This window comes from Paenibacillus lactis (genome assembly GCF_017873605.1).
GTDB classification, from domain to species: domain Bacteria; phylum Bacillota; class Bacilli; order Paenibacillales; family Paenibacillaceae; genus Paenibacillus_AQ; species Paenibacillus_AQ lactis.
Genome location: NZ_JAGGKI010000001.1, coordinates 403,701 through 460,807 on the forward strand (window position 1 = coordinate 403,701; position 57,107 = coordinate 460,807).

A 57,107-nucleotide genomic window follows, 5' to 3' on the forward strand; every position below is an offset into this window, starting at 1 on the left:
AGAGCCAACCGAATTTCATCGGCCGGCTCCTTGCTCCAATCTGCCCTCGCGGCAGCATGGATGGGAGAGGATTCCCTCAATCACTTCTTGCGTATTAGGTCAGTCCCAGCATGTTACGTGCCATCGCAAGCACTTCTTCCTGTTCCGTCAGCAACGCAAATTGTCCGACAGCCACCGGATACGCCGCGTATTGCTCTACGATATGGTCGTACATCCGCGGCCACACCTTCCCGCCGGCTTGCTCGTATCGCTCCAGCAGCAGCTTCAGGTTATCCTCGCCGTGAACGGCATAGTACAGAATGAAATCCTTGCCCGGGTTCGTCACTTCAGCCTCTGTCCAATCCAAAAGCCCGGTAACTTGAACCTGGCTGTCGATTAAAATATGCGGAGGATGGAGGTCGCCATGGACAAGCGACGAATGGCCCGGCCAATAGGAGTCATCACCGATCCATTTCTGCCAGCGGTCCCACAGCGCCGCGGATACTCCCAGGCGGCTTCGCACCTCCTCCATATTCCGCGCCATCTCTTCCCAGGCTTCCTGCGGACTCTTCACCCGGAGGCCGGCTGCCCGAGCATCCTCGTGATCGATGCCGTGGAGAGCTGCCAGCGCCTGTGCCAGCGAATCGACGAATCGCTCGCCCGGCTGCACAGGATCCATGTTCCACGCATACCCTTCCGCACCGACAGATGCGGCAGGCTGACCGCTAAGCAGCGGATAAGCGATAAGCTCTGGCGTGTAGATCCGCCAATCCGGTACGGCAACCGGCAGACGGGGCTGAATCAGCTTAAGCACCCGAGCCTCATTGTCCGCCCGTTCGAGCACATCTCCACGCCGCGGCTTACGCAGTACCCAAGACACACCTTCGGCATCCTCGGCAATGCCGACCAGAAAATCCATGCCGGATTCATTCATTTCGATGCCGTCAGGGCTCAGTTCCACCCCGTGCTCCCCTGCGATCGCCACCATGTCCCGGATAATTTCGGTATAATCCTGAGAATGAGCTGTTGTCATATAAAAACGCCTCCTTGATATCGTTATCACCCTCGCAAGCTTCTTGAGTCAAACAACAAAAAAGCACAGGCAATCATCACCTGTGCTCAGCGTAATCGACAATGGGGCGCTTGCTTCCGCCACGATCCCCTATGTCCGAGTGCACGAAAATAACCCCATCCCGGAAGACAGTAAAGGACACAGCAAATCATCCCCCACCTGCTTCGGATAGTCTTAATTTATTCGTCACTCATGACTATGGGTTACGTAAAATTGGCAGACCCATCCCGATTACCCTGCTTGAGCAGCAGGCCTCTTCATCGCGTATTCCATTAGCCGCGAAAAGATCTCAATCGGGAATAATCCAACACACGTAACCCTCCGTTCATCCTAAGTTGCATTTAGAATAACAGATTGGAGCAGGCAATACAAGGGATGATTTGGATTTAATCATTCTTTCCCTGCTATGTAGTTAGAGGATAGCCAATTCTCTCCAAGCCCGCTTCAGTCCGGTTGGGACCAACGGATTTCCTTCGTCCATCAACAGCCGCCCCCGCGGTCAGCTCGCCTTATGCGAGGAATTCAGCTCGGCAACCGGCGGGACCGCGGGTTTCTTTTGCGCCAGACACAACGCCAGTCCCGTAAACAGGAAACCGCCGGCAATGTTGCCAAGCGTCACGGGAATTTGATTCCATAGCCACCAATCCCCCAGACTAACGCCCGCTCCCATCAGCATGCCGGTCGGAATGACGAACAGATTGACTACTGCGTGCTCAAACCCTTGACCGAAGAAAATCACAATCGGCAGCCACATGGCGGCAATCTTGCCGCCTGTGCTCCGGGAGGCGTTAGCCATGACAGCCCCCAGGCACACCATCCAGTTGCACAGCATCGCCTTCACAAACACCGTTCCCATCCCTGCCCAGCCTAGCGAAGCATAACCAATCGTCTTCGCTTCAGCAGCGCCCCGTATAAGGTCAATAACGCCGCCCTCTTGTACATGCCCGAACTGTGTCACCGCCGCGTAATAGAGCAGCCCATAGAATACCGAGCCGATAAGGTGCCCGATAAATACCCACGTCCAGCTGGCAAGCATCCGCAAGGCCGTCGTTTTCCTTTCCATAACCGCGAGCGGAATGAGGGCGAAGTTGCCCGTAACCAGCTCCAGTCCAAGCAGCACGATGATGACGAACCCGGCGGGAAACAACAAGGCACCCGCCATGCCGATCCCCGTCTGGGCCGTTGCCGTAAAGGCCAGCGTCGTGGCAAATCCAAGCAAGGCTCCGCCCAAAAATCCCCGCAGCAGCATTTGCTCAACGGTCAGCTGCGATTTACTCGTCCCCGCTTGAATCATGGCTTCTACTACTTGATCCGGCTTTACATAGGACATGGTATCCCCCTCCTTCTGGGTGTATGGAACTGAACTGCCGCCCCCCATTACCACTTTTTATAAGTCAGAAACTTTCCGTTTAACGTGACGACCACCCGGTCTCCCTTCGGATCCTCCACACGCTGTATATCCATCTCATAGTCGATCGCAGACATGATGCCGTCGCCGAATTTCTCGTGGATCAAGTCCTTGATCGCCGGTCCGTACACCAGCAAGATTTCATAGAAGCGATATATCAGCGGGTCCGTCGGAGGCATAGGCACCGTCGTTCCACGGTATGGAATAACGGTCAAAGCCGCAACCGCCTCCGGATCCAGCCCAAGCAAATCCCCGACCTTGGCACTCTCTTCATTCGTCAGCGTCCCCTGTCCCAGCAGCGCCGTTGCCGTCCAGGCCTCCGAACGGTCGATTACGCTTGCGATATCGATCCACTTTAACCCCAATTTGCGTTTGGCCTCCACGATTCGTCTTGTGACCTCGGCTCTCTCCATGCATCCTCTCTCCTTTGTAAAAAGTAGTCTTACTCTCTACTGATCGATAAAAAATGAATTAATGTCATGTTTTCGTACGTACAATATGAAAATCTGGTCTAATTATACGAATTTTGTTTATTATAAGTCAATAAAATTAACATTAATTATGATTTTTATAAGACCATTTCAGTAAATAGATTAATTGGCGTCATATTAAATAACATAATCACAACAAAAAAATGGCATCCTCTTCAGGACGCCATCCATCTTCATTTCATAATCGCTGCAACAGAATACTGTTTTCGAATCAAGCCTCCACCTGCGCATGCTCTTTACAGAACGCAGTGAGCTCCTCCTCTTCTTCCGGCTCCATATCAAAATCAAGATACCGATCGGTCGTTCGCTCGTAGAAATCGTATTTTACAATTCGGGAATCAGCCCCGTCTTTGAGAAAGATCACCCGCAGGTAAACTCCCTGTTCAGAATAAAGCTCGTCCTCCTCCGGCACGTCCAGATCGCATACGAACTCATATCGCTGCCCTGCCAGGATCCCGAACGGATCTTGAATCAACTCTACGCTGTATTCCTTAATCGTCAGCATTAAATCTCACCCTTTCTGTCACACTTCTACATTATAAACCACGAAAACGCCCTGCCACACCTTAAAGATAGGTTCTTATCCCGGAGGACAAATGGATCAATTTTTCATTTCTCTATGCTTTTATCTCTTACACCTGATCCTTCAAATATTCTACGATCAAGAAGAAGTCGTTCTGATAAAAAAAGGAGTTGACGCAAATTGCCGATCAAGGACCAGCTGACGATCACCGTGGAGAAAGGCAGCCACCGGTATTCCTTAACCTCCCCGCTTGGCGGGATCGAACGGTTTACCGTCGTCGTGAATGATCAATTCACCAATGCGCCGAACACGACGCAAATCGCAAGCGGGGCAGGCAAGAGCAGCGCTGCCGGGAACAATGCCGCAATCCGCTCTCCGTTTACGTACCAGCAGCAAAGCGTCGGCGCAGGCGGCATCGCCAAAAACCTCGGCCTTAAGAACCCGCTGCATCATGGTGTCAGACCGGATGGTAAGCATCCTAAGTCCAAGAAACATCAGAAAGAAGTGGTCTTCGTCATTAATAAGCAGGTGGTCAGATTGCCGAGATCAAGTCGGAACGCCTCGGCCACCCAGATTGCGAGCGGCGCCGGAGACTTCAGTACAGGCGGCACCAACTCGGCGATTGAAAGCCGGGGCACCCGGCAGCAGCACGCCGTCGGTGGAGGGAGCGGCAGCAAAGCGATCAATCGGGATGTTCGCCGCAAGAAGGTTCAGTCCAAGCACCGCCGTCCGCATCACGGAAAGTGAAGCGTTTAGTGGCTGCATTCCAACAAAGAAGGGACCCTGATCAGGGTCCCTCTCGTATTGATATCAAGGATAGCCGTGCCTGTTGTCACGTGTTACACGGATTCTCCTTGGCCTGTCCGTTCTTTGCCCTTCAAGGTGGCCGCGAAGGATCTTGTCATCGTCTTGATCTGCTCCACCTTCCGGTAGCGGAGGGCCGACCAATCCTCGTCGATGGCGATCTGCCGCACCGGCTCATAGCCTTCATCCGCCAAAATGCCGGCGATGCTGTCCCGGCTGCAGTCGGAATTCTTGTAAGTTTTGGACGTCTTCTTCGGATAGCAGAGCCAGAGCAAGCCGTTATCCGCTACGGCGCTCGCTGCAATCTTGGCCAGCTCCCGCAGCTGCCCGTTGCTTGTTCCGAATGCCTGAACGAAATCATAGGGAGCTTGCACCGGCTCCGTATGAACCTCCCCTTGAAGCGAGCGAATAACCTCCTGATAGGCCTCCGGCGCGTTCAAGATCAGCACGGGCTGGCCCAAGTCTTTATACTGCAGCTTTTTCACAACCGGATGGGTTTCCAGCATATTGGTTCATTCCTTTCCGCCTGATGTGTCAGGGTCAATAGCAATCGAGGGCTCTCTAGCAGAAAAAAGCATACCGCTTCGTGAGGATATGCTTTTCCCACTACCCTAAGGCGAGCAGCTCTCCAGTTACTGCGCCTTCTTGATCTGCTTGCTCCGCAATTGGCCGCAGGCGGCATCGATATCGGTGCCGTGCTCTAGCCGTACGCTAACGCTGATGCCCTGCTTCTTCAATGTATCGTAGAATGCAGTGATCGTCTCCTTGGAGCTCCGCTGATATTGACTATGCTCATCCACCGGATTGTAAGGGATGAGATTGACGTTCGCCAGGCTGCGACGATCGCCGACCAGCTCCGCAAGCTCAAGCGCATGCTCTCGCTGATCATTGACATCCTTCAGCAGAATGTATTCGAGCGTAATGCGGCGCTTCGTTTTTTCCAAATAATAATCGATGGCCTCCATCAGCTTCTCGATCGGGATGGCCTTGTTAATCTTCATGATTCTCGTGCGCAGCTCATTGTTCGGCGCATGCAGGGAGATCGCCAGATTCGTATTCAGATCGCTGTCCGCGAACTCAATAATTTTGTTGGCCAGCCCGCTTGTGGACACCGTGATATGGCGTGGTCCGATAGCAAGTCCCTTATGGTCCTTGATCACCCGGATAAAGTTCGCCATGTTGTCATAGTTATCGAACGGCTCGCCGATCCCCATCACGACCAGGTGACTCACCCGCTCATCCTGGCCTCTGCGGTCCAGATGAAGCTGAACCTGCATCACCTGCTCGACGATTTCCGCAGCCGTCAGATCCCGGCTCTTCTTCAGAAGGCCGCTGGCACAGAAGCTGCAGCCAATGTTGCAGCCAACTTGGGTTGTTACGCAAACGGACAACCCGAATTTATGGCGCATGAGCACCGTCTCGATCAGGTTGCCGTCAGCAAGCCTGAACAGAAACTTGACCGTCCCGTCAATCGACTCCTGCTTCGTATGCTCCTCCAGCGTCACAATCGCAAAGTGCTCCTCCAGCAGCTCAAGGCATGAAGGATGCACGTCGGTCATCTCCGAAAATGCCGTAACCCGTGAGCGGTACAGCCATTCCCACACCCGGGTCGCCCGGGACTTCTTATGGCCCCGCTGGCCGAGCCAATCGACCAGCTGATCTAATGTCAATCCATAAATGGATGGTTTATTCATGATGGATATCCTCTTTCTATAAACAACATTTATTATGAGGCATATTGCAAAAATCCAAAGGGCGACTTTCAATCAGCAATATATAGACCGAATGGTTTAGTTCGTCTGTGTATTGTACCTGGAAGCGACCGGAATCGAATTTTGCAAATTCCTGATATATCAAACCTTACGGCGAGAAACGGACACCTGATAGCCCACTCTGTATTGTCCCAAAATTTCAACACGAACACAAGGGGAGTTATAGGCAATTCACGCTTCTTATACGCAAATCAGGATTGACATATCCAATAAATACCTTTATGTTTATCATTGACTGACTTAATCAATCATAAATATCTATAAGAGAAGGGAGACACTCAACACTCATTTCGTTATGGACGATCACCGCTATTTGTCCTGCACCTGTAATCTAAATTTGAATTTCAGAAGATATTTTTCGTTTATCATTGACTGATTAAATCAATCTATATTTGGAGGTTTCGTATGAAAACAAAAGGCAAAGCGCTCATTCTAGGCGGAGGCATAGCCGGACTATTCACTGCAACCGTGTTATCCAAGCATTATGAAGAGGTGATCATCACGGATCGGGATGAGTTTCCGGCAGGACCGGAAAATCGGTCGGGTACGCCGCAGGCCTATCATCCGCACCGTTTCCTTGCGCGCGGCAAAATGATCGTTGAAAGCTGGTTCCCTGGCATAACCGAGGAATTGCTTCAGCAAGGGGCGCATCCTCGAGAAATGAAATCCGTTAAGATGACCAATCGCTACGGCACGCTGGAAATGCCCGATGAGCCCAATGCAGGGTGCAGCAGATCCCTGTTTGAGTGGACCCTCCGCAACAGAGTGATCCAAATGCCTAATGTGACTCTCTTACCAAAGCTTGCAGCGCAGGAATTACTGCATGACGCGGACAGGAATGCCGTTACCGGCGTTGTTTTCCGGGACAAAAACGTCAGGGAATCAACGCTTGTTCAAATAAATGCGAATCTGGTCGTGGATGCAAGCGGACGCGGTTCCAAGCTCGCTGATTGGTTGCAGAACCTTGGTTACGCGGTACCGGAAGCAGAGAAACTGCACGTATCCCTAGGATATAGTACGCGGCACTATAGGGTTCCAGAAGAAATCCAGGCTGTATGGAGCACCATCCTGAATGATGGAGATCCCTCCCTTGGTATCGGCACGGCTGTGTTCAATCCGATCGAGAACCACATCGCAGAGGTTGTTCTGTACCGCGCGGGAGGAGCTTCCTATCCGACAACCGACCATCAGTTGTACGACCAGGAGGCGCAAAATCTGTTCGGTTCCACCATCGGAGATTTGCTTCAGCAGCTTGAACCAATCTCAAGCCCGCGGGGCTACCGGATTGAGGAATGCGTGAGACAGCATTTCGAGCAGATGGAGGATTGGCCTTCCGGTCTGCTGGTGCTCGGCGATGCCTTCTGCAGCTTCGATCCGATATTCGGCCAAGGCATGACGGTGGCGGCCATCCAGGCAGATGCGCTGGACCAGTACTTGCAATCGAGGCAAAATGAAGTCCTGCTTGAGGAGGGATTCGAACGCTTCGCCCTTCTAAAGATGCAATCCGCCATGGAGCCTGCATGGTGGCTTAGCACTGCCGCGGATCTCAGATGGCCGGGGGTGACATACGAAGGCCACCTGTCCGCCCAAGGGTTTTCTTTTGCCCAGAGGCTGTTCGATATATGCCAGGAGCTGGCTTATGCTCATAACGATATGGCCGTATTCGAACAGTATATGATGGTAACGGGTCTTTTCGCTTCGCCGCAGGCTTTGTTTAATGCAGAGTATATCAACTCGCTTGTGAATGCGGATCTATCGGGAAAAGGCAAAGCTTGGCTCCATCAGGTATTACAGGAGGTGAATTTGCCGCTGGAGGAACTACTCGCGCGGATCATCCCGGTTTTTAATAACGAATTTCTGCCCTTATCCATGGGATTGCCCGAATAAATCAAATGCGTTATTGTTGTTATCAGCACGAGAATACCAGGATGAGGGATGGACGCAATGACCCCTTTAAACGAAGAACAATTGCATCAAATACGCGACGAACGAAAAGAACAAATCATGCGAGCTGCCATCAAAGTATTTTCTAAAAGAGGAATCTTCGGAACCAAAATGAGCATGATTGCCAGCGAAGCCGGAGTCAGCCACGGCCTTCTCTATCACTACTTCAAATCCAAAGACGAGTTGTTCATCACGCTCGTTCAATGGTCGATGGAGGAAGCTCGGCAAGCGTTCTCCGAAATCTATAACGTACCCGGTACCCCTCTTGAGAAAATCGCTCTGCTAACCTCAATGATTCTCCAAGAGGATGATAATTCGCACTTTATGCTGATTCAGCAAGCACGCACCTCGGATGGCGTGCCCGAAGAGGCCAAGCGGATTATCGAGAACTATTCCATCCATGCTTTTGTTGACCAGTTGATGCCGCTGTTCGAAGCAGGGCAGGATGCCGGGGAGATTGCGGCTGGCGATCTGAGAGAGCTCGTAGCCTGTTATTTATCCGTGTTATCAGGATTAATGACGCTGAAGTCCCAAGAGGACCCGAGCTATACGCCCCCGAAGGCGGAGCTGCTGCTGCGACTGCTTAGGAACGGATAAGGATCATAACGCAAACCAAACACACCTCCCATGAAACCACCGGATCTTTTCCGCACATTTCATAAAAGGTGTGTTTTTGACTATTATCGTGTATCAGAGGGGCGTCTCGGGTTCATGCTTCTCCTGTTCCCGAATCTGCGAGCCGTCGCTCAGCGTAATCCAAGTGTCGAACTGCCGCTGTCCTTCATGCAGGCGAATAACCCTCGCACCACGGAGCATGCCTTCCCGGCCATATGTACCATAACCGGTAGCTCTGCCGTAGCAAAGCCGGATGCCGTAGAGTTCACCCCAGTAATCGTTAATGTGATCATGTCCGGCGAACGTGCCCATCACATCGCCCCGCTCCAGCATGGCCGCGAACAAACCGGTGTTCAGCTGCGGGCAGCACACTGCCTCAAACTTGTTGCCATAACACGTCCGGCGTTCCCATACATCCCTGTATTCCGGAATCGGGATGTGGAAGAAGGCCAATGCCGGCATGGAGTCGCCGCCACGCTTTACGCTGTATGCGGCAGACGCCATTTCATACCAGCGGATCTGATCGCGCCGAATCCAATCATAGCCTTCAACGGCCGGATGCTGTGACATTTCGCCCGAATCGAAGAAATACAGCACGGCCTCAGCCGTATCTTCCCCTTTTCCGTAAATAGGAAGCGTGTAGTTGCCGACACCGCTAATTTCCGGCGGCCCAGGCTCCGAACAGCAGCCGGGAAGATCCATGGCAGCCTTCATTAATTCCTCCCGCGTAATATCGCCTTCCGTATCATGATTGCCGAATACGAATGCCCAGCGAATCCCCCGAGATTCCGCCGCGAATACGGCATCCTTGAAAGCCTGAACCGGGTCCAGGCAGCTTGCGGAGCTATCCCCTGTCTCCCCCGTATAGATAATATCTCCAGTAAACACAACGAGATCGGGTTGTTCCAGGTCCAGCACCGCCTCCATGCACTGCCGGCTCGCTAAGTCTTGCGCATCGCCATTCCTCCAGTGAATGTCGGTAAACTGTACGATCGTAAACGTCTGATCTTCTTTAAAGCGGAGTACGGGCTTCATATTGCAGCCTCCCTTAATTTCGGTTTGCGGTTTTTGTGTGAATTGTTGTTGTTTTATGTGTATATTAGAGGGTATTCCATGATTTCGTCAATGATTTTTGTTGACATGATGAGGTAACTGCCATAATAATTAGTTGAAATCAACAACACTGGTCAATATCAGTCATACATATGTGAGGTGAATCCGCAATGTCCGTAACCTATGAAGACCGGCGGCAAAAAATCCTGCATCAATTGGAGCTTGAAGGCAAGGTCCAGGTTCACGCCCTCGCGAAGCAGCTGGATGTATCCGCCGAAACGATCCGCAGGGATCTGGACCGCTTGGAGAAAGAAGGCAAGCTGCGCAAAGTTTACGGCGGTGCCGTCAAATCGCGCTCCGGACAGATCGAACCGTCCTTCCTAAGCCGTTCGCAGACGCATTCGGAAGAAAAGGCCGCGATCGGCAAGCTGGCAGCTTCCCTTGTTAAAGACGGGGAGACCATTCTGCTGGACAACGGAACGACCACGATCGAGGTGGTGCGTTATCTTCAGGACCGCCCGCATGTCACGGTCATCACGCACTCGGTGCCTATTCTCAATCTGGCGATGGAGATTTTTCAGGGGAAGATTATTTTTATCGGCGGGGATATGGACCGGACCAAACAGGCTGCAACCGGCCCGCTTACCGAAATGCTGCTGGAACAGTTCAAGGTGAATAAAGCGTTTATCTCTGTCGGGGGCATCTCGTTAACCGACGGCATTACCGATTATGATGTGGATGAAGCCTACATATCCCGAAAAATGCTGGAGCGTGCGGAGGAAGGCATCGTTCTCGCCGATCATTCGAAGCTCGGGGTAACCACATTCTCGAAGCTCGCGAAGCTGGAGGACATCTCCATGCTCATCACGGATCCAGGCTGCCCGCAGGAATGGGTGGATAATCTGTCTGCTCGCGGGATCGAAGTTCTTACCGGGCCGATCTGATGGAGCTTCTGGCCCTGCTTCTGGTCCTGTCATCCGGTCTGACGCATGCGCTCTGGAATCTGTTTACGAAGCGAAGCATTCATAAATCGGTATTTCTGTGGTGCATTCATTCGGTAACCTTAATCATTCTGATGCCCTATTTCTGGATCGAAATGTCGCAGCTCACGCTGAGCCCGAAAGTATACGGCTTCATTCTGCTGTCCATGACCATACAAGGAGGCTACATCCTCCTGCTCTCTAAAGCTTATACGCATGGGGATATGTCCCAGGTCTATCCGTTCATGCGGGGGCTCGGCGCCATGCTGACTTCCCTTTGCAGCCTGGTTCTATTTCACGAGCAAATGAGCACCGCCGGCGTCCTTGGGCTATCCGCCATTATTTTCTCTTTATTCGCCTTATCGGGGATCCGGGCCGGCTCACGTCACAATGTGAATGGAAAAGCGCTTATTTATGCCTGTCTGGTGGGGCTCTGCATTTCAGGCTATACGCTCACGGACAAGGCGATTCTGGATGCCGGAGTTTCCCCCGTGCTGTTAATCCAGTTATCGAATATCAGCTATTTCATCGCGCTTATCATCCCTGTCCTGCGATCCGGACAACTGAAGCGGGAATGGTCCGTTAACTGGCGCACCATACTGCTCGGCTCTGTTCTGGCGCCAGGCTCGTACCTGTTGTTTCTGTTTGCCATGAGGCTGACGCCGCTTGCCCATATTGCACCGATCCGTGAGATCAGCACCGTATTCGGCACGATATTCGGCATTCTTATACTCCGGGAGCAGCAGGGCTCGCGCCGAATCGTGATGTCCGCGCTGATCACATTAGGCATCATCACCATCGCAATCTGGGGTTAGCTCTCGTCTCGTCGGTAAGTCAACCATGTATGAGTCCTGAGTCCAACACTGCCATTCTATGTATCATCAAAATGTACCGATCATGTACATAACAAGGAGGCTGCCATCTATGGCACAACGAGTCGTCATTCTTGGAATCGACGGGGCGGGCGGATTCATCCGTCAAGCAGACGCCCCTCATCTGCTTGAGCTTCTGCAAAGCGGAGCGTATACCTATGAGGCACGGACCGTTTATCCCAGCATCAGCGCAGAGTGCTGGGGTTCGCTCTTATACGGCGTGAGCCCGGAGCGTCACGGGCTTAACAACGACAAAGCGATTCATCGCAAGACCCCTTCCGACTTCCCTTACGCCTCGCTCTTCAAGCTGGCCCGCCGGAAGTGGCCGGATGCACCGTTAGCCGCGTTCAGCTGCTGGGAGCCGATCAACAGAGGGATCATTGAAAACGATCTGGGCGTCCACATGGAATCCATGCCGGACCCTGAGCTCGCGGAAGCCATCACCGCTTATATACATCAGCATCCCGATTTCAAGCTGATGTTCATCCAGCTTGACCATCCGGACGCCGCCGGCCATCAACACGGCTTCGGCACTTCCGGTCAGCTCGCGCAGATTGCCGTCACGGATCAATACGTGCATAGGATTATGGACGGCTTGCGCAAGGAAGGACTGCTGGAGGATACCTGGGTCATCACCGTGAGCGACCACGGCGGAGGCGGCGCCCATTCGCATGATCACGGCAGCGACCATCCGATGGATATGACCATCACCTGGGGAATTACGGGACCTGCCGTAAACGCCGGCCCTATCCAAACGCCGGTTGGCATTATGGATACGGCTGCCGTTACGGCGCATGTGCTGGGATTGCCCGTACAAGAATGCTGGGAAGGAACCATTCCCGGAGGACTGTTTTCATCAAATTTATGAATCGGCCAAACCTTTTTTAAATAGCCAACAGACCAAAAGCCGGCGATTACACGCCGGCTTCTTCGTGGAAATCGATCTCTTCCGTCCGTCGAATTGCCGCAAACCATCGCAGGACGTCATTATGATGATCTATAATCTGCTGGGCGGTCAGGGCCGAATTATTCCAGGTGCTGTGGGCGTCTCTTGCCAGCGTGACCCGGTAGCCCAGGCTTACCGCCCTTCTGCATGTCGTATCCACGCACAGATCGGTCTGCATTCCGGCAAGCACGAGATGCTCGACGCCGTGACGCTTCAATTCATCCTCAAGCGTCGTTTGATAGAATGAATCCGGCTTCGTCTTGTGAACGATCGCATCCATCATTGCAGGTGCAATATCGGCATGAATCTTCCATGCCTCCGACCCCTTCTCCAAGCCCTCATCGCTGTGTTGTATGTAGACCACGGGAACATTGTCCTTCCTGGCCTTAGCTATAAGCTGCTTGATGTTTGTCAGCAGCCGTTCTCCTTCATATACCGGATCCCCTTCCTCAAACATCGCATTCTGAACGTCAATGACCAATAACGCCGTTTTCCCCATCCCGCCAGCCTCCCTGTTCATATTCCAATCTTTCTCCACTATAGAACGTATATTCCCGTTTCACAATACATAAAAGTATATTTCGGAAAATTTCCGGACATTTGAGCAGCAGAGCTGGCTAACCGGAAATGATAAGGGATCATTGAAAAACGGATTGAATAATCCGCACCCCCTCAATTTGATATAACAACTGATACAAACTAAAATACCACAAATAAAGCAATACCACGCCCGCTCACCGTCCATCGAGGAAAAATGAAGCACTAAAACATTAGATTTCCCTCTTCCACCGACTTTTCAGGTTCGACATACCAACTTAAATGATGTAATATTAACCTATCGATTTTTCTGACGAATCCCGCATATATGATATATCAAATTATAAGGGGATATTCATGGAACAATTTCCGCTATACCAGCAAATCGCGAATGCGTTACGGGCAAAGATTAAATCCGGGGAGCTTCAGAGCGGGGATCAACTGCCAACCGAAGCTGAAATCTCGAAGACTTATAACGTAAGCCGCATCACATCCAAGCGGGCGCTGACCGAGCTTGAGAATGAGAAACTGATCTATCGGATCCAAGGGAAGGGCAGCTTCGTCAGTACATCACCGCCTCCCCGCCAAGCTTTCGGCGGAAGCGGCAAGGACGTTCTGCTGATCCTGCCGTTTGCCCATAATCCCGGGCTCGGCGATTACGAGAAAGGGATTAATGAATATCTGGCTGCGACGGATTATACGCTGAACATCCAATCGAATACGATTGTCGGGCAGCGCAAATTGCTGCAAAGCGCCCTTCAATCCTCCCACTCGGGCCTGATCTTCTACCCGGTTAACAGCGTATCGGATCTCGGGATTTTGTATCAGTATCATCTTTCCGACTATCCGTTCGTCACGATGGATAAATGCATCCAAGGGATTCCGTTCCTCTCCGTGGTCGCCGATAACTTCGACGGCGGCTACCAGGCTGCCCGTCATCTGATCGAGAACAATCACAAACGAATTGCCTTTCTCTCGTCCCAGAAGATCGAGGACTCATCGTCGCTCCGGGAGCGCTATTTCGGCTATTTGAAGGCGCTGTTCGAGGCAGGCCTGACCGATCCCGGCATGCATGATCTTACCGAACAGGGGCTGGCCCATGACAATCCTGCATCGCAGGAATATTTCCTCCGGCTCCTCGAATCCGTGATGGAGCAAGGCATCACCGGCATCGTAGCCGAGAATGACCTCATGGCCATCGAGATCATTCAAGCTGCCAAAGAACGGGGGCTGTCCGTCCCGGACCATTTCTCCATCGTGGGCTTTGACGATATTCAGCTTGCCGGTCTCATCGAGCCGAAGCTGACCACCATCTCGCAGGATTTCGAGCGGATGGGGTACCTTGCGGCCAAAAGCCTGATCGGGCTCATCGAGCAGCAGCCCCGGGTTCAAGCCAAGGAGAATGTTGTGGTTCCGGTACGGCTCATTAAGCGCCAGACCGTCAAGAAGCTGTAACCTGCCATCTATTTTCAATTGATTAAAAAAGGAGATGTTACATATGCTGCAATACATCGATACACGACAAGGCTCCAACAGCAGATATCCTTATTCCAACGGAAACACGCTTCCTTATACAGGCGTGCCTTTCGGCATGAACCATTTCGTTGTGCAGACCCACAATGAAGGCAGCTGGTTCTTTAACCCGCATGACCGCATCTTCCAAGGCATTCGGCTGACGCATCAGCCAAGTCCTTGGATGGGCGATTTCACCCACTTTCTGATGACACCGATCGCCGATGACAAGATCAAAGGCTCCGTCTTCACTTGTCAGAGCTCGTACCGCCCGGAAGAGGCCGTATTTAAGCCGCACTATGTGCGGGTTAAGCAGCAGCGCTACAACATTACAACCGAACTGGTTCCGACCTGTTACGGAGCGGCGATGCGCATAAGGTACAATTCCAAGCAACAGGCCGGATTGGTGCTGAACGTGAGCAATAAGAGCGAGTTCCGTCTGGATGCCGCGGGGCGCAAGCTCACCGGATACGTCAGCAATTTTGCCGACTGCCACGACAAGGATTTCAGGATGTATGTGGCCATGAGCTTCAGCAAAGATGTGGACCTCTCCGCGTCCGGTTATTATGACGAAGAAGGCGCGTTCACTCCCGAGGTCTCACTGGGCGGCACCGATCAGCATACCGTCATTCGGTTCAAGGATTGCGAGCGGGAGGTCTTGGACGTGAAGCTGGCAACCTCTTTTATCAGCATTGAGCAAGCCGAGCTTAACCTTCAGCGCGAAGTAACGGGCACCTTGGATGAGCTGAAAGACCGCGCTGCCGAGGCATGGAATCATTACCTTGGCAAGATTAAGGTCACGCATTCTAATGAAGAGTATTTGCGCACATTCTATACCTGTCTGTACCGCATGTTCCTGTTCCCGCAGAAATTCTATGAACTGGATGCCGATTTGCAGCCGGTCCATTATGATACGACGGCCAAAGCGGTCAAGAAAGGGATTTTGTACACCAATAACGGATTTTGGGATACCTACAAAACGGTATATCCACTCTACTCCATCATCGCTCCGAAGGAGTATGAGGAGATGCTGGAGGGCTTCCTGAATTCCTATCGCGAGGCCGGGTTTCTGCCGAAGTGGCTCTCTCCGGACGAACGCGGTCTGATGCCGGGAACGCTGATCGATGCCGTTATCGCAGATGCGGCCGCCAAAGGAATCGGCATGCACCTGATGCCTGAGCTGCTGCAGGCCATGCTGAAGGCGGCCACGACGCAGAGCGAGCAGAATTGCTACGGGCGCCAAGGGACGCTCGATTACCTCCAATATGGGTATGTGCCGAGCAGCTACCACGAAAGCGTGAACCATACCCTGGACTACGCCTACAGCGATTATTGCATCAGCCGTGTTGCCGACGTGCTCGGCGAGGAGGGAATTGCTAAGAAATACCAGAAAAGCGCATTGAATTACCGGAACATCTTCGATTCCGACACCGGCTTTATGCGGGCGAAGGATAAGAACGGACAGTTCCGCCAGGAATTCGACGATACAGCTTGGGGCCGAGATTATGCCGAAGGCAGTGCTTGGCAGAACAGCTTCGCCGTATTCCAGGATTTCGAGGGTCTGATTCGGGCGTACGGTTCAAAAGAACGCTTTTTCGACAAAATCACTGAATTATGCAACAAAGCGCCGGATTTCGACGTGCTCGGGTACGGCTTTGAAATCCATGAGATGAGTGAGATGGCCGCGATCGATTACGGGCAGCTGGCGATCTCCAATCAGCCGAGCTTCCATATTCCGTATCTGTTTAATTATGTAGGGCAGCCAGCCTCGTCCCAGGTCGTTCTGAAGCAGCTGATGAGCAATCTGTTCAACAGCGGCTATGAGGGCTTCCCGGGGGATGAAGATAACGGCAGTATGTCGGGTTGGTACGTATTCAGCTCAATGGGCTTCTACCCGGTCTGTCCCGGCAGCAATGAATATGTGCTCGGTATTCCACTCTTCGACAGCGTCACCATTGAGCTGCCGGACGGGAAGCAAATGCGTATTCATACCGACAACAACAATCCGCAATCCAATTTTGTATCGAAAGTGGAGCTCGAGGGCGAGGAATACACCAAGCTGTTTATTACGCATGAGGATATCTTGGCAGGAAAGACCCTTGATTTCCGGCTTGGTTTGGCACCCAGCTACCGTTCCTATACTCCCGAGGAGCTTCCATTCTCCTTATCCAAGCAAGAGCGCTAAAGGTTCGCTTGTAACTGATACAAGGGACATCCTCAAGGCCGGATTCACGGCCTGCAGGATGTCCCTTTTCTTCGTTTGGGCTCACTTCTCTGAAAATGAAAAAAACGGAATGTTCAGTGCCGCGTCGGGTAACAATACACTTGATCTTCATTTATGACCGATAATCAGAGGAACTATGGGGGTGATATTGTTGTGGTCGACCATTTTGTACTACGTTCCAAAGTGGACTGTTTTTGCTCAAGCCTTTCTGCTCTTGTTAATCCCTCTCCTGCTCATACCCATGTTCAAGATGATCCGAAAATCCTTAAACTCCAGCTTTTCGTTGAAGCCGGACAAGTATTCCCCTCCTAGAACAAAAAGTCCGCTGGAGGGTATCCGGATGACAGGACAGTTCGATAAAGACGTAAAGGTCATCCGGAACGCTATCGGAAATCAAGCGGATGTTCGTTTCCGCGAGATTATGATTAAGGGAACGAAGTCGAGGGCCGTGATTCTCTATGTTGAGGGGTTGACGGACATCGACCTGATTGATTCCCATATTCTCAGGCCGTTGATGCTTCAAGGTGTACAGGAAGAACAGCGAAATTCCTTTTTCCACTCAAAAAATATAATGAAAAATTATTTAACTGAACAACTGATGACCGTCAGTGAACTTCAGCCTGAACCTAGCCTGAAGAAGTTCGTGGAATCGGTTCTTTTCGGCAAAACCGGATTAATCGTCGAAGGGATGCAGGAAGCTCTTATTATCGGAGCCGCGAAAGGAAAAAGCAGGAGCATCGAGGACCCGATCTCGGAGGCGCTTCTGCGCGGCCCCCGTGTCGGCTTTACCGAGCGCCTCGGAGATAACACGGGCCTGCTCCGGCTCCACGGACAGAACGAAAGTCTCGTCCTGACGAAGTTCGAAGTGGGGAACCGTGTAAAGAAGGACCTGGTTTTGGCCTACATGAGGGACATTGCCAATCCAAAGCTGGTTGAAGAAGTATCCTCCCGGATTCAGAAGATCGAAATCGATGATCCTATGGAGTCGGGATATATTGAGCAGCTCATTGAAGATAACGTGCTTAGTCCGTTTCAGCAGGTGCATAACACCGAAAGACCGGACAGGGTGATTGCCGGATTGCTGGAAGGGAGAGTTGCCATTCTGCTGGACGGTACTCCATTTGCTCTCATCCTCCCGGTTACCTTCAGCATGCTGCTCCAATCGCCGGAGGATTACTATGATCGATGGCTGCCGGGCACTTTTATACGTGTGTTGCGGTTTCTGGCTGCTATGCTCGCCCTCCTTGCCCCGGCGCTCTATATCTCATTCATTTCGTATCACCCCGGCTTGATTCCGACCAAGCTGGCGCTTTCCATTACCGAGACTAGACAAGGCGTACCGTTTCCCTCGATCATCGAGGCGCTCATCATGGAGATCTCGATTGAAATCTTGCGGGAAGCCGGCATCCGGCTCCCGAAACCGATCGGGCCTGCGATGGGCATCGTCGGCGGTCTGATCATCGGCGATGCGGCCGTCAACGCGGGGATCGTCAGTCCGTTCCTGGTGATCGTCGTTGCCGTTACCGCGATCTCGTCCTTTACCATTCCGGTATACAGCGCCGGGATCACCCTTCGCATCCTTCGTTTCACCGGGATGTTCAGCGCCGCAGTACTGGGACTGTTCGGCGTCGTCTTGTTCTTCCTGTTAGTCTGCAGCCATCTGGTACGACTAAAGAGCTTCGGTGTTCCGTATGTCAGTCCTATGACACCTTACAACATCAGCGAGTGGAAGGACTTTATTATTAGGGCTCCGCTCAAAATGATGAAGAAACGGCCTTCTATGTTAAAACCGAATGACAGCGACCGAAGGAACTGAAGATATCCAAGCAGTGAAAAGAGGTTAGAACGATGAGCAGCTCCAACACGGGTCCGAAAGAGAATATCTCCACTTCGCAAGCGGCCGTAATGGTTATCAACTATATGCTTGGGGCTGGTATTCTTACTCTTCCCAGAACAACCGCAGAGGCCGTTCGAACGCCGGACGCATGGATCTCCATCATCGTGTCCGGACTTATCGTTTTGGCAGCAGGCTGGATCTTAGTATCGCTGTGCAAAAGATTCCAAGGAAAGACATGGTTTCAATTCGTCCCGGAAATTACGGGGAAATGGATTGCATTCCTCCTAAGCCTGCTGGTCATCGGATATTTCATGATCATAGCGGCTTCTGAGATTAGAATTTTGGCCGAGGTGACGGGGTTATTCCTACTGGAGGGCACTCCCATCTGGGCAATTGTCTTACCCTTCATGTGGATCGGCCTGTATTTGACGCTTGGGGGCATCAACTGCATCGCCCGTCTCTATGAAATCATTCTGCCAATCACGCTTGTGTTTTTGGTTCTCGCCCTCCTGCTAAGTAGTAAGATTTTTGACGCGGATAACCTGAAACCAGTACTTGGATCGGGGATTATGCCTGTATTGCGGGGAATAAAGCCAACGCTTCTCTCCTTTACAGGCTATGAAATTATGCTCGTAGCCACAGCATTCATGAAATTTCCCAAAAAGGCCACCAGAGCAGTGATCACCGGCATTTCGGTACCCGTCGTGATCTACACCTTTACCGTCGTTATGGTCATCGGGGGAATGTCAATTAACGGCGTGGAGAAGAGAACCTGGCCCACATTGGACCTGATGCGCAGCTTCGAAGTGCAGGGCTTGCTCTTTGAACGGTTCGAATCCCTGCTGCTTGTGATCTGGATCATGCAGATTTTCTCTACCTTTACAGTCACGCTTTATGCGGCTTCTCTCGGGTGGTCGCAAATATTAAACAGAAAATTCCGCACCTTTGTGTTTGCACTGCTTCCTGTCATGTTCCTGATCGCAATGATTCCTAAAGACGTTACGGAAGCCTTTAAGCTCGGCGATACGGTCGGTTATGCCTCCGTCTTTTTGTTCGGAGTTATTCCGCTGATATTGCTGCTCGTCAGCCTTGTCCGCAAGAAAGGAGCGAAGCCGAATTGAACAGACTGATCCGCCAATCGCTGCGGATTATTGCAGCCATGCTGCTCGTCCTTAATACCGGATGCTGGAGCAGCCAGGAAATTGAAGATTTGAGCATTGTCGTAGGACTCGGACTGGATGTTGCGAACGAGTCGAAATTCGAGCGCGATATTGCTAAACAAGGAGGAGCATACCCGAAGAGGAATGTGTTAACCGCGACGGTACAGATCGTTCCACCTATATCCGGCCGGGGACAGCGACAGGGACAGGGGCAGGGACAGAGCCAAGGAGGCTCGTCGGGAGGCAAGGCCTATTTAAACGAAAAGCTGACGGGAGATTCCATTTTCCAGATTTACCGCCAGTTCTCGGTCCGTAGAGACCGCCCGCTAGTTGGGCACCATCTTAAGGTTATCGTCGTTGCTTCGGATTTAGCCAAGCAGTACAGTTTGGAGCAAATCTTCGACTTCATCCTTCGCGATAACGATATCCGTCCAAGCTGTCTAGTCGTTGTAAGCCACCGTGATGCAATTGAAGCACTAAGCTCATCCGAACCTGGGGAAATCCCGGCCTTCTACCTGACGGGACTCGTTAATAACCGGTATCGGTCCAATAAGATCCTTCCTCCGGTGACCCTGATCAAGCTGGACAGTACCATGCAGTCGGGCACCAGCTTTCTGCTGCAAAACGTGGTAACTTATAACGGCGAACATAAATTTTCCGGCGCTGCTATTTTTAAAGGCAGCTCCAAGAAGTGGATCGGAGAATTAACCCAGTTCGACGTGGAAGGCTTGTCCTGGATCAGAGGGGATATCCATGGCGGAGTTCTTAAAGCATACGCGCCAGGCGGGTATACCGTAACCTATGAAATGAGGGATTCCAGCAGTAAGATCATTCCCAAGGTTAAAGATGGCGAGATCTCCTTTCATATTAAGATGAAATCAGAGGGCCGGTTAATTGAGGACTGGAGTTTCCCGGAGATCCCCTCCACCGAAGGTTATCTTAAGGAGATGGAGAAGGTGTTTGAGAAGCAAGCCTCCAAGCAAATCGATCAGGTGCTGCACAAGATGCAGCATGTATACCATGTCGACGTCGGAGGATTCGATAAGGAGCTTCAGATCAAGCATCCAAAACTGTGGAAGAAGATCAAAGATCAGTGGGATGATACCTTTAGCCGCATCCCGATCACCTATGAGATCGATATAAAGATAACGGATGCCGGATCATCCACGGATTGAAAAGAGCGGAGCGCGGAGCTGACAGGCCCGCGCTCGTTTACGTTTCCACATAGCCAATACGCAGCGTATGCCTAGCGCTATGGCCCTGCCAATGATTGCTGCAGCAATTGTGCTGCAGATGCTCAGCAATACCCTTATATGAGGAACATCGCTACGGCCGTTGTGGCCGCAAGACCGATCAGCACAGGCTTCAGATTGCGTCTGGCCAGCTCGAACGGGCTGACGCCGCAAATCGCTGCCGCCGGAATCAGCGCCCAAGGAATCAGCGTGCCGCCTCCAACCCAGATGGCAGCCACCTGGCCGAGTGCAGTCAGCGTCTCGGCGCCGGAGCCGATCGCAGCGGCGAACAGCTGCGCAACCGAGCCGGCCAGCGAGATCCCGGAGAACCCGGATCCGTCCAGGCCGGTGATGATGCCGGTAATGGTCAAGGTAACCGCACCCGCCGCACCATTGAGCGGCACCACATGGGCCAGGGCAACCCCCAGATCGTTCACGATGCCGTGCGAGGCGGATGGCAGAACGGTTCCGAACAGCTCCGCAAACGCTGCATCGCCCAGGTAGAAGAAAGCCGCGATCGGGATCACGGGCCCGAAGACTTTGAAGCCGAACATGAGGCCCTCGATCAAATACGAGGTCATTTTCTCAAGTCCCCGGTTACGGTGAGCGATCAAGGTAATGGCACCAAGAATGAGGACGGCCGTGCCGCCAACGAGGGCGGTTGCATCCCCTCCCTGCAGCTTCAGGAGGAACATCGCCGCAACATCTGCAGCGAACAGCAGCAGGATCGCGATCGCCAGCCATTTCTTCATCCCCGGCGATATAACCGCCGTCGCATGCTCCTCATCCGAATGGGTCATGAGCGCATCTCCCGTGCTTTTAATCGTGACGAGTCCATCCCGCCAAGTGCCGTTTCTTAAATCCCTTCGCATCATCCAGAACGCGGTCACGGTCGTAACGGCTCCCATCACGATAACAAGCGGCACGCTGGCGGCCATGACACTGGCTACGGGCAGCCCTGCCGCATCGGCCGTCAGCTTCGGTGCTCCCTGGATAATATAGTCGCCCGATAGCGCGATACCATGACCGAACAGATTCATGGCTACCGCGGCCCCGAGAGCAGGGAGTCCGACCCGAATCGCCACCGGCAGCAGAACGGCGCCGATTAACGCCACGGCAGGCGAAGGCCAGAAGAAGAAGGAAGTGATCATCATAATGATGCCGATCCCCCAATAGGCCATCGCCGGCGTGCGGAGAAAGCGCGTTAACGGCGCCACCATCGTCTCGTTAATCCCGGTCTTGATCAGCACCCTGCTCATTGCCACAATAATGGATATAATCATGATCGTGCCCATCAGCTCTTTCGTTGCATAAATGAACGATTGGAACACGCCCGAGACCGAGCCGCTGAGTGTCTCCGTCGCCAGCAGGCCGAGCGCAAAGATGCCGGTGACGCAAATCAGCGTCGTGTCGCGGCGCCGGATCAGCAGCGTCAAGATCAGCACGATAAACGCCATGTACACCCAGTGAATCGCGGTCAGTTGAATTCCCATATGCCGTCACGCCCTTTCCAGGCAGTTGGTTTATTTGTGACTACATCTTATGCATGGGCCTGGGCAAGGGTTCAATGACCCGTACGACCGGACGTTTACGAAATCTGCACGATGCGTATGGTATATTGAATGCGAGCGGTGTTTTGCGAGGAAAGGAGTTGAATCGATGTACACCATTCTGATCGTGGAAGACGATGAACGCATCGCGGAAAAATTAAGCTCGGCCATCTCCAAATATGATTTTAATGCACGCATCATTGATGATTTCAGCCGCGTCATGGACATCTTTACGGATACGAAGCCGGATCTGGTGCTGCTGGATGTTAATCTGCCGAAATACGACGGTTTCTATTGGTGCCGGCAAATCCGAACCCAGTCCCACTGTCCGATTATTTTCATCTCGGCACGCGACAGCGGCATGGATCAGATCATGGCGCTGGAAAACGGGGCCGATGATTATATTACGAAGCCGTTTGACATGGAGCTCGTTTTGGCCAAAATCCGCAGCCATCTGCGCCGTGCGGTTGGCCCTTATGCGACCGGCCAAGAGGAGGAGCATACCGTTGAAGGCGCCGGTCTCATCCTGTATCCGGAGCGATTCGTCGTGGCCTATGGGGACCGGTCAGCCGAGCTTACCCAAAAGGAGACGGCCCTGCTGATGATGCTGATGGAAAAGGACGGCCGCGTGGTCAGCCGCGAACGGCTGCTGGATCTGATGTGGGAGGATCAGCATTTCATCGATGACAATACGTTAAATGTCTATATCACAAGGGTTCGCCGCAAGCTTCGCGAGCTGGGCGCCGGAGACCTCATTGAGACCGTTCGGGGAGCAGGCTACCGGTTCGTGACGGGCAGGGAGCCCTTATGAGACTGTTCCTGCGGGAGCATCTCCCGCTCATCCTGTTTTTTACCGTGCAAATGCTGCTTGTCCCCCTCCTGTATTGGCTTACCGGGGAGGGCAGGCCCTTTGCCATCGTGCTGTACGGGATCCTGCTGGGCAGCGTCGTGCTGCTCGCCTATCTTGCGTATCGTTATCTTTCCCACCGCACGATGTATCAGGAGCTTTCTTCCGAGGATCTTTCGGAGGAGTTCTCCAACCCTCCCTTGGGTGAAGCGCCCCTACCGGAGGCGATGCATGAGCGGATCAGCCATTATGAACGTTTATATCGCGAGCAGCTGTACCGGCATCAAAGCCAGACCGACCAGCAACTCGCCTTCATGAACCGCTGGGTGCATCAAATGAAGACCCCGCTGTCCGTGATTCAGCTCACTCTCGATGAAGTCGGAGAAGCACCCGCCGAGCATATTCGGGAAGAGCTCGAGCGAATCCGCAAAGGCCTGGAAATGGTGCTGTACACCGCCCGCTTAGACCGGTTCGAGCAGGACTTCGCCGTAGAATCCATCGGACTCCGTGCCGTGGTAAGCGAATCGGTCGTCGAGAACCGCAGGCTGTTCATTCGTAAAGGCATTACGCCGGTGTTCCAAATCGATGATCAGATCTCCGTCTATACGGATGCCAAATGGTTCAGGTTCATGCTGGGGCAGATTCTGACGAATGCCGTGAACTATTCGGGCAGCCCCGGCAAGAAGATTCATTTGACAGCCGAAGCGTCAGGAGCATTCGTTAAGCTGCACATATGCGATGAGGGGATCGGCATCGCGCCGGAGGATATCAACCGGGTGTTCCACCCCTACTTCACCGGAGAGCGCGGGCGGCAATACCATGAATCGACCGGCATGGGCCTTTATCTTGTCCGTGAAATCGCCCATAAGCTTGATCATTCCGTACAGCTGGAGTCCACGCTCGGTGAAGGAACCACCGTTACCTTGACGCTGCGCCGAGCTGATAACCAAGGCACACCTTGAGACTAGGTGTGTCTTCTTTGTATAGGCATAGGATATCGTGAGATCCATCGTCTAAAGAATGCGAACAAAAAATACGAACATAACCTTATGGCAGATGTAAGCTCCGTTTCACCTAAATCCATAGCAGGGCCAGGGCAATATGCGATAGAGTTAGGTTACACTAAGAGGATGTTCAAAAAGTCGTCTTTTGATCACGTAGGGAGTCAAGAAGTAACTCGGCATCGAATCTTGAATTCAGCCGGGCCTTCCGGTGCTCACGTACCCAAAACGTACGCTCCGCTCCTCACTCCCTAGCTTCATCCAACCTTCTCGGTGCTGAAAATCCGACTTTTTGAACTCGCACACTAATTAGGCATATAGAAAGGAGCTTACGGGTTATGGCTATTCTTGAAGTCACAGCATTAAACAAAGTATATACGGGCAAAGTGGCGACACAGGCTCTTACCGATATTCACCTCACCATCGATGAAGGGGAATTCGTCGGCATCATGGGCCCATCGGGCAGCGGCAAAACCACGCTGCTGAACATGGTATCCACCATCGATCGTCCAAGCTCGGGCGAGGTCAAGATCGGGGGGAAGAATCCGTACACCATGAAAAAAGGTGAGCTTGCCCACTTCCGCCGGAGACAGCTCGGCTTCGTATTCCAGGATTTCAATCTGCTCGATACGTTAACCGTTGCCGAGAATATCGTGCTTCCGCTGACGCTGGACCGCCGTCCGCTCAAGGACATGGAGAAGCAACTGCAGCAGACCGCCTCGCGGCTTGGCATCCGCGAAATTCTCAATAAACGCGTATACGAGATTTCAGGAGGCCAAAGGCAGCGTACCGCGATTGCCAGAGCGATCATCGGCGCGCCTCTGCTGCTCCTTGCGGATGAGCCGACAGGAGCGCTCGACTCGAATTCCTCGCGGATTGTGATGGAGTCGCTCGCCGAGATCAATGAGCGGGACCGTACCACCTTGATGCTGGTTACGCACGATCCTTTGGCCGCAAGCTATTGCAACCGCATCGTCTTTATTAAGGACGGCAAGCTTGCCGCCGAAATTCACCGCGGCGAGAACCGGCAGGCCTTTTTCCAAAAAATCATCGATACGCTATCGTTCTGGGGAGGGAATACAAGTGAACTTTCCTCAATTCGCGTTTAACAACGTCCGGCGGAATGCACGTCAGTATTTTGCCTATCTCTTAAGCAGCTCGTTCATGGTCATGATCTTCTTTACCTATGCCGTATTTATCTATCATCCGGCTATCGAGAATTCGCCGATGGGCGCCATGACGCGTACGGGCATGACCATTGCCACCGTAATCGTGTATGTGTTTGCCTTCTTGTTCGTGCTGTATTCGATCAGCGTCTTTCTGAAGTCGCGGAACCGGGAGTTCGGCATTCTTACGATCCTCGGGGCGGAAGCCAAACAGATCAATTGGCTGATTTTCCTGGAGAACACGCTCATTGGCGCCATTGCCATCATCACGGGCATTGCCAGCGGAATGCTGTTATCGAAGGTGTTCTTGCTCATCAGCACCAAAGTGATTGATATGGACGAGCTGCCGTTCTATTGGCCGGTCAAAGCGATCCTGCTGACAGCCGGTGCATTCGCCGAGCTGTTTCTCGTCATTTCGCTCTTCACCTTGCTGTTTATCCGGAAGAATCAAGTTCTTGAGCTTCTCAAAGGCACCAGCAAACCAAAGACCGAACCGAAAGCCAATCTGTTCCTGGCCCTCTTGGGCGTAATCCTGCTCACCATCGGCTTTTCCGTCCTTCGCGTCAAGGAGTTAGACCCTACAGGACTGATGATTGCTGCGTTTACCGGCATTCTGGGCACGTATTTCTTCTACTCCCAACTATCCGTATGGGTGGTTCGCATGCTGCAGCGAAATCGCACGACCACTTGGAGAGGGACGAACCTCTTATGGATCTCCGAAATGAGTTACAAGATCAAGGACAATGCCCGCATGCTGTTCCTGGTCACGGTTGTCGTGGCTCTGGCCTCCATGAGCACCGGCTTCGTGCTGGCCATGCAGCAATCGATTCGATCGGTATATTTGGATAACCCCTACGCGCTTAGCTACACCTACTACAGCAATGCCGACGAGACTAAGGTGCAGGATGAGTTGGCCCTGATTGAACAGCGACTCCAGTCAGAAGGGCTTAAGTATAAACTTGCGGAGGTCGAGACCATCTACTATCGCTTGTCAGCGAATGGGGAGGACTCCTTACACATCATGCCGCAGTCCCAATACGACCGTTTGGCTGCCTTGATGAATACCAAGCCGGCTGGAACACTCGGCGAGAATGAAGCCTTATTGACGGAAACCCCGAATGCAGCGAAGAAGAGTAAGGGGAAGCTGAAGGAAGCGGATATCGATTTATCCGGTCAGCCCTACTCTTTCAGCTTGGAGAACCGCACAGACCGGATTGCGGCTTTGGTATATAGCGGCAGATTGATGGTCGTTACGGACACCATGTTTGAAGAGCTGCGGAGCGGGAATAAAGCAGATAGAATCAGTGTGAATCATACGTATCCGTTTATTCTTCCCGATTCCCAAGGGCTTCCCCAGAAGGACGATCCTGAAACCAAGCTCGGCCAAGAGCTGTCGGAATGGAACGGTAGCGCAATCAGTGAAGGTTATATAGAATCCAGGGCGGAGAACTATTACACCAATAAACAGGCCATCTCGTTATTCAGCTTTATCGGGGTGTTTGTCGCCTTGATCTTCTCGATTTCAACCGCCAGCTTCCTGTATTTCAAGCTGCACACGGAGCTTTCAGCGGACCAGGCGATGTACCGTTCCCTGTCCAAAATCGGACTCAGCGCCCGGGAGATGAATATCTCCGCAACAATTCAGATTGCCGTACTGTTCCTTATCCCGATCTTGGTTGCCTCCGTACAGTCCTTGGTCGTGCTCGGTCCCGTTCTTGGATATCTGGATGCTCCGTATGTTAGCGGTCCTGTATTGGCGGCCTCATCGGCATTCTTGGCTGCCCAAACGATCTATTTTCTAATCGCCAGAGCCCGTTACATCAAGTCTGTGAATAGAATGATGGTGTAACACAATGGCTACAGTAAAAAATGAGACCGTGATGAAACGCCAGCCTGCCACTGGAACGGGACGATTACAATTTCTAGACCAGTTCAGGGGATTCGCTCTGCTTGGCCTGCCGTTTGTTAACGTACTGGCGCTCTGGCTGATCGCCACGCCTATCGTGTCCTTATTTTATCTAAGCTCGCTCTTGATGCTCGGACATATCCGCATAGGCGCCAAGGTCTTGCATCCGTTACAGGCGTACGGCAGGATGGCGCTTACCAATTACATTGGCCAAACGGTTTTTTTGGTCGGAATTCAACGTTTAATATTGAATGGATCCCCGAGCACGTATGTCGTCTCCACGCTCGTTTCCCTAGGGATTGTGGCCTTCCAGATCATCATCAGCAACCTGTGGATGCGTTGGTTCCAATACGGACCTCTGGAATGGTTGTGGCGGTGCGGGACCTATTGGACCCTCGTGCCGATTCGCCAAAAAACAGGAAACCCGCAGGCCTGAGGCCTATAGGTCTCCTGTTTTTTCTTGTAGGTGCCGCCCAGTGATCATGTAAATCCCGAAAAGTATCGTCCATATAAACACAGGGCCTGCGGTGACCGGGTAGATGAACACGCTTAATTTCGGAAGCAGCAGTGCAACAGGTATTCCAATCGCCCCCCACACTCCTGTCGCTATGCCAATCCATGCCAAGACGGGCTTCATATTGCCTCCAGCAAGCAGCGCAAGGCCAAGCAGGCTTACTCCGATCCAGGCCAGCATCATGGCAAAGTCGCCGGCCATAATGCCGAAAGCAAATAATCCCACACCCAAGGCGGCTGTCCCAGGGTCCTGCACTGAACCCCACTCCTTGGCAAGGACCGGAAGAACGGTTAACTCCATCGCAAGTACGAGCACCCATATCGTGATCGCCGCAACGAACAAGCGGGAAGCCAACATCGCAGCAGGGCGCCTGCTGACGACGGCCTCCCCGAGCGACAGTCCTCCCAGCCACAATAATATGGCCGCCAGCATCAGGCTGTGATCCCATTGCCAATAGGTCAGCATGTCCGGAATCATCGATATGACATGGTGCCCCGTCCACGGATCCGTAGCCGGCGGGTGCATCAGCGCAGCTGTAACAAACAACGCCCCGCCCAATAAAATGCTGATTCCTGCATAACGGCCAACCCGCGAAGCATCCTTCCATTTGCTCATGAGGGGTTCCCTCCTTGCTTCTTCGTCTACCTATCCTTATACTTCCCGCACTGCGTTGAAACTAGAAGTTTAAGATTTTGTCGCGGACATTCAAGCAGATATGCCTGATTCCACTGAAACCGGGCCATTTACGTCCGTTGAAGAGCGGGATATGATATCTTTATCCACACGGTTAAAAAACCTACATCGCAAGGAGGCGGCATATTGGATGATGAAGATCAGCGCTTTTGCCAAGGTCAGCGGACTGTCCATCAAAGCACTGCGCTATTATGACGAGCTGGGCCTGCTCAAGCCGGCCCATGTGGACGAACAAAGCGGATACCGTTATTACGCCGAGGAGCAGCTTCTGACCGTCAAGCGGATTGCCGCCTACAAGGAACAGGGGTTTACATTAGAACAGCTTAAGCCGTTTTTGGAAGACAATATAAGAGCCGATGCCGTTAGAGACAAGCTTTCCGAGAAAATGAAGGAGCTTCAGGAGACGGTGCAAAGTCTCCAGCTGCAGCTGGATGAGGTGAACAGCAGACTATCTCACCTGGAGCACATCGGGACGGGGGATCCCGCGGAGTCCATCCGGACCCGGAAAGTCCCGTCTCAACGCGTCGCTTCCCTTCGTGACCAGGTCCCCCGCAGCCAGCTATGTCTCTTGCTCGATGAGGTTATGAAATATGCGGCTCTACAAGGGGAAGAGGAGGCCAGGCAGCTCATCATCCTTTGGCATGACGACGGCAATGGGAATGCCGATGTGGCAGACATTGAAGTTGCCCTCCCTTTATCCAGGGATATACCTGCCAATGGCCGGGTGCGTGTGCATGTCCTGCCAGAGCTGGAGTCAGCCGCATCCCTTATCCATCATTGTGATCCGTACGGCTATAGCTGCCCCGTCATACCCGAGCTCAAGGCATGGATTTCGTCCCAAGGTCTCGTTCAATCGGACCGGGAGCCGATCCGTGAAATGTATCTCACTTCGGACAAAGATATTTACGGCAGGAAGCGCCCTGCGGAATTGCTTATCCCCTTGCTAGGCAATGCAGAGTAGCCATTCCATAACGTGATCGGATACCGGAGAAGCGCCTGGGCCCAGCCCTCATCGCCTCAACACGTACTTGGAGAGGTAGTAATCCGGCTTGTTTTTCATGAAAGCTCAAAAAATGCTCCCCCCCTCTTGACTCTCCCCTTAACTGGAGAGTGTACAGTAGCTTTAAATCGAACAAGAGGAGTGGAGTTTCATGAAACGATTAGAAGACAAGATTGCATTGATTACAGGCGGAAGCCGAGGAATCGGCAAAGGAATCGCGCTTCGGCTGGCCGAAGAAGGGGCACTGGTCGTTGTTCATTACGGAACCCGCCGGGATGCGGCGGATGAGGTTGTTCAGACCATACAGGACCAGGGCGGTCGAGCTATCGCTTTGGGTGCCAAGCTGGAATCGGTAGATGGAGTCAAGGGGCTTATTCATTCACTGGAAGAGGAGCTGCTTCGCATCACGGGAGACACCCGTTTCGATATTCTGGTGAATAACGCAGGCATCGGAACCTCAAGCACCTTCGAAGACACGACCGAGGAGGGCCTTGACGAGCTCCTTGCCGTTAATGTGAAGGCCCCGTTCTTCCTGGTTCAACAGGCCCTGCCACTCCTGCGTGACGGCGGTCGCATCGTCAACATCTCCTCCGGCGTGACGCGGATCGCCTATCCGCATATTATGGCCTACAACATCACAAAGGGCGCGATCAATACGTTTACCTTGCATCTTGCCAAGCTGCTGGGCCCGCGCGGAATTACGGTGAACGCGGTGCTTCCAGGGATTGTGGACACCGACGTGAATGCATCCTGGCTGCACACGCCGGAAGGACAACAGCATGCCGCGGAGATGTCCGCGCTTGGCCGAATCGGCCAACCGTCCGATATTGCGGATGTCGTGGCGTTTCTTGCATCAAGCGACGGGCGCTGGGTAACGGGACAAATGGTTGACGCAACCGGCGGTTCTCATCTGTAACTGTGAAGAAGGGCTATCCTTGCTCGGCAGTAACGCCAAGAAGGATAGCCCTTATGCTATATTCTGCTGTTAATTGGATCTGTTAGTATGCTGCTCAATCAAGGTAGCTCTTTCCCTCAATTCGTTGTTCCATCGGATTCGCCCATCCGCACAACCGACTTTCGCTCCGGGTCCCAGCGTAGTGACAGAGCCTCACCTTGCACATGCAGGCCTCCCACCCATTTGTCGATGATACCGGTGCGGGCATCGCCGGCCTTTCCGGCTAATACCTCCCGGCCCAGATTCGTGACTTGCAGGACCCGATCTTGGAAATGCGGGGCGGCCTGCTTGAAGTCCGGAAACGGTGCTGTGCCATCAGTAACCAGCAGCGGGTCCGGCCCCTCCGTCAGCTTCGCAAGGTAAAACCAGAATTCCAGGTCCCCCATGCCGAGCATATGGAGCTGATCTCCTACCCTTCGGAACAACTTATACGGCTGATGAACTCCATCCGCTACAGCCTCTAACGTCGTCTGCTCGATGATTCCGAGCCCATTGCCCACAGAGGGCAGCCGGGCAAGATGGGCCTCGAATGCATCCCTTGCAAAAGGCAGCGCCGAGGAATCCACCTCCAGCATGCGCTGATGTTGCTCCGGCCGATCCGAGGTATAGGCTTCCCACAACATGCTGCCGAGTGCAAGCTCGTCTTCTCCGATCGCGTGCCATGTGCCCGATAAAGTCTCGAGCTGCTCGGTGCTGAGCTGCCCCAGCCCGCGAAAAAGCTCAATGCCCGGGTAGGCGCCAATGCACAGCAGGCTCAGCTTCGTATTTCCCAATGACTGCTCCTTAAACCAATGCAGCAAATAGGACAGCATGGTCTGGTCAAACAGGTCATGCTCAAACCAGAGCACGATTTCATCATATTTATGAAAATCTCGAAGCTTCCTCTCCTGCGACTCGCAGGTCTCGATATATTCCTTCTCCGGAATCCCGAGCGTTTGCTCCAAATAGCGAGCCCTCGTTCTGCGATTATCCGGCTCGTCCATCCTCGGAAAGACCGGACCAAACGAATAAAGCTCTCTCCACACCAGGATATCTCCTTGAATGTTCCCTTGCTTCAGCTTATCCCCCACTGAATCTCCGTTGACAATATGCAGCATACGCCTGCCTCCCTCATATAGATCGGTGAACACCGATACAAAGTCGGCTACATGAAGCGTGTTCTTCAGCTTCCGCCGGGCATCAAAGAGCCGCTTCTTCAAAGCTGCCAGAGATATATCCAGATATTGCGAAATCTCCTGCAGGCTGTAGCCTTGAAAATAATAGAGCTGAACCGCAATCCGCATGCCCGGCGGCAAATCCGCGATCGTGGCATGCAGCTGGCCGATCAATTCTTTCTTTTCCACAACCGTCTCCAGGCTCCGCTGGTCGCCAGCCGGCAATTCCATCTCGTGCAGCGGTAACGTCTGCAGCTGCTTGCGGCGCAGGTCCCTGTAGCACTGCCGCTCAACAATCACTTTGAACCATCCGGGAAAACGCCGGGGATCCTGCAGCTTATGCAGATTTGCAAAAGCCTCCGTAAAGGCCTCCTGCACGGCATCCTCCGCCGAGTGGGGATCCTGCAATTTATCGTAGGCTACGGCCAGCGCCATTCCGGTATAATGCCGGACCAGGCTTTCCTGAGCCTCCGCACTGCCCTGCCGGGCTTCCTCTATCCACTGAAGCACGTTCATCTAACCCTCCTTTCCCGGTGTCTCTATCCCTTAAGTGCCGATCTGAATGAAAAAGGTTACCTTCCTTCAAGAAATTATCGTCTGAACCGGATGGATGATCGATCGGAAATTCTCCATCGCCTTCGCCGGCGCTTCCGAAATACGGTTCCAATGGTGATAGAAGCTGCATGGAAATTTAAACAGATGGCCGAAGTCCCAGTCGATCGCAGCTCCGTCAATGCCCGCCCAGTACTCCGGCTGATGCGGCAGCCAGACCGATCTTGGAGCCTCCGCGAGAGGCAGCCGATCCACCGGGGATATGAGCCGGATCGGTTCCGCAGGGTCCAGCCGGCGGCTGGCACGGAGCACCTTCACGATTTTGAGCAAGCCCGGCAAGCCTCTATGGAAGTAAGTATGGTGGCCTAAATCGTACAACAGGTTTAAGGCATGGGAATAGGTCAGCATATGCCCCAGCAAGTCATGATGGGCTTCCGCGCGGTAGATCACCGAATAAGCGGCCAGTTCGTTCAAAATAAAAGCCGCCAGCTGATCGCCGTCCGTTATTTCAGGTATCCCGTCAAGCTCATCCAGAGTCAGCCGTTTAACCTCGGCTGCTGAATATCCGATCCAGGACCTTCCCGGGATCGTCTTCGCGAAAGAGCCAATTAATTCCGCAATATCGGCAGCTTCATGCCGTAGACCGCCTCCAAGCTCATGGAGTGCAGCCAGGCTTATTGCGGAATAGATCACGTTGTGACCTACCCAGTGCAAGCCATCAATCGTAGCGTCCAGGGCCGCGAGAATCCGTGCTTCCGCGTCTTTCACGCTTATGCTGTCCTCTGCCGCCGCCCTTCCCGGCTGCAAGTATTTGCCGACCATCCTCTGATTCTCCACCGCCACGGCCTCTTCAACCTTCCCGGTCAACCGGTTTGCCTTTGCAAAAAAATAACCCGCAATCGCGGCCGCTCCGTAATGGGCCTGCCAAATATCCCCCGTTTGCCGTCTGCACTGCGACAGTATGGTTAATCCGTCAGCGAGAATCGCCGTATCCTGATCCCTCAACATGAATTCCCCCATAACGCTTGACATTAACCTAACACCTGTGTGATGATACTCATCAAATCATCTTGTTCTCTCTTCTCATTCGAAAAAGAGCTGCGCAGATGATTTCAAGAACAACATACCACACGGCTAGGAGAAGAAATAGTAGCTTATCTTTCGAGGTCCAAGCGAACCGGCGAATGGTGCGAGGCCCGGTACCCCGGAATAAGTGAATGGATCTTCTCGCTTCAACCCGAACCTTCGGCTAATGCCGGGGCAGTAGGCCTTGACGGCTCTCCTCCGTTATCATGGGAGATATGACAGGAAGCATGGCGTTGTCCCCCTTCCCCATTCCTCCCGTGTCATGGATAAGAGCGGCTGTACGGTCGAATTCGGGTGGTACCGCGGAGTTACACTTCGTCCCATAGAGGGATGAGGTGTTTTTGTGTTGTTCGCAAACGATCAGGAGGTGTGTTATGAAACGATTATTGTCTGGCATTAAGCCAAGCGGGGATTTGAATATTGGCGGGTATGGAGGCGCGCTCCGTCAATATGTGAAGCTGCAGCATGAGTATGACTCCTATTTCTTTGTGCCGGATCTGCATGCAGTGACCGTCTATCAGGATCCCAAGGAGCTGCATCAGCGCTCGCGGGACATTGCCGCGCTGTATATCGCATCGGGGATCGATCCCGATAAAGCGACGATTTTTCTGCAATCGCAGGTCCCTGAACATGCCCAGCTGGGATGGTTGCTGGAGACGCAGGCGCATTTCGGCGAATTAAAGCGGATGACCCAGTTCAAGGAGAAATCCGCCGGGCAGGATACGGTTAGCTCTGCCCTGTTCACGTATCCGGTCCTGATGGCTGCCGATGTGCTGCTCTATCAGGCAACGCATGTGCCGGTCGGTGACGATCAGAAGCAGCATCTGGAGTTGACCCGCGATGTGGCCGAGCGGTTCAATAACCGGTATGGCCGCACGTTTACGATGCCCGAGCCGATCATTCAGGATATTGGCTCCCGCGTCATGGGCCTTGACGATCCGTCCAAGAAAATGAGCAAGAGCAATCCGAATAGAAATAGCTGCATCCACATGATGGATACGCCAGAGGATATCCGCAAGAAATTCTCCAAGGCCGTTACCGACTCGGACGGACAGGTCCGGTACGACTGGGAGAATAAGCCGGCGGTCAGCAATCTGATCGAAATTTATTCCGTATTCTCCGAGGAGGAAATCCCCTTCATCGAGAAACGGTATGAGGGCCAAGGATACGGTACGTTCAAGAAAGAATTGGCCGAAGTGGTCATCGAGAAACTTCAACCGATCCAGGAGAAGTTCCATCAAATCGTGAATTCCTCCGAGCTTGATCGCATTTTGATGGACGGAGCGAAGCGTGCTTCCGAAACCGCCGGCACAACACTGCTTGCCGCCAAGAAAGCAATGGGATTCGTCACGTTCTGAAAGCACCGCAGGGCGTCCCCTTGGTATCTGCATCCTGCTATTAGGATTGAGATCAAGGGGCGCCCTGCACCATTCATCCATTACATCGTGCCTTATCCACCGTCAATAACCTCTTATGAAGGTCCACTCCGTAATCCAGTAATCCATCGTACAGTTTCCTTTCCATGTGCTATTTCGGGCGCTCATCCACTTATGTTACGATGCCGCAACCGACTTTCCTTTATCCGAGCGTTTTCCCTTCTTCACCACCGAAGCTAAGTGCAATACCAAGAAACCGCCGGCGATCGCCCATAGTACCGTATGATTTGCCGTTGCGGATGCCGATCCGTCAAAATACATCACATCCCGAAGCGCCGAAGCGGCAAAGCGCAGGGGGGTCCACGAGTACAGCCAATCCTGCGTGGCCTGCGGCAGAAACTCCGGCGCCATATTGAGAAGCGGCATCGAGAAGAACATCAGGAGCACCAGGATCCCCATCGCCGGAAGTCCGAGCCAGTTAAGCAGCGTGGACTGCAGGAGGAAAAAGGCAGACCCGGCCAGCCACAGCATCAGCCACACGTTGCCCCCGTTCGTTAGCTCCATGCCATACCAGGAGGAAGCCATCCATACCAGGAAACCGGAGGCCAAACCCGCCAGCAGTAAACCAACAGCACCTTGAAGCACGATCGCGATCCCCCTGCTGCCATCACCAGCTGCTGCTGTCCGAAGCGCCTGGAACAAGGACAAGCTAATAATCAGGCATCCGATCCATAGAATTTGCGTCAGCAGCCCCGGCGCATTGCCGCTTGCATGATTAGCTCCGACCGGGTGGACAATCTTTTCTTGAACCTCAAACGGGGCAAGAAGAGCCTGTGCTGTTGTTACGGGCACCAATTCCGCCTGCGCGCCAATCATGGTCAATGCCTGTTTGGATAGCTCGGAGCCTGCCATCTTGAGCACCTGCCCAAGCATCTGCTTGACCACGGCGGACGCTTGGGCATTCATCCCCTCGTTTACCAGTATGTGAATGACAGCCGGGTTGGGAGCCGGAGACTGAAGGGTCAGCATGCCTGAGCTGAGATTCTCCGGAAGCACCAGCGCTCCGTAATATTTCTGCGCATCCATCCCTTCTCTCGCTTCCGCCTCCGAAGCTACGATCTCCCACCGAACGGGCAGCTGCGTGTTTTGCTCCAGCATTCCCTTCATCTTCTCCCCCACAGCAAGCGTCTCCCCGTTCGGAAGCGCTGCAGGCTGATCCAGCACGACCAGCGCCACTGGCAGAGATTTTGGCTTTGCGCCTACGATCGAGCCCATCATGGCAACGCCGAAGACGGTTAACACCAGAAGGACTGCCAATGCGCCAATCCACAGCATTTTTTGCCTTAAGAACACCATATCCACCACTCCTCATTATAATGAACAAACTGTTGATTAATGATCACACCGTTAATTATAATGGGGAAAGAATGCAGTTCAATCATCAGCTTTATTCCGAGTGTTCATTACTCATCATGTTCAAGATAGGTGTTCATTAATTGGGATAAATTCATCGGTCAGGGGGAGAACACGCTTTGCCTAGAAAAACGGACCGCAGGCAGATTCGAACGAATCAGCTGCTGCGCAAAACGCTGTTTGAGCTTATGCAGGAGAAGTCCGTCAATGCCATCACCGTGACGGATATAACGAGCCGCGCGGATATTAACCGGGGGACGTTCTATCTTCATTACAGGGACGTGCCGGATATGCTGGAGAAGTTGAAGGAAGAAGTGATGGCGGAAATCCGCAGCATCGTCCTGGAAATCGACCCGAGGGATACCAGGATTTATGCGGAGAAAGGCGAGCCATATCCGCCCTCCATCCAGATATTCGAGGTGCTCATCAAACACGGCGACTTTATCAAAGCCGTCCTCGGGCCTAACGGAGATATGTCTTTCGTGCGTCAATTCCGGCAGTTCATGACCGAGAATATGTACGACAAGCAGGCCTTTCGAATGGCAGCACAGAATAGCCGGATTCCAAGCGACTATCTGATTGCTTACATGACCTCGGCCAATATCGGGCTGGTCATCCACTGGATCGAGTCAGGGATGAATCTGTCCGCAGAAGAGATGGGCGCCCTGATGACGCAGCTGATCAATTACGGGCCGCTGATCACATCCGGCATCGTAAGCAAGGCATAACGAAGAGGGATCCATTCGCTGGATCCCTCTTTCATCATACCATGCAGCTGCCGCTATTTAATCATCTGCTTCACGAGCTCGCGGTTGCGCTCCTTGAACACCTCGTTGTGCGACGATACCATCGCGCTGCGGTGCGCCTCCGGCTCGATAAAGCGCTTGGCGCTGTTGACCGCATTGGCCGCATCCTGGAACGCGCCGGCAATCAGATGCAGCTTCCCGTCGTAATGCAGAATATCCCCTGCGGCATACAGTCCGGGCACGGAGGATTGGCAGTGTCCGTTCCCGGCAATGTAATAATCGTCCACGCGTTCGATCCCAAGCCCGCTGTTCTCAAGCAGGGAAATGTCGCGTTCATAGCCGTGGTTGATAATGACTTCGTCGACCTCAATGACATTTACCTCGCCGGTCTTGCTGTTCGTGAGTTCCACCCGCTCGATGGTTTCGTGGTTCTCCGAAGCGATCAGCTTCGTAATCTGCGTATGGAAGAAGCAGCTGGCCGAGCTGTTCAGCAGCTGCTCGACCTGGGCCTCGTGGCCGCTCAGCTCTTCTTTCCGGTAAGCCAAGTATACCTTCTTCGCGACCGGCTCGAGTTCATTCGCCCAGTCGATGGCGGAGTTGCCGCCGCCGGATATAATCACGGTCTTATCCTTGAAATGCTGCAGCGATTTGACGGTATAGTTGAGGTTCGACACCTCGAACCGTTCGGCTCCTTCAATCTGCAGCTTCTGCGGATTGAGAATGCCCCCGCCAACGGCAACGATGACCGTTCTCGAGAGGTGGGTGCCGGAGTTCGCGGTATGTAATTCGAAGATCCCTTCCTCGTTACGGGAAATGGATTCCACCTTCTCATTCAGCAGCACTTCCGGACTGAAGGTCAGGCCCTGCTGAACCATCTGCTCGATGAGCTTGGCGCCGGTAATCGGAGTCTGGCCTCCGACATCCCATATCATTTTTTCCGGATAGACGTGAACCTTCCCGCCCAGCACCGGCTGGTATTCAATAATCTTGGTCTTCATTCCGCGAAGCCCGCTGTAGAAAGCCGAATATAAGCCAGCCGGCCCGCCCCCAATAACCGTCACATCAAAAATTTCGTTCCCTGCCACGAATTACACCTCCGGGATATATCGGTAAAAGGTTATGTCCATAACCTATACTTGGACGTAAATGATTATCATTATCATTTAGTATACGTTGCCTTCATTTATTTTACAATCGCGGATTTTATTTTTTTCGTTTTTTTATGATTTTATCTATATATAGTAATCCCATTCGGATTTTAGCTATATATTGAACAATAGTGTTGTGTGCATGAAAATTATTTAAATATTCCATGAAGATACTTATTGACAAAGAGAGGTCCCCATATTATATTATGGCTGATATTGAGAATCATTATCGTTTAAAAAGCGAACTTTCCCCAGGAGGTGAACCTATATGATTCGTCTTTGCACAGATCGATTAACGGTCGGTTACGGTGAGAACGTCATATTAGACCGGCTGAACGTCGATATTCCCGATAAAAAAATCACAACGATCATCGGTCCGAACGGCTGCGGCAAATCCACGCTGCTGAAGGCAATGACGCGCATTATCCCGTATCAATCCGGGGCCGCCATTATCGATGGTCAGGAAATCGCGCGCATCAATACGAAGGAGCTGGCCAAGAAGCTGGCCATTCTCCCCCAAACACCGGAGGGTCCGGGCGGATTGACGGTAGGTGAGCTGGTGTCCTATGGACGCTATCCCCATCAGCGAGGGTTCGGACGTTTAACGAAGCAGGATATGGAGGTTATTGACTGGGCGCTTTCCGTCACCGGAACCCAGGATTATAAATATCGTTCCGTGGATGCCTTGTCCGGCGGCCAGCGGCAGCGGGTATGGATCGCGATGGCACTCGCTCAAGAGACCGAGATGATCTTCCTCGACGAACCGACCACCTACCTGGATATGGCTCACCAGCTTGAGATTCTGGAGCTGCTTGAGCAGCTGAACGTCATGCAAGAGCGCACCATCGTGATGGTGCTCCATGATCTGAACCAAGCGGCCAGATTCGCCGATTACATCATCGCTATGAAAGACGGAAGCGTTATTCAGGCCGGTGATCCCGAGAACGTCATCTCGCGCGAGGTGCTGAAGAAGGTATTTAACATTGATGCGGAGATCGGACGCGACCCCCGCACCGGCAAACCGTTATGCATCACATACAATCTATTAAGAGGAGAGCAAGAACATGAACCCCAATTGGAAGCAAAGCCTGAACTTGAGGAAGCTGATCATCCCGTTTATCGCGCTGCTGTTCATTCTTAGCGCTTGCAGCAGCCAGCCGAAGGATACCGGAAGCAACGGAAGTGGGACCGCTGCGCCGGAAACTCCAGCAACCAACGACAAAGACAGCGCCTCCGGCACGATTACATACCAGTCCGAGAACGGGCCGGTCGAGGTACCCGCTAATCCGCAGCGTGTTATCGTACTTTCCACCTTTGCCGGGGACCTGATCCATCTTGGCGTCAATATGGTCGGCGTCGATTCCTGGTCCAAGTTAAATCCCGCGTTTGCCGACAAGCTTAAGGATGCCGAAGAGGTATCCGATGAGAATCTGGAGAAGATCATTGAACTGAACCCGGATCTCATTATCGGACTATCGACAATCAAGAACGTCGATAAATTGAAAGAAATCGCTCCTACCGTTACGTTCACGTACGGCAAAGTCGATTACCTTACCCAGCATCTTGAAATCGGCAAGCTTGTGAATAAAGAGAAGGAAGCTCAAGCCTGGATCGACGATTTTAAACAGCGTGCGGAGAAGGCCGGTGAAGAAATTCGCGCCAAGATCGGTGAGGACGCGACCGTATCCGTAATCGAAAGCTTCGAGAAGCAGCTCTATGTATACGGAAACAACTGGGGCCGCGGGACTGAGATTTTGTATCAGGCCATGAAGCTGAAGATGCCTGAGAAAGTAAAGGAAACCGCGCTGAAGGAAGGCTACTACGCCATTTCAACCGAGGTGCTGCCGGAATTTGCCGGCGACTATATCATTCTCAGTAAGTTCAACGATGCGGACACCTCCTTCCAGCAAACCGATACGTATAAGCAAATCCCTGCCGTCAAGAACGGCCGCGTATTCGAAGCGGACGGGAACCGGATCTATTTCAACGATGCGACCACGCTCGAATACCAGCTTGAGTTTATTACCGAGCATTTCTTGGGCCAGAAGTAAACTGCCCATCATCCAAACTTAAGGAAAGATGATTCCATGACTAAGCCTACTCAGCGATCCATCCCTTTCTCCGTCAAGCTTGTTGCCGGTCTCATCGCCTTTGCGGCCATGTTCGTCATTGCGATGGTATTCGGAGCGGCGGAGACCAGTATAAAGGACGTGTGGCTCGCCTTGGCCACCAAGGCCGAAGGCGAGAAATTGTCCGTCCTGAGAGATATCCGTCTCCCCCGCGAGATTGCAGCCATCCTGGTCGGAGCCGCGCTGGCGGTCTCCGGCGCGATCATGCAGGGCCTTACGCGCAACCCGCTGGCGGATCCGGGCCTCTTGGGCCTCACCAGCGGCGCCAATGCGGCGCTCGCATTCACGATGGCCTTTATCCCCGCGGCCAATTATTTCGGCATTATGGTGGCCTGCTTTATCGGGGCCGCCGTGGGGACCATCATGGTGTTCGGCATCGGCGCGATGCGCAAAGGCGGCTTCTCGCCGCTCCAGATGGTGCTTGCAGGCTCCGCGGTCTCGGCCTTTCTGTACGCCATCGCCGAAGGGATCGGCATCTATTTTAAAATATCCAAGGATATCTCCATGTGGACGGCAGGGGGCGTCATCGGAACGTCTTGGGGCCAGCTTCAGACGATCTTCCCGTTCATTCTGATCGGAATCCTGATTGCGATCCTCTTGTCGAGACAGCTGACCATCCTCAGCCTGAGCGAAGAGGTGGCGACCGGGCTCGGACAAAATATCGCGGTCATCAAATTCGTTTTATTCGTGGTTATTATTCTGCTGGCCGGCACATCCGTAGCTCTGGTGGGCAATCTGGCCTTCCTCGGCTTAATGGTGCCCCATATCGTCCGGGGGATCGTCGGCACCGATTATCGCCATGTCATTCCGATGTCGGCTACGGCCGGTGCGGTGTTCATGCTGTTTGCCGATACCGTTGGCCGGACGCTGAATGCCCCGTACGAGACACCGGTAGCCGCGCTGATTGCAGTCATGGGCCTGCCCTTCTTCCTGTTTATCGTGCGTAAAGGAGGGCGAGGAATGGCATGATCCATCCATCATTAGTGAAAAAGCAGCGAATTACGTTTCTTATCCTGTTCATCCTAACCGTGTGCACCGTCCTGGTAGGTTTAGGGCTAGGGTATTCTTCGGTCAGCTATGACCGGATTATTCCGACCCTGCTTGGACAAGGAAGCTTCAAGGAAGAGTTCATTATTTTCTCGGTGCGTCTGCCGCGCATGTTGATTACCCTGCTGGCCGGAATGGCCTTGGCGCTGTCCGGCGCCATCCTGCAGAACATCACGCGCAACGACCTGGCGGATCCCGGCATCATCGGGATCAACTCGGGAGCCGGCGTCGGCGTGGCCGTGTTCTTTCTGTTCTTCCCGATCGAGGCCGGCTCCTTTATTTACATGCTGCCCATCGCCGCCTTTATAGGAGCCGTGCTGACTGCGGCATTCATCTACATGTTCGCTTACCGGAAAGGCGAAGGCCTTCAGCCCGTCAAGCTGGTGCTCACCGGTGTCGGCTTCTCTATGGCACTCTCCGGCGTCATGATCGTGCTCACCTCGTCGGCTGAACGGGAGAAGGTTGATTTTATCGCCAAATGGCTGGCCGGCGGCATCTGGGGCACGGACTGGCCGTTCATTCTAGCGCTGCTGCCATGGCTGATCGTCCTCGTTCCGTTCACGCTGTATAAAGCGCAGCGCATGAATCTGCTCGGACTCAGTGATCCGGTCGGCATCGGTGTCGGCGTGTCCATTGAACGGGAGCGGATCGTCCTGCTCCTGGCCGCCGTAGCGCTGGCGGGATCCGCCGTATCCGTGACCGGCGGCATCACGTTCATCGGTCTGATGGGCCCGCATATTGCCAAGGCGCTGGTCGGCCCCCGCAATCAGCTGTACATTCCGATTGCGGTCCTGATCGGAGGCTGGCTCCTGCTGCTGGCCGACACAATCGGGCGCAACATCGTGGACCCCGACGGCATTGCGGCCGGCATCATGGTCGCCATTATCGGCGCACCGTATTTCGTCTACTTGCTGTTAAAGCGAAGTTAATCGTGCCTAAACCTTAATAGGAAAGGCTTTAATTTAAGCCCATCCCCTGAATTGTAAAGAGCCCTGAGACATTTCACGTGTCCTCAGGGCTTTATTCATAACGGCTTATTCATACGTCACTTTCTCCCCTTATTCGCCGCTTCCTCCAAACGGCGGAACCGTTTGAGATCAGCCTTTCGTACAGGCAGCGGCTCATGGGCCATCAGCCTGACCACCGCGACGATCAGCAGCAGCAGAAGCACCGTAAACGGCAGCGCTGCGATCAGGGAGGCGGTCTGAAGGGCCTCTAGTCCCCCGGCATACAGCAGCACGCCCGCGATGCCGGCCATCAGCGTACCCCACACGATTTTGACCATCAGGGAAGGGTTCAGGCTGCCGAAGGTCGTCATACTGGATAGAATATACGTCGCTGAATCTGCTGATGTCACCAGAAACGTCAGAATCAGAATGATCGCCAGCACGTTCATCACGGAAGAGAAAGGCAGCTGATTAAACAGCTGGAACAGCGCCGAGGTGACATCCGCATTGACGGCTGCGGCTATCCCGGTATTCTCATGCAAGTCATACCAGAGCGCGGTCCCGCCGAATACGGCAATCCACAGACAGGCGATGAGCGGCGGAACGACCATAACCCCGACAATAAACTCCCGCACGGTCCGTCCTCTGGACACTCTGGCTACGAAAGCACCGACATATGGTGACCAGGCAATCGCCCAAGCCCAATAAAAAATCGTCCATTCCCGTACCCACGAGCCTTCGGCGTATGGCTGCAGCCGCAAGCTGTACGACACGAAATTCGAGATATAATCGCCCAGCGCCATGGTGAAGGTCTCCAGAATGAATACCGAGGGCCCGGTGACAAACACAAACAGCAAAAATATGAGCGCCATCGCCAGATTCAAATTACTTAAGTACTTGATCCCCTTATCCAGGCCAGTCGTGGAAGAGATCATATAAGCGACAAAAATAATCGCCAAAATCCCCAGCTGAAGGCCAACACCGTTATGAATCCCCGTAATGGTATTCAATCCGCCGCTCATCTGCAGCACCCCGAGTCCGATCGAGGTCGCGATTCCCATCACGGTGGCAATGACCGCCAAGATATCAATGCTGTTCTTGACTGCAGGTTTGGAGCCGGTTACCGGTTCGAGGGCCGTGGATACAAGCCCATTCTTGTTCTTGCGAAACTGCAGGAATGCAATCACCAGCCCGACGAGGGCAAATACCGACCATTGGCTGATCCCCCAGTGGAAAAAGGAATACCCCATTGCGACACGGGCTGCATCCACGCCTTGGGCCTCGACGCCTGCAAAGGGGGTTTTGAAGAAATGGCTCATCGGCTCCGCCACGCCCCAGAATACAAGCCCGACGCCGAAGCCGGCCGAGAACAGCATGCCGATCCAGGTGAAGAACGGATATTCCGGCTTTTCCTTCTCGCCGCCCAGGCGAATCGTCCCGTACTTGCTGGCGGCAACCCAAATCAGAAAGATGATGATAGCAAAAATCGAGAGCAGATAGAACCATCCGAAATTCGTGGTCGTGAACCTATACAGATGTCCCGCTACTTCACCAAAGGCGCCCGGCATGACCGCTCCCAAAACAGCGAGCACCGCAATGATGACAGCCGAAACCGAGAACACGACATTTTTCAATATATTCTGTTTCACAATGCTCACCCCAACCTGCTTAGTCATCAATCCCTATACAGTATTTGTATTTAAACCGAAATTCATGTACTTAACCGCGGGGCGGGTGTGCAGGCTAGGGTCTATGGGAAAAAAGAAGCCTTGTTTAAGATTCATGCTCGTCCTTGCGCGATGCGATATATGCTTCACCCAGGTGAACTAGTGCTTCAAGGACCGGTTCAAAGCTTCGGCCGTATTCCGTCATCGTGTATTCCACCTTCGGCGGAACCTCAGCATAAACCGTTCTGCTGACGATGCCGCCATGCTCCAGCTCCCTCAGATGGACCGTGAGTACATGCCGCGATACATCCGGGATCGCCCTTTGCAGCTCGCCGAATCTCCGTGTTCCTTGAAACAGCTCATATAAAATGCGGGGCTTCCACTTTCCGCTGATCATCTGCAGGCCGACATCGGCGGGACAGCCGTAAACCTCGTCTTCATAAGGCATGGTGCTCGACAACCTCCTCTGTCATTTTTAGATGACTATGTTATGAATTACTGCGTACTTCCTGCGCAGCTCTTATTTCGATAAGCTGTGACTATAACCATCATAACGAAAGAGGAGATCCAATGAAATCACCGTTTCCAGACAAGCCTGTCCTTCGGCCGGAAGAGATGAATGCGGCTTTTGCCGACGCCTATAATTCAGGAGAGCTTAAACGGCTGCTTGCGCTGTATGAGCCCGGGAGCATTCACGTGCACCCAAGCGGAGCCTTGGAGATCGGTCTCGAGTCCTTCCGTGCGAGCCTCAAGGAGCTGCTTCAGCTTGGAGGCACCATGACCTCAACCAATGTGTACTGTATCCCCTTTGAAAATATGGCGCTTTTGCGTGCGCACTTCACATTGCATTCGACAGGACCGGACCGAGAGCCCTTGCTGCTGCAAGGCCATACCTCGGAAATCGTCAGGCAGCAGCCGGAAGGTCACTGGCTTTACCTTGTCGACCATCCCTTTGGGTCCGGACCGCTGGAGCTTCTCCCAAGCAAATGACATCACTTGAGCGAAAAAGAAGCCGCCCTGACTCGTTAAACGAGCCGAAGACGGCTTTTCGCTGCTGCAACATTCATTCTATTATTCCTTCACGAGTTCCTTCGTGCTGCGCACCGTATCAATCGGCCGCACCAGCTGCTCGATCTGCTCCCGCTGCGGTTCAAGGAACGGCGGCAGCGACAGCTTCTCGCCCAGTGTCTCATACGGCTCGTCGCCCATGAAGCCTGGGCCGTCCGTGGCAAATTCGAACAAAATTTGCGGAGCGACGCGGGCATAGAGCGATTGGAAGAAGTAGCGGTCGACGAAGCCGGAGGTATGGAACTGGAATTGATCCAGCCGTTGAATCCAATGCTCCAGGACCGACCGGTCCTCGACCCGGAAGGCCGCATGGTGGACCGTACCGAATCCCTGCTGGGCCCGTGGAAGCACGGCGTTATACTCGACAATCACTTGGGCGCCATTGCCGCCTTCGCCAACATCGAACAGATGAAGCGAGCCTTCCTTCGCAATCTCCTTGAATTCCAGAACCTTCTCCATCATTTCCTTGAAGTATTCGAAATTCGAGACCCTGACGAAGATCGGTCCAAGTCCGGTAATGGCATATTCCAGCGGAATCGGGCCCTTCTGCCAAGGCGTGCCGGAGGCAATGCCTTCGTTCAATTCATCGGACACAAGCTGATACTGCTGATCGTCGAAGTCGACGAAGGAGAGTCTTTTTCTGCCGAAAAGCTCTTGAATGCCTTGGTGCTTCACCTTCATCCGGTCAAACCGCTTCACCCAGTATTCCAGCGCCGCATCGCTCGGCACGCGGAACGAGGTTCTGTAGATCTCATCGGTTCCGTGCGTGCCCTTCCGGATGCCGGGAAAATCGAAGAACGTCATATCCGTTCCCGGGCTTCCCGTATCATCGGCAAAGAACAAGTGGTACGTCTGGATATCATCCTGATTGACCGTCTTCTTCACAAGGCGCATCCCCAGAACATATGTGAAGAACTCATAGTTCTTCTCGGCGCTGCTGGTTATGGCTGTGACATGATGTATTCCTTTTAATCCATTCATGGTTTCTATTCCTCCATCTCATATGTTAGGCAGTGTGTACAACACGACAACGATTTATTATTTCTAATTCATATATCTTTAATTTAAGATAATTGTAGCACGGATGCGATCTGCCGTCAACATGAACACCGAAACCAATTATATCGTTAAACAAAAAATAGATGACTCCTGCCCATTACCGGTACAGGAATCATCTTGAATCCCTTACCTAGAAACATGCTTATTCTATTTATACAACCCCCGAATTGGTCAGCCTGATCACGGGCAGCAGCTCGATTCTGCGGTTCGTCTCTTCATGATACAGCCAGCCGTCTTGAACGTGATCGACAAACAGGATTCCGTTCAAATGGTCAATCTCATGCTGCATGCACCGGGCCAGATAGCCCTCTCCTTCCAAAATGACCGTCTCGCCCTGCCGATTGAGCGTCTTCACCTTCACGTGGTCCGCCCGCTTCACATATCCGTAGTAGCCCGGATAGGACAGGCACGCCTCGGGCCCTGTCTGCTCCCCGTCCATCTCCACGATTTCAGGGTTGATGAGCTCGATCAGCCCTTCGCCGCAATCCATGACCAGCAATCGGCGCAAAATCCCGATCTGGGGCGCGGCAAGACCAGCGCGGCCTTCCTCATCATACAGCGTCTCCACGAGATCATCCAAAATTTTCAGTGTTCTTTCATTCACCGCTTCAACGGGCCTCGCCGTCTTGCGCAGAATGGGATCGCCAAATGGCACAATCGGTTTTACCGCCATGGTGTTACGCCTCCTTTATCTTTGAAGGTGTCGGTGTATGGACCCATAAGTCGCTCGGCGTACATTCCAGTGCCGTGCACAGGGCATCCAATGTCTCCACCTTCATCTGCTTGGGCCGGTCCGACAGCAAGGCACTGATGGAAGCCGCTGAAAGACGGTAGTCCGCCTTCTCTTGCAGCAGTCTCGCCAAAGCTGCGCCCGACCAGATTCCGCGCTGGGCCATAACGCTTCGCAGCATCCATTCAAGCAAATGCTCCACCTCCCCATCCAACATTCACAAAATATTAGGTATTACCTAATTTTATTAGGCAGCGCCTAATTCGGCAACCCCAAAGTCATCTTACTCCTCACACAAACGGGCTTAGCCATTTAGGAAGCAGTCAGCCAAGGCCGATCTACTGTTCCTGAGCACCTTCGTCAATAGCACAACACGCCTTTTTGATATACACTGAAAGAAACAAGCCGAATACATAAAGTGTGGTGACTCCTTTGTTCAAAATTATGCTGATCGAAGACGATGCGACCCTGTTCCATGAAGTCAAGGAACGTCTGACCCAGTGGTCGTACGACGTATACGGAATCCATGATTTCGGGAGCGTGCTTCAGGAATTTACGGCCGTGCAGCCGGATCTGGTGATCATCGATATTCAGCTTCCGAAATATGACGGCTTTCACTGGTGCCGCATGATTCGTTCCCATTCGAACGTGCCGATTATTTTTCTGTCCTCGCGCGACCATCCGACCGATATGGTCATGTCCATGCAGCTTGGAGCCGATGACTTCATCCAGAAGCCGTTCCACTTCGAGGTTCTTATCGCCAAAATTCAAGCTACGCTCCGCCGTGTGTACAACTACAACACCGAACGCACAGAGCTGAGAACCTGGCGCGGAGCTACGGTTGAATATGTGAAAAACATGGTTACGAGCCCTTCGGGATCCGTGGAATTAACGAAGAACGAGATGTTCATTTTGAAAATGCTGATTGAGCGCAAAAATCAGATCATCAGCCGGGAAGATCTGATCAAGAGCCTATGGGACAACGAGCATTTCGTCAGCGACAACACCTTGACGGTGAACGTGAACCGGCTGCGCAAAAAGCTGGAACCGCTTGGGCTTGACACCTATATTGAAACCAAGGTCGGGCAAGGCTATATGGCAACGGAAGAGGTTCATTCATGATCCGTGCCTATTTGAGAGAACGGCTGAGCTGGATTCTGCTGTTTGTGTGCCTGCAGGTGCTGCTCCTGTTCGTTGCCGCGATCGACAACGCCATTCCCTTCCAGCCGATCCTTTACATCGCCTTCCTGTCCACGCTGGTGTTCATCGTGTTTCTGGCCGTGCGCTACAACCGGGAGACGAGGTTCTACAAGAGCCTGGAGGCGTGGGACGACACTTATGACTTGGCCGCAATCGATCAGCCGGAGCTTCCGTTCGAAACGCTCGCTATGGAGATGCTCACGCTGCAGACTGAACGCTTCAAGCGTGAATCCTCCATGCGCCGCATGGAGATGGAGCAGGAGAAGGACGAAATCATGTCCTGGATTCACGAGGTGAAGACTCCGCTGACCACGATGCAATTAATCATTGAACGCATGGAGGATGAAACGCTTAAGTCCCGGCTCATGTACGAATGGCTCCGCATCCACCTGCTGCTGGATCAACAGCTGCATCAGAAGCGCATCCCGTTCATCGAGAACGATCTGTTTATCGAAACCGCGCTTTTGGAGCCGATCATCCACAATGAAATCCGGGCGCTCAAATCCTGGTGCCTCCAAAAGGGCATCGGCTTTGATGTCTCCCTGGAGGTTACGGAAGTGCTGACCGATGCCAAATGGCTTGGCTTCATGATCCGGCAGCTGCTGACCAATGCCGTCAAATACAGCGAAGCTTCGGACATTATCATTGAAAGCGTCCTGGTCGATGGACATGCACAGCTGACCATTCAGGATTTCGGCCGCGGCATCGATCCGAAGGATTTGCCCCGCATTTTCGACAAGGGCTTCACCTCTACGACCCAGCACCATGACAGCGCGGCAACGGGCATGGGCTTGTATTTGACGCAAAAGGTAGCGGATGCTCTCTTCATCCGCATTCGCGTCGTATCCACGCCCGGAGAAGGGAGTATCTTCACGCTCATCTTCCCGAAGAAGAATGAAATCGTCCATATTACCGGCATGTGACAACAATGTCACATGCTTTTGCGCTTTGTTCGCCGAATCGAAGGAAAAGCCCTGCCTCCTCCTTTATGATAAGGACAACAAGAAAATAACCGGAGGCCGATCGGTGTGATGAATGCTCAGGGCACATCTGCCAGGTTATTTTCCATGGGAGACCAGTTGGGCTTCTTGGAGTGCTGAGCTCTAAAGCCCCCCGGTATCCATACGACAAAGGAGTGAAGAAAAACGTGGCCATTCTTGAAGCACATCAAATCCATAAAAGCTACGGCAACAAATTCAATAAACAGGAAGTTCTGAAGGGCATCGACATCAACGTGGACAAAGGAGAATTCGTCAGCATCATGGGCGCCTCCGGTTCCGGGAAAACCACGCTGCTGAACGTACTGTCCTCTATCGATAAAGTCAGCCTCGGCAGCATCAAAATCGAGGGTAAGGAATTTACCGGCATGAAGGAGAAGGAGCTTGCGGAGTTCCGGAAGCATCACTTGGGCTTTATTTTCCAGGATTACAATCTGCTCGATACCCTGACCGTCAAGGAAAATGTCCTGCTCCCGCTGTCCATCAAGAAGGTATCCAAGAAGGAGGCCGATCAGAAATTCCAGCGGATTGCGACAGAGCTTGGAATCTATGACCTCAAGGATAAATATCCGAACCAAATTTCCGGCGGTCAGAAGCAGCGGACCTCGGCGGCGCGGGCGTTCATCCATGATCCGAGCATTATATTCGCCGATGAACCGACCGGGGCGCTGGATTCCAAATCGGCCTCGGACCTGCTCAACAAGCTGAGCGATTTGAACCAGAAGATCCACTCGACGATCATCATGGTGACCCATGATCCAGGCGCAGCCAGCTACTGCAGCCGGGTCGTCTTTATCAAAGACGGTCAAATCTATACGCAGCTGAACAAGGGCGAGCAGTCGAGACAAGCGTTCTTCAACGATATTATCAAAACCCAAGGCGTGCTGGGCGGTGTGCAGCATGAACATTAATTATCTGATCTACCGTAATTTGAAGAAAAATATTAAAAATTATTATCTGTACGTTTTCGCGCTGATTTTCAGTGTCGGCTTGTACTTCTCCTTCGTTACGCTGCAGTACGATCCATCCATGGATGAAGTGAAGGGCTCGGTGAAAGGAGCCGCCGGACTCGGGGCCGCCTCGGTGCTGCTGGTAGCAATTGTCGCCATCTTCCTGCTCTACGCCAATACGATATTCATCAAACGCCGAAGCAAGGAGATCGGGCTGTTCCAGCTGATCGGGCTCACCAAGGGAAAAATCTTCAGGATCCTGAGCGCGGAAAATCTGATCCTGTATTTCGGCTCGATGGTGATTGGCGTTCTTGCCGGCTTCGCCGCTTCCCGGCTGATCCTGATGATTCTGTTCAAGGTGACCGGCGTCGAAAGCGAGGCCACCCTTAGATTTTCCAGCCAAGCCTTGATCCAGACGGCCATCGTATTCGCCGCCATCTACATTCTGATCATGGTCATGAATTTCACATTCATTAAGGGACAGAGCATCCTGTCGCTCTTCCGGGTCGTATCGACCACCGAGAACCGCGTCCGGAAAATGTCGGTTGGCGAGATGATTCTCGGGCTGCTCGGCGTCGGGCTCATCCTGGTCGGTTACTATGTATCCACCAAGCTGTTCAGCGGTGATTTCACAAACATGAATGAATTGTTTATGGCGATGGTCTTCATTCTTGGGTCGGTCATTATCGGAACCTACCTGTTCTACAAGGGATCGGTCAGCTTTATTTTCAATCTGATCCGCAAGAGCAAGGGCGGGTATCTGTCGGTGAACGAGGTGCTCTCGCTCTCCTCGATCATGTTCCGGATGAAGTCGAACGCCCTGCTGCTCACCATTATCACAACCGTCTCAGCGCTCGCCATCGGGCTGCTGTCGCTAAGCTACATCTCGTATTATTCGGCGGAGAAGTCGGCGCAGCAAAGCGTTCCGAATCATTTTGCCATCGCGGTACAGGACGATCTTGCAGCCTTCACGCATGCGCTTGCGGAGGCGGATATTGAATTCAAGCAGACCGATCGGGACGTGATTCAGGTGGACGTCGACGTCTCCAGGATTATCGGTTCCAGCTTTGAAGAAACGGGACAGACCGGCTCCATGATCATCGGGGTCATCAGTGATGAAGGAATTAAAGACGTGGACCTATCCCCGGAAGAAACGCTGTTTACGGGTTCAAGCGATGCGATCCAGCAGTTCATGTCCATTCAGGCCACAGGACAGATTGAGCTTAGCGGAAGCAAGGAGAGCATTCCGCAACAGCTGATCGGAACGAACAAGGACTCCTACATCTCGGTTAATTTTTCCAACGGCGGCCTGCCGACCGCCATTGTCGACCAAACCGTATTTGAACGGTTAATGCAGGATCTCGATCCCAAGATCCAGAAGGGAACGACTGTCTACCATGGCATCGATATCGTAGATCCAGCGGCCATCAATCAGGCGAACCAAGTATACATGGATCTGGGGATTGGGGAACATCCCGGTAATTTCTCCCAAATCGGGATGATCACGGACCAGAAGATCAACATGGGGCTAATCATGTTTATCGTTGGCTTCCTTGGCCTAACCTTCCTTATTACTTCCGGTTGTATCCTGTACTTTAAGCAGATGGATGAAGGCGAGGAAGAGAAGCCGACCTACACGATTCTGCGTAAGCTCGGGTACACTCAGGGAAATCTGCTCCGGGGCATTCAGTTCAAGCAGCTCTTTAACTTCGGCATTCCGCTGATTGTGGGATTGTCGCACAGCTACTTTGCGGTTAAATCGGGCTGGTTCTTCTTTGGAACCGAACTTTGGACTCCAATGGTTATCGTCATGCTGCTGTACACGGCGCTGTACTCCATCTTCGGCCTGCTGTCCGTGATGTTCTACAAGCGAGTCATTAAAGAGGCGCTTTAAGTAGGGGAACAATATACAAGCAAGTTTGAGGGTTCTTCGAGCGTCTGGGTTTGTTCAAGTTAATAGAATGAAGAAGGTTAGCTAAATCATATAGAAAGCCAGTTTCGGTTGAGCCCGAAGCTGGCTTTATTTTCGCTTGAAGGTTCATTTTTTCAAGTTAAGAATCATTAGAAGCGGAGCGTTCCCCTTTATCCCCTGACTTCAGCAAACGAAATGGGATTAGAGGAAACCCGGGGATAAGAGGGATCGGAAGTACAATCCGCATGTGCAGTGCTGAGAACACCCCTCCTCTAACATTACCAATCCAGCGCCCTGCAGCTCTTCTGCAGCTTGCGGATGTAAACAATCTGGCCGATATGATAAGCATTATGTGTTGCAGCGTTGCTGATGATCTCCCACCACTTGGCCGGCTCCGGAAAACCGCTAACATCCTTCTCCAGGGTATCCGCAGACTCGGACAGCAGCGGCTGCCATCCTAGTAAAACCTCCAGCAGTCGTTTCCTTAGCTCGGCAAACGTCACATGATCCGGAAGGAGAAAGCTGAGATTATTGTCTTCAATTGCAGGCACCGCATCCATACGTTCTTCCCTGTACCGGGTCTGCCACGTTTCATTCCAATAGAGCAGATGCTGAACGATCTCTGCAATGCTGTGACTGTCGTTCGCCGGCGTCCAGAACGCCTCGTCCTCCGTCAGATCCCGGGTGGACTGCTGGAAGGGAATATACCAGCTCGGATCATTCGCACCCGCGAGCAGCTGATTTCTTAACACCTCACTTGCATGCGCCATAAATGCCTCACTCCTCCACGAAAAAATAAATGAGACGCACAGACAATCATTATTCATTGTATAACAGGTCATGTGTGCGGAGATCGGATGAAACGACTATAAACGTTTTTTCCTGAAGAGCTACCACTTAAGCCACAACCCCCTTGTTTACTTTCCTTATGCATCCCGGTTAGGACATGGGGTACAACAGAAAAAGCCTGCAGATCTGCTCCTTACGGAGGTTAATCTACAGGCTTAAGACGGCTCTAAGTGGGCCAGAGAGTGTTTAATGGCGAGCGTCTGGAACTGGAACCTTGTCGTGCCAAATCCAAGGCCAAGGAGCCGTCACCTAAGCTTCTCTGAATACGAATCTTGGTTAGGCAGCCGTTCGGGCAGCCTTCTCTCGGCTTTCTCGTTTCCCGACGAGGAAATAATACAGAATCACCGACAGCGCCAGCAGGACCGCTATGGTCATGTACATGCCCCGGAACCCTGCCAGCGGCGTAAGGAAGCCAAGAAGGAGCGGACCGAACCCGATGCCGACGTCCACAAAAATGTAAAAGGTCGATGTTGCAAGACCGATCCGGTGCGCCGGAGAGCGTTTAATGGCGAGCGCCTGGGAGCTGGACTGTGTCGTGCCGTATCCGAGGCCTACGAACACCGCGGACAGCAGAAGGGTTATTCCATGATGTGCCAGACCGAGCAGCAGGATCCCGATCGCAAAGGATACGATAGCCGGATACATCACAACATTCGCTCCCCGGTGGTCAAACCAGCGTCCGGTAAACGGCCGGGACAGAATCACCACGATCGCATACACGATGAAGAAGTAGGTTGCCGCTTCCACCAGCCCGATTTCCCCCGCAAAGATCTTCAGGTACGACAAAATGCTCGAATATCCAAAGCCCATCACAAAGCTTATGATCGAAATCGGAAGCGCCTTGAGCTCAATGAAGTTGGATAGCCGGAAGCCCTTCATCTCCCGTGCCTGTTCGGCGGTGAGCACCAGCTTCGGAATGCGCATGAATAACGAGGATACCAATGAGAGCACGCCCAGGATTGCACAAAGGACAAAATTGCCTGTCATGGAGGCATGCTCCAGAATCATAAGTCCGATGAAAGGGCCGATTGCCGATGCAATGATGATGCTGACACCATAATAACCTGTCCCTTCACCCCTTCTCGAGTTTGGAATCAAGCTCGCGGCAATCGTGCCGGTCGCGGTAGAGGCCAGCGCGAAGGCCAGGCCGTGGAGGAAACGGACGATGAGCAGCACCGCTAAGCTGTTAATGATGAAATACAAACCGATTAAGACGCTGAATGAGACCAATCCGGTCAACAGCAGCGGTCTTCGTCCGACCCTCTCGATAATGCTGCCTCCGATCAGCCGCCCGATCAGCGCCCCCACCACGAAGATACTGGAAGCAAAGCCGGCCATTCCAGTCGATGCATGGAATTCCTCAGCTGCATAAGTGGGCATAATAACAACCAATAGATAAAAACAAAGAAAGAGCAGGAAATTGACGCCGAACACAATCAAAAAGTCCTTGCTCCATAAACGATCTTGGGAGTTTTCTTGCTGCAAGTTAATCACCTTTTCTTATAATGTTATCCCTGACTGTCTCCATGACACGGATGACGCTGGCTTGTTCCTCAGCGGAGACACCTTCCATAATCTCCATCTCGTAGTCATCGAATAATTGACGAATCTGCAACGCGACATCGATGCCCTTACTTGATAAACGGATTCGCTTCTCCCGCTTGTCCGATGCCGGGATCTGCTCCACATAACCCAACTTGATCAATGCGTTCACCGTTCTAGTCACCGTGGGCTTCTCTACATACAAAACTTTGGACAATTCCACCAAGGTCATCGATTGGTTCGCGTCCAGATAATACATGATCGACCACTGGGCATAATACAGCCCAAAAACCTCGAGCCGCCGGTTCAGTTCATTGACGAACGGGCGGTACAGTCTGAAGTACTGCTGAAAAAAATGTCGGTGGGTGCTCATGGGGAAACCTCCATCCAATTGGTTACTCAAGGTAACTATTTGATTATAGAGTAGTGTTCCGAAAATGTCCAGACATAATGTCTGGTATTCTGATCCTTTTACTCGACGATGCATCAGTTCACCTAACAATGCCCATCGACCGTTTTTCAACACAGGTTATTCAGAATATATTCAGATTCATATGATTTAATTGGTATATTCCATCCGTCTTCTAGACAGATATTACAGGATTTGTGTGGTGAGGATGAATTGACGTTATCGGAAATACAACAAGAAGCGCTGGAACAGGCCAAGAAGCATGGGAGACTTGTCCGCTGGAAGAAAGGCGGATACTGGACGTATGAGGGTGTCTTGACGAAGGCAAGCGGTGATTCGCCATCTGTACCCAACTTGGAATGGTATTGCCGAACCAATACGATTTTCGCGCTTGTTAGGCGCGGGTACATTACAATGGATAATTGGAGCAGCTGTTCGCTCGTACAGAAAAATGATTGAATCCAAGCACCTGACTTGAAATGGCTTCCCTTAAAGCTGGAAGCACCATATCTTTAAGCAAATAACCCCAGAAGGTCGAGAATCGACATCCGGGGTTCTATTTTTTATGGAGGACTTATTACTCATGGCTTGGTTTATTTAACTTTGCGCACTTTCTATTGATCTCTTCCTCATGGCTTTTTAATTCCATGTAACGGACAATCAGCTTATCGAACGACTGCGAAAGTGCGACAACATCTTGATGTACGAATTCAAGACTGCCGGCCATTCGCTCAAGTTCCCTCCTGAGATATTCGAGCTCGTCGGATACATGCTTCAGTTCGTTCTCTATAGAAACCATCACATCCACCCACCCCCATCGTAGCAAGTGATTTATGACAGCTGCCAACGTTTTTGCGGCAAACCTTCTCAAACAGAGAGTTGATCGCTCATTCCTAAACGAACAAACCGTTAAAGCATGCTCCTCTTCATGAAATGTTGAAGGCTACCCGATTCAGTTTCTGCAGCGGCGTCAGGTCAGCAGGGTTATCTAAAATAAACAGTTCCCTATTCAATCGTTGTCGCATGGCGGATCAGAGGTTTCCGTCGTATTCGGCCAATTGCAGGGATCGTGGTTGCATATGAGCGTCCACAACAGCCTCTGCAGCTTCGCGTCACCACCCTTTCGATGGGTTTGCGATAGATTGTACGAATTATGAATTAGTTTAAATTTTAACTATCTGTCATCAGTGGCTTGCCTATAATTATAAAATTTTACTTTAATAAATAAAATACCCATAATTGGGTAATTAGTGCTTGTGTATTGCCTATATCTTCATGTAAATTTTCTTAGGAATGCCCCTTTATGATTGACTCTCGTTTTGGCGTATATCTTTTTGATGAAAGTACGGACCGTGCTTTGACTGATTCCATAAATATCCGCAATTTCAGGCACGTTTTTATTTTCCAGCCATTCGTAGGCGATTTCTTTCTCGCGGTTTGTTAATTCATATTGGTCAAAGAGTGAGTAGGTCAGCTCTTTTTGTAGCATGGGATCCTTTTGGGGTAACTTTTCTTCAATATTTTTGGCCAGATGTTCAATGAGGGGCAGTACAAATGTAACCTCGTGAAAGTAATGAAAACAGAGGCTGAGGTAGCCTATAATAACATGATTTATTCGTATTGGCGTGCAAACGCAGGACAGCTCTGCAAACAATTTATTGCTGTGCTCGGCGCCGATTACGACTGAGACCGATTGATTTTCCATGGATAACGCAATGGCATTGATTCCCGCCTTGTTCATAGCAGAAGATGTTCCGATTTTCAAATGATTTCTTTCAAAATAACCTTTTAACAGCTCCGTCCCGCAATAATCGATAACGGTTCCCTCTGGGTCCGCAATCACAAATAAATAAGGTATAGACAGCAAATCGTTCATATTCCTGGTTTCCTCTTGCAACAGATACAGGATTTCTTTTCGCTCGATCAGCCTTTCTTTAATTTCAGAGATGCTGAGGATATTAGGAAAATGATCGTTTACTTTCAGCAATGTTCTTTGGCCCATTATTTTCCCTTCTTCCTTGTTAAGAATAAGTGATTAATAATGAAATCGATCTCCTATTTATCGCCGCTGTGAAGATTCGGTAGCTCTTAGCGAAAAATAAAAAACCTCCATCCATGAAGATTACCATAGCAAAATAGGACGGAGGCTTCCGTCGTATTCGGCAACTGGCTGGCATCACGTATCTTAGCAGATTCGCATTAGCCCCTATAGCTTTGCGTCGCCACTTTTCAGTGGGTTTGCTATTATCGTACGAAACGATTCGATTGGTTTGCTGTCAAAGACGCTGCCGCATGAATATTCCTTGTTATCCGCTGAGAGTCGAACTGCTGTAGTTATACCGCGCTGCGGGAAATCATGTTCCGCATCATTCACCTCCTTTCAGGCAATTGACCGTAACTTTTAAGGAACAGGCAGTTACTGCAGGAGCCTCCCTATAAAAATTTGTGAACAACAAATAGCCTCCGTCAGCTTGTAGACATAGGTAGTAACTAGCAAGAAGTGACGGAGGCTTCCGTCGTATTCGGCAACTG

54 protein-coding genes, 2 riboswitches and 1 other annotated feature (1 of these 57 only partly in view) are annotated in these 57,107 nt (G+C 52.3%); of the genes, 30 read left to right on the top strand and 24 right to left on the bottom strand.

All coding sequences use genetic code 11. The features are described 5' to 3' along the window. Positions 1-94: 94 nt before the first annotated feature. The 4 genes from J2Z18_RS01590 to J2Z18_RS01605 all read right to left on the bottom strand — a co-directional run bounded on the left by J2Z18_RS01590 (position 95) and on the right by J2Z18_RS01605 (position 3,455). Complete coding sequence (locus J2Z18_RS01590; protein ID WP_210094066.1) at positions 95-1,012, bottom strand: macrolide 2'-phosphotransferase; 918 nt, start codon at positions 1,010-1,012, stop codon at positions 95-97. A gap of 538 nt (positions 1,013-1,550) precedes the next feature. Then, on the bottom strand, positions 1,551-2,381 hold the full coding sequence (locus J2Z18_RS01595) for a formate/nitrite transporter family protein (protein WP_210094067.1): 831 nt from the start codon (positions 2,379-2,381) through the stop codon (positions 1,551-1,553). A gap of 47 nt (positions 2,382-2,428) precedes the next feature. Next, the gene (cynS, locus tag J2Z18_RS01600) at positions 2,429-2,872 is read right to left on the bottom strand and encodes a cyanase (protein ID WP_007128974.1); all 444 of its coding nucleotides are present in this window, start codon (positions 2,870-2,872) and stop codon (positions 2,429-2,431) included. Between the two features lie 289 nt (positions 2,873-3,161). Then, positions 3,162-3,455 (bottom strand): DUF6509 family protein, encoded by a 294-nt coding sequence (locus J2Z18_RS01605; RefSeq protein ID WP_007128975.1) that lies wholly within the window; start codon positions 3,453-3,455, stop codon positions 3,162-3,164. Between the two features lie 198 nt (positions 3,456-3,653). On the opposite strand from J2Z18_RS01605, the gene J2Z18_RS01610 reads away from it, so the two are divergent. Next, a complete protein-coding gene (locus tag J2Z18_RS01610; protein ID WP_007128976.1) occupies positions 3,654-4,220 on the top strand; it encodes a hypothetical protein in 567 nt (188 codons plus the stop codon). Positions 4,221-4,312: 92 nt separating this feature from the next. Here J2Z18_RS01610 and J2Z18_RS01615 read toward each other — a convergent pair whose 3' ends face one another. Continuing rightward, on the bottom strand, positions 4,313-4,783 hold the full coding sequence (locus tag J2Z18_RS01615) for a DUF3052 domain-containing protein (protein ID WP_210094068.1): 471 nt from the start codon (positions 4,781-4,783) through the stop codon (positions 4,313-4,315). A gap of 126 nt (positions 4,784-4,909) precedes the next feature. Continuing rightward, a complete protein-coding gene (gene rlmN / locus J2Z18_RS01620) occupies positions 4,910-5,971 on the bottom strand; it encodes a dual-specificity RNA methyltransferase RlmN (RefSeq protein ID WP_210094069.1) in 1,062 nt (353 codons plus the stop codon). Positions 5,972-6,454: 483 nt separating this feature from the next. Here rlmN and J2Z18_RS01625 point away from each other — a divergent pair, with 483 nt between their 5' ends. Beyond that, a complete protein-coding gene (locus tag J2Z18_RS01625) occupies positions 6,455-7,936 on the top strand; it encodes an NAD(P)/FAD-dependent oxidoreductase (RefSeq protein ID WP_210094070.1) in 1,482 nt (493 codons plus the stop codon). Positions 7,937-7,993: 57 nt separating this feature from the next. Continuing rightward, a complete protein-coding gene (locus J2Z18_RS01630; RefSeq protein ID WP_210094071.1) occupies positions 7,994-8,590 on the top strand; it encodes a TetR/AcrR family transcriptional regulator in 597 nt (198 codons plus the stop codon). A gap of 93 nt (positions 8,591-8,683) precedes the next feature. On the opposite strand, the gene J2Z18_RS01635 is transcribed toward J2Z18_RS01630, so the two are convergent. Then, complete coding sequence (locus J2Z18_RS01635; RefSeq protein ID WP_210094072.1) at positions 8,684-9,643, bottom strand: metallophosphoesterase family protein; 960 nt, start codon at positions 9,641-9,643, stop codon at positions 8,684-8,686. A 188-nt stretch (positions 9,644-9,831) separates the two neighbouring features. On the opposite strand from J2Z18_RS01635, the gene J2Z18_RS01640 reads away from it, so the two are divergent. From J2Z18_RS01640 to J2Z18_RS01650, 3 genes are all read left to right on the top strand, one after another. Then, on the top strand, positions 9,832-10,605 hold the full coding sequence (locus J2Z18_RS01640; RefSeq protein WP_007128982.1) for a DeoR/GlpR family DNA-binding transcription regulator: 774 nt from the start codon (positions 9,832-9,834) through the stop codon (positions 10,603-10,605). Beyond that, positions 10,605-11,456 carry a DMT family transporter gene (locus tag J2Z18_RS01645; RefSeq protein WP_007128983.1) on the top strand — a complete coding sequence of 284 codons (852 nt, stop codon included), beginning with the start codon at positions 10,605-10,607 and terminating at the stop codon, positions 11,454-11,456. Before J2Z18_RS01640 ends, J2Z18_RS01645 begins: the two co-directional genes overlap by 1 nt. A gap of 109 nt (positions 11,457-11,565) precedes the next feature. Next, positions 11,566-12,381, top strand: a complete 816-nt coding sequence (locus J2Z18_RS01650; protein ID WP_007128984.1) for an alkaline phosphatase family protein — start codon at positions 11,566-11,568, stop codon at positions 12,379-12,381. 46 nt (positions 12,382-12,427) lie between these two features. On the opposite strand, the gene J2Z18_RS01655 is transcribed toward J2Z18_RS01650, so the two are convergent. Next, positions 12,428-12,958 (bottom strand): cysteine hydrolase family protein, encoded by a 531-nt coding sequence (locus J2Z18_RS01655; protein WP_144868040.1) that lies wholly within the window; start codon positions 12,956-12,958, stop codon positions 12,428-12,430. Positions 12,959-13,353: 395 nt separating this feature from the next. Here J2Z18_RS01655 and J2Z18_RS01660 point away from each other — a divergent pair, with 395 nt between their 5' ends. The 5 genes from J2Z18_RS01660 to J2Z18_RS01680 all read left to right on the top strand — a co-directional run bounded on the left by J2Z18_RS01660 (position 13,354) and on the right by J2Z18_RS01680 (position 20,904). Further along, positions 13,354-14,451, top strand: a complete 1,098-nt coding sequence (locus J2Z18_RS01660; RefSeq protein ID WP_144868038.1) for a GntR family transcriptional regulator — start codon at positions 13,354-13,356, stop codon at positions 14,449-14,451. 43 nt (positions 14,452-14,494) lie between these two features. Next, positions 14,495-16,693 carry a GH92 family glycosyl hydrolase gene (locus J2Z18_RS01665; RefSeq protein WP_007128987.1) on the top strand — a complete coding sequence of 733 codons (2,199 nt, stop codon included), beginning with the start codon at positions 14,495-14,497 and terminating at the stop codon, positions 16,691-16,693. Between the two features lie 175 nt (positions 16,694-16,868). Beyond that, complete coding sequence (locus J2Z18_RS01670; RefSeq protein WP_423803593.1) at positions 16,869-18,548, top strand: spore germination protein; 1,680 nt, start codon at positions 16,869-16,871, stop codon at positions 18,546-18,548. A gap of 32 nt (positions 18,549-18,580) precedes the next feature. Then, positions 18,581-19,690: a spore germination protein gene (locus J2Z18_RS01675; RefSeq protein ID WP_007128989.1), complete on the top strand. Its 1,110-nt coding sequence runs from the start codon at positions 18,581-18,583 to the stop codon at positions 19,688-19,690. After that, on the top strand, positions 19,687-20,904 hold the full coding sequence (locus J2Z18_RS01680; RefSeq protein ID WP_007128990.1) for a Ger(x)C family spore germination protein: 1,218 nt from the start codon (positions 19,687-19,689) through the stop codon (positions 20,902-20,904). Before J2Z18_RS01675 ends, J2Z18_RS01680 begins: the two co-directional genes overlap by 4 nt. Before the next feature lie 134 nt (positions 20,905-21,038). Here the strand turns inward: J2Z18_RS01680 and J2Z18_RS01685 are convergent, their stop codons facing one another. Further along, positions 21,039-22,454 (bottom strand): hypothetical protein, encoded by a 1,416-nt coding sequence (locus tag J2Z18_RS01685; protein WP_007128991.1) that lies wholly within the window; start codon positions 22,452-22,454, stop codon positions 21,039-21,041. 166 nt (positions 22,455-22,620) lie between these two features. On the opposite strand from J2Z18_RS01685, the gene J2Z18_RS01690 reads away from it, so the two are divergent. The 5 genes from J2Z18_RS01690 (at position 22,621) to J2Z18_RS01710 (ending at position 27,867) form a co-directional block, all read left to right on the top strand. Further along, complete coding sequence (locus J2Z18_RS01690; RefSeq protein ID WP_007128992.1) at positions 22,621-23,322, top strand: response regulator transcription factor; 702 nt, start codon at positions 22,621-22,623, stop codon at positions 23,320-23,322. After that, complete coding sequence (locus tag J2Z18_RS01695) at positions 23,319-24,320, top strand: sensor histidine kinase (protein ID WP_007128993.1); 1,002 nt, start codon at positions 23,319-23,321, stop codon at positions 24,318-24,320. Before J2Z18_RS01690 ends, J2Z18_RS01695 begins: the two co-directional genes overlap by 4 nt. A gap of 377 nt (positions 24,321-24,697) precedes the next feature. Further along, positions 24,698-25,468: an ABC transporter ATP-binding protein gene (locus tag J2Z18_RS01700; RefSeq protein WP_007128994.1), complete on the top strand. Its 771-nt coding sequence runs from the start codon at positions 24,698-24,700 to the stop codon at positions 25,466-25,468. Next, a complete protein-coding gene (locus J2Z18_RS01705) occupies positions 25,443-27,374 on the top strand; it encodes an ABC transporter permease (RefSeq protein WP_210094073.1) in 1,932 nt (643 codons plus the stop codon). The genes J2Z18_RS01700 and J2Z18_RS01705 overlap by 26 nt, the downstream gene beginning before the upstream one ends. Before the next feature lie 4 nt (positions 27,375-27,378). Beyond that, the gene (locus J2Z18_RS01710; RefSeq protein ID WP_040738320.1) at positions 27,379-27,867 is read left to right on the top strand and encodes a DUF418 domain-containing protein; all 489 of its coding nucleotides are present in this window, start codon (positions 27,379-27,381) and stop codon (positions 27,865-27,867) included. A gap of 3 nt (positions 27,868-27,870) precedes the next feature. Here the strand turns inward: J2Z18_RS01710 and J2Z18_RS01715 are convergent, their stop codons facing one another. Next, positions 27,871-28,560 (bottom strand): hypothetical protein, encoded by a 690-nt coding sequence (locus J2Z18_RS01715; RefSeq protein ID WP_007128997.1) that lies wholly within the window; start codon positions 28,558-28,560, stop codon positions 27,871-27,873. 208 nt (positions 28,561-28,768) lie between these two features. Here J2Z18_RS01715 and J2Z18_RS01720 point away from each other — a divergent pair, with 208 nt between their 5' ends. Then, positions 28,769-29,599: a MerR family transcriptional regulator gene (locus J2Z18_RS01720; protein WP_007128998.1), complete on the top strand. Its 831-nt coding sequence runs from the start codon at positions 28,769-28,771 to the stop codon at positions 29,597-29,599. Positions 29,600-29,789: 190 nt separating this feature from the next. Next, entirely contained in the window at positions 29,790-30,554 is a 765-nt protein-coding gene (locus J2Z18_RS01725) for an SDR family oxidoreductase (RefSeq protein ID WP_007128999.1), read from the top strand. A 116-nt stretch (positions 30,555-30,670) separates the two neighbouring features. Here the strand turns inward: J2Z18_RS01725 and J2Z18_RS01730 are convergent, their stop codons facing one another. Together J2Z18_RS01730 and J2Z18_RS01735 are read right to left on the bottom strand one after the other, a co-directional pair. Continuing rightward, complete coding sequence (locus tag J2Z18_RS01730; RefSeq protein ID WP_007129000.1) at positions 30,671-32,263, bottom strand: sigma-70 family RNA polymerase sigma factor; 1,593 nt, start codon at positions 32,261-32,263, stop codon at positions 30,671-30,673. Between the two features lie 66 nt (positions 32,264-32,329). Then, positions 32,330-33,331, bottom strand: coding sequence for a hypothetical protein (locus J2Z18_RS01735; protein WP_244152671.1), 1,002 nt, complete (start codon positions 33,329-33,331; stop codon positions 32,330-32,332). Between the two features lie 95 nt (positions 33,332-33,426). Further along, positions 33,427-33,711, top strand: a binding site (T-box leader). A gap of 48 nt (positions 33,712-33,759) precedes the next feature. Here J2Z18_RS01735 and trpS point away from each other — a divergent pair. Beyond that, entirely contained in the window at positions 33,760-34,743 is a 984-nt protein-coding gene (trpS, locus tag J2Z18_RS01740) for a tryptophan--tRNA ligase (RefSeq protein ID WP_007129002.1), read from the top strand. 195 nt (positions 34,744-34,938) lie between these two features. On the opposite strand, the gene J2Z18_RS01745 is transcribed toward trpS, so the two are convergent. Then, a complete protein-coding gene (locus tag J2Z18_RS01745; protein ID WP_007129003.1) occupies positions 34,939-36,117 on the bottom strand; it encodes a YhgE/Pip domain-containing protein in 1,179 nt (392 codons plus the stop codon). A gap of 176 nt (positions 36,118-36,293) precedes the next feature. Between J2Z18_RS01745 and J2Z18_RS01750 the strand changes: the two genes are divergently transcribed. Next, entirely contained in the window at positions 36,294-36,902 is a 609-nt protein-coding gene (locus J2Z18_RS01750; protein WP_007129004.1) for a TetR/AcrR family transcriptional regulator, read from the top strand. Between the two features lie 53 nt (positions 36,903-36,955). On the opposite strand, the gene J2Z18_RS01755 is transcribed toward J2Z18_RS01750, so the two are convergent. After that, complete coding sequence (locus tag J2Z18_RS01755; protein ID WP_007129005.1) at positions 36,956-38,005, bottom strand: NAD(P)/FAD-dependent oxidoreductase; 1,050 nt, start codon at positions 38,003-38,005, stop codon at positions 36,956-36,958. 331 nt (positions 38,006-38,336) lie between these two features. On the opposite strand from J2Z18_RS01755, the gene J2Z18_RS01760 reads away from it, so the two are divergent. Genes J2Z18_RS01760 through J2Z18_RS01775 form a run of 4 tightly spaced genes read left to right on the top strand, consistent with a single transcriptional unit; the run spans position 38,337 to position 42,173 of the window. Further along, a complete protein-coding gene (locus J2Z18_RS01760; RefSeq protein WP_007129006.1) occupies positions 38,337-39,209 on the top strand; it encodes an ABC transporter ATP-binding protein in 873 nt (290 codons plus the stop codon). Further along, a complete protein-coding gene (locus J2Z18_RS01765; RefSeq protein ID WP_210094174.1) occupies positions 39,163-40,119 on the top strand; it encodes an iron-hydroxamate ABC transporter substrate-binding protein in 957 nt (318 codons plus the stop codon). The genes J2Z18_RS01760 and J2Z18_RS01765 overlap by 47 nt, the downstream gene beginning before the upstream one ends. Before the next feature lie 36 nt (positions 40,120-40,155). Continuing rightward, positions 40,156-41,166, top strand: coding sequence for a FecCD family ABC transporter permease (locus tag J2Z18_RS01770; RefSeq protein WP_210094074.1), 1,011 nt, complete (start codon positions 40,156-40,158; stop codon positions 41,164-41,166). After that, entirely contained in the window at positions 41,163-42,173 is a 1,011-nt protein-coding gene (locus J2Z18_RS01775) for a FecCD family ABC transporter permease (RefSeq protein ID WP_007129009.1), read from the top strand. Before J2Z18_RS01770 ends, J2Z18_RS01775 begins: the two co-directional genes overlap by 4 nt. A gap of 116 nt (positions 42,174-42,289) precedes the next feature. Here the strand turns inward: J2Z18_RS01775 and J2Z18_RS01780 are convergent, their stop codons facing one another. Both J2Z18_RS01780 and J2Z18_RS01785 read right to left on the bottom strand, forming a co-directional pair. Beyond that, a complete protein-coding gene (locus J2Z18_RS01780) occupies positions 42,290-43,867 on the bottom strand; it encodes a BCCT family transporter (protein ID WP_007129010.1) in 1,578 nt (525 codons plus the stop codon). 97 nt (positions 43,868-43,964) lie between these two features. Then, entirely contained in the window at positions 43,965-44,306 is a 342-nt protein-coding gene (locus J2Z18_RS01785) for a winged helix-turn-helix transcriptional regulator (protein WP_007129011.1), read from the bottom strand. Between the two features lie 122 nt (positions 44,307-44,428). On the opposite strand from J2Z18_RS01785, the gene J2Z18_RS01790 reads away from it, so the two are divergent. Further along, on the top strand, positions 44,429-44,848 hold the full coding sequence (locus J2Z18_RS01790; RefSeq protein ID WP_007129012.1) for a YybH family protein: 420 nt from the start codon (positions 44,429-44,431) through the stop codon (positions 44,846-44,848). Positions 44,849-44,929: 81 nt separating this feature from the next. Here J2Z18_RS01790 and J2Z18_RS01795 read toward each other — a convergent pair whose 3' ends face one another. From J2Z18_RS01795 to J2Z18_RS01805, 3 genes are all read right to left on the bottom strand, one after another. Then, on the bottom strand, positions 44,930-45,907 hold the full coding sequence (locus tag J2Z18_RS01795) for a ring-cleaving dioxygenase (RefSeq protein ID WP_007129013.1): 978 nt from the start codon (positions 45,905-45,907) through the stop codon (positions 44,930-44,932). 229 nt (positions 45,908-46,136) lie between these two features. Beyond that, the gene (gene def, locus J2Z18_RS01800) at positions 46,137-46,658 is read right to left on the bottom strand and encodes a peptide deformylase (protein WP_007129014.1); all 522 of its coding nucleotides are present in this window, start codon (positions 46,656-46,658) and stop codon (positions 46,137-46,139) included. A gap of 4 nt (positions 46,659-46,662) precedes the next feature. After that, positions 46,663-46,908: a helix-turn-helix domain-containing protein gene (locus J2Z18_RS01805; RefSeq protein WP_007129015.1), complete on the bottom strand. Its 246-nt coding sequence runs from the start codon at positions 46,906-46,908 to the stop codon at positions 46,663-46,665. A gap of 239 nt (positions 46,909-47,147) precedes the next feature. Between J2Z18_RS01805 and J2Z18_RS01810 the strand changes: the two genes are divergently transcribed. From J2Z18_RS01810 to J2Z18_RS01825, 4 genes are all read left to right on the top strand, one after another. Beyond that, positions 47,148-47,837 (top strand): response regulator transcription factor, encoded by a 690-nt coding sequence (locus tag J2Z18_RS01810; protein WP_040738326.1) that lies wholly within the window; start codon positions 47,148-47,150, stop codon positions 47,835-47,837. Further along, a complete protein-coding gene (locus J2Z18_RS01815) occupies positions 47,834-48,838 on the top strand; it encodes a sensor histidine kinase (protein ID WP_007129017.1) in 1,005 nt (334 codons plus the stop codon). The genes J2Z18_RS01810 and J2Z18_RS01815 overlap by 4 nt, the downstream gene beginning before the upstream one ends. A 224-nt stretch (positions 48,839-49,062) precedes the next feature. Beyond that, entirely contained in the window at positions 49,063-49,824 is a 762-nt protein-coding gene (locus J2Z18_RS01820; protein ID WP_007129018.1) for an ABC transporter ATP-binding protein, read from the top strand. Further along, entirely contained in the window at positions 49,814-51,757 is a 1,944-nt protein-coding gene (locus J2Z18_RS01825; protein WP_007129019.1) for an FtsX-like permease family protein, read from the top strand. The genes J2Z18_RS01820 and J2Z18_RS01825 overlap by 11 nt, the downstream gene beginning before the upstream one ends. 296 nt (positions 51,758-52,053) lie before the next feature. On the opposite strand, the gene J2Z18_RS01830 is transcribed toward J2Z18_RS01825, so the two are convergent. The 3 genes from J2Z18_RS01830 to J2Z18_RS01840 form a co-directional block, all read right to left on the bottom strand. Next, positions 52,054-52,545, bottom strand: coding sequence for a DinB family protein (locus J2Z18_RS01830; protein WP_007129020.1), 492 nt, complete (start codon positions 52,543-52,545; stop codon positions 52,054-52,056). Positions 52,546-52,900: 355 nt separating this feature from the next. Then, positions 52,901-54,118: an MFS transporter gene (locus tag J2Z18_RS01835; protein ID WP_100085199.1), complete on the bottom strand. Its 1,218-nt coding sequence runs from the start codon at positions 54,116-54,118 to the stop codon at positions 52,901-52,903. Further along, entirely contained in the window at positions 54,111-54,539 is a 429-nt protein-coding gene (locus tag J2Z18_RS01840) for a MarR family winged helix-turn-helix transcriptional regulator (protein ID WP_007129022.1), read from the bottom strand. Before J2Z18_RS01840 ends, J2Z18_RS01835 begins: the two co-directional genes overlap by 8 nt. A gap of 249 nt (positions 54,540-54,788) precedes the next feature. Here J2Z18_RS01840 and J2Z18_RS01845 point away from each other — a divergent pair, with 249 nt between their 5' ends. After that, positions 54,789-55,034: a hypothetical protein gene (locus tag J2Z18_RS01845; RefSeq protein ID WP_007129023.1), complete on the top strand. Its 246-nt coding sequence runs from the start codon at positions 54,789-54,791 to the stop codon at positions 55,032-55,034. A gap of 118 nt (positions 55,035-55,152) precedes the next feature. On the opposite strand, the gene J2Z18_RS01850 is transcribed toward J2Z18_RS01845, so the two are convergent. After that, positions 55,153-55,374: an aspartyl-phosphate phosphatase Spo0E family protein gene (locus J2Z18_RS01850; protein ID WP_007129024.1), complete on the bottom strand. Its 222-nt coding sequence runs from the start codon at positions 55,372-55,374 to the stop codon at positions 55,153-55,155. Positions 55,375-55,848: 474 nt separating this feature from the next. Beyond that, positions 55,849-56,577 (bottom strand): helix-turn-helix transcriptional regulator, encoded by a 729-nt coding sequence (locus J2Z18_RS01855; protein WP_007129025.1) that lies wholly within the window; start codon positions 56,575-56,577, stop codon positions 55,849-55,851. A 156-nt stretch (positions 56,578-56,733) separates the two neighbouring features. Beyond that, a riboswitch (cyclic di-GMP riboswitch) is annotated at positions 56,734-56,828 on the bottom strand. A 268-nt stretch (positions 56,829-57,096) separates the two neighbouring features. Continuing rightward, positions 57,097-57,107: riboswitch (cyclic di-GMP riboswitch) on the bottom strand (it continues 84 nt past the right edge of the window).

What these genes read in the sequence shown, in the direction of transcription:
- J2Z18_RS01790 (WP_007129012.1), top strand. Translation starts at nt 44,429, where the DNA reads ATGAAATCACCGTTTCCAGACAAGCCTGTCCTTCGGCCGGAAGAGATG.
- def (WP_007129014.1), bottom strand. Translation starts at nt 46,658, where the DNA reads ATGGCGGTAAAACCGATTGTGCCATTTGGCGATCCCATTCTGCGCAAG.
- J2Z18_RS01695 (WP_007128993.1), top strand. Translation starts at nt 23,319, where the DNA reads ATGAGACTGTTCCTGCGGGAGCATCTCCCGCTCATCCTGTTTTTTACC.
- J2Z18_RS01595 (WP_210094067.1), bottom strand. Translation starts at nt 2,381, where the DNA reads ATGTCCTATGTAAAGCCGGATCAAGTAGTAGAAGCCATGATTCAAGCG.
- J2Z18_RS01605 (WP_007128975.1), bottom strand. Translation starts at nt 3,455, where the DNA reads ATGCTGACGATTAAGGAATACAGCGTAGAGTTGATTCAAGATCCGTTC.
- rlmN (WP_210094069.1), bottom strand. Translation starts at nt 5,971, where the DNA reads ATGAATAAACCATCCATTTATGGATTGACATTAGATCAGCTGGTCGAT.
- J2Z18_RS01630 (WP_210094071.1), top strand. Translation starts at nt 7,994, where the DNA reads ATGACCCCTTTAAACGAAGAACAATTGCATCAAATACGCGACGAACGA.
- J2Z18_RS01775 (WP_007129009.1), top strand. Translation starts at nt 41,163, where the DNA reads ATGATCCATCCATCATTAGTGAAAAAGCAGCGAATTACGTTTCTTATC.
- J2Z18_RS01635 (WP_210094072.1), bottom strand. Translation starts at nt 9,643, where the DNA reads ATGAAGCCCGTACTCCGCTTTAAAGAAGATCAGACGTTTACGATCGTA.
- J2Z18_RS01685 (WP_007128991.1), bottom strand. Translation starts at nt 22,454, where the DNA reads ATGGGAATTCAACTGACCGCGATTCACTGGGTGTACATGGCGTTTATC.
- J2Z18_RS01645 (WP_007128983.1), top strand. Translation starts at nt 10,605, where the DNA reads ATGGAGCTTCTGGCCCTGCTTCTGGTCCTGTCATCCGGTCTGACGCAT.
- J2Z18_RS01665 (WP_007128987.1), top strand. Translation starts at nt 14,495, where the DNA reads ATGCTGCAATACATCGATACACGACAAGGCTCCAACAGCAGATATCCT.
- J2Z18_RS01700 (WP_007128994.1), top strand. Translation starts at nt 24,698, where the DNA reads ATGGCTATTCTTGAAGTCACAGCATTAAACAAAGTATATACGGGCAAA.
- J2Z18_RS01735 (WP_244152671.1), bottom strand. Translation starts at nt 33,331, where the DNA reads ATGTCAAGCGTTATGGGGGAATTCATGTTGAGGGATCAGGATACGGCG.
- J2Z18_RS01725 (WP_007128999.1), top strand. Translation starts at nt 29,790, where the DNA reads ATGAAACGATTAGAAGACAAGATTGCATTGATTACAGGCGGAAGCCGA.
- trpS (WP_007129002.1), top strand. Translation starts at nt 33,760, where the DNA reads ATGAAACGATTATTGTCTGGCATTAAGCCAAGCGGGGATTTGAATATT.
- J2Z18_RS01650 (WP_007128984.1), top strand. Translation starts at nt 11,566, where the DNA reads ATGGCACAACGAGTCGTCATTCTTGGAATCGACGGGGCGGGCGGATTC.
- J2Z18_RS01710 (WP_040738320.1), top strand. Translation starts at nt 27,379, where the DNA reads ATGGCTACAGTAAAAAATGAGACCGTGATGAAACGCCAGCCTGCCACT.
- J2Z18_RS01795 (WP_007129013.1), bottom strand. Translation starts at nt 45,907, where the DNA reads ATGAATGGATTAAAAGGAATACATCATGTCACAGCCATAACCAGCAGC.
- J2Z18_RS01830 (WP_007129020.1), bottom strand. Translation starts at nt 52,545, where the DNA reads ATGGCGCATGCAAGTGAGGTGTTAAGAAATCAGCTGCTCGCGGGTGCG.
- J2Z18_RS01660 (WP_144868038.1), top strand. Translation starts at nt 13,354, where the DNA reads ATGGAACAATTTCCGCTATACCAGCAAATCGCGAATGCGTTACGGGCA.
- J2Z18_RS01640 (WP_007128982.1), top strand. Translation starts at nt 9,832, where the DNA reads ATGTCCGTAACCTATGAAGACCGGCGGCAAAAAATCCTGCATCAATTG.
- J2Z18_RS01770 (WP_210094074.1), top strand. Translation starts at nt 40,156, where the DNA reads ATGACTAAGCCTACTCAGCGATCCATCCCTTTCTCCGTCAAGCTTGTT.
- J2Z18_RS01855 (WP_007129025.1), bottom strand. Translation starts at nt 56,577, where the DNA reads ATGGGCCAAAGAACATTGCTGAAAGTAAACGATCATTTTCCTAATATC.
- J2Z18_RS01825 (WP_007129019.1), top strand. Translation starts at nt 49,814, where the DNA reads ATGAACATTAATTATCTGATCTACCGTAATTTGAAGAAAAATATTAAA.
- J2Z18_RS01745 (WP_007129003.1), bottom strand. Translation starts at nt 36,117, where the DNA reads ATGGTGTTCTTAAGGCAAAAAATGCTGTGGATTGGCGCATTGGCAGTC.
- J2Z18_RS01615 (WP_210094068.1), bottom strand. Translation starts at nt 4,783, where the DNA reads ATGCTGGAAACCCATCCGGTTGTGAAAAAGCTGCAGTATAAAGACTTG.
- J2Z18_RS01675 (WP_007128989.1), top strand. Translation starts at nt 18,581, where the DNA reads ATGAGCAGCTCCAACACGGGTCCGAAAGAGAATATCTCCACTTCGCAA.
- J2Z18_RS01730 (WP_007129000.1), bottom strand. Translation starts at nt 32,263, where the DNA reads ATGAACGTGCTTCAGTGGATAGAGGAAGCCCGGCAGGGCAGTGCGGAG.
- J2Z18_RS01850 (WP_007129024.1), bottom strand. Translation starts at nt 55,374, where the DNA reads ATGGTTTCTATAGAGAACGAACTGAAGCATGTATCCGACGAGCTCGAA.
- cynS (WP_007128974.1), bottom strand. Translation starts at nt 2,872, where the DNA reads ATGGAGAGAGCCGAGGTCACAAGACGAATCGTGGAGGCCAAACGCAAA.
- J2Z18_RS01670 (WP_423803593.1), top strand. Translation starts at nt 16,869, where the DNA reads ATGGGGGTGATATTGTTGTGGTCGACCATTTTGTACTACGTTCCAAAG.
- J2Z18_RS01785 (WP_007129011.1), bottom strand. Translation starts at nt 44,306, where the DNA reads ATGCCTTATGAAGACGAGGTTTACGGCTGTCCCGCCGATGTCGGCCTG.
- J2Z18_RS01815 (WP_007129017.1), top strand. Translation starts at nt 47,834, where the DNA reads ATGATCCGTGCCTATTTGAGAGAACGGCTGAGCTGGATTCTGCTGTTT.
- J2Z18_RS01760 (WP_007129006.1), top strand. Translation starts at nt 38,337, where the DNA reads ATGATTCGTCTTTGCACAGATCGATTAACGGTCGGTTACGGTGAGAAC.
- J2Z18_RS01590 (WP_210094066.1), bottom strand. Translation starts at nt 1,012, where the DNA reads ATGACAACAGCTCATTCTCAGGATTATACCGAAATTATCCGGGACATG.
- J2Z18_RS01715 (WP_007128997.1), bottom strand. Translation starts at nt 28,560, where the DNA reads ATGAGCAAATGGAAGGATGCTTCGCGGGTTGGCCGTTATGCAGGAATC.
- J2Z18_RS01625 (WP_210094070.1), top strand. Translation starts at nt 6,455, where the DNA reads ATGAAAACAAAAGGCAAAGCGCTCATTCTAGGCGGAGGCATAGCCGGA.
- J2Z18_RS01720 (WP_007128998.1), top strand. Translation starts at nt 28,769, where the DNA reads ATGATGAAGATCAGCGCTTTTGCCAAGGTCAGCGGACTGTCCATCAAA.
- J2Z18_RS01690 (WP_007128992.1), top strand. Translation starts at nt 22,621, where the DNA reads ATGTACACCATTCTGATCGTGGAAGACGATGAACGCATCGCGGAAAAA.
- J2Z18_RS01780 (WP_007129010.1), bottom strand. Translation starts at nt 43,867, where the DNA reads ATGACTAAGCAGGTTGGGGTGAGCATTGTGAAACAGAATATATTGAAA.
- J2Z18_RS01655 (WP_144868040.1), bottom strand. Translation starts at nt 12,958, where the DNA reads ATGGGGAAAACGGCGTTATTGGTCATTGACGTTCAGAATGCGATGTTT.
- J2Z18_RS01840 (WP_007129022.1), bottom strand. Translation starts at nt 54,539, where the DNA reads ATGAGCACCCACCGACATTTTTTTCAGCAGTACTTCAGACTGTACCGC.